55 protein-coding genes (1 of these 55 running past the window's edge) are annotated in these 57,671 nt (G+C 37.3%); 42 read left to right on the forward strand and 13 right to left on the reverse strand.

Going from position 1 to position 57,671, the window contains the following annotated elements; all coding sequences use genetic code 11:
• On the forward strand, nucleotides 1-2,132 hold a 2,132-nt coding region (locus RV15_RS18680; RefSeq protein WP_281246819.1), incomplete at its 5' end, for an MSCRAMM family protein.
• A 12-nt stretch (nucleotides 2,133-2,144) separates the two neighbouring features.
• A complete protein-coding gene (locus tag RV15_RS02375; RefSeq protein WP_071876466.1) occupies nucleotides 2,145-2,711 on the forward strand; it encodes an LptM family lipoprotein in 567 nt (188 codons plus the stop codon).
• A gap of 183 nt (nucleotides 2,712-2,894) precedes the next feature.
• Here the strand turns inward: RV15_RS02375 and RV15_RS02380 are convergent, their stop codons facing one another.
• From RV15_RS02380 to RV15_RS02390, 3 genes are all read right to left on the reverse strand, one after another.
• Nucleotides 2,895-4,046 carry a pyridoxal phosphate-dependent aminotransferase gene (locus RV15_RS02380; RefSeq protein ID WP_071876467.1) on the reverse strand — a complete coding sequence of 384 codons (1,152 nt, stop codon included), beginning with the start codon at nucleotides 4,044-4,046 and terminating at the stop codon, nucleotides 2,895-2,897.
• Nucleotides 4,047-4,145: 99 nt separating this feature from the next.
• Nucleotides 4,146-4,868, reverse strand: coding sequence for an amino acid ABC transporter ATP-binding protein (locus RV15_RS02385; RefSeq protein ID WP_071876468.1), 723 nt, complete (start codon nucleotides 4,866-4,868; stop codon nucleotides 4,146-4,148).
• Nucleotides 4,861-6,324, reverse strand: a complete 1,464-nt coding sequence (locus RV15_RS02390; protein WP_071876469.1) for an ABC transporter substrate-binding protein/permease — start codon at nucleotides 6,322-6,324, stop codon at nucleotides 4,861-4,863. Before RV15_RS02390 ends, RV15_RS02385 begins: the two co-directional genes overlap by 8 nt.
• Nucleotides 6,325-6,547: 223 nt before the next feature.
• Here RV15_RS02390 and RV15_RS02395 point away from each other — a divergent pair, with 223 nt between their 5' ends.
• The 9 genes from RV15_RS02395 (at nucleotide 6,548) to RV15_RS02435 (ending at nucleotide 16,150) form a co-directional block, all read left to right on the forward strand.
• Complete coding sequence (locus tag RV15_RS02395) at nucleotides 6,548-7,636, forward strand: iron-containing alcohol dehydrogenase family protein (protein ID WP_071876470.1); 1,089 nt, start codon at nucleotides 6,548-6,550, stop codon at nucleotides 7,634-7,636.
• Nucleotides 7,637-7,802: 166 nt separating this feature from the next.
• The gene (gene tgt / locus RV15_RS02400) at nucleotides 7,803-8,948 is read left to right on the forward strand and encodes a tRNA guanosine(34) transglycosylase Tgt (RefSeq protein ID WP_010771116.1); all 1,146 of its coding nucleotides are present in this window, start codon (nucleotides 7,803-7,805) and stop codon (nucleotides 8,946-8,948) included.
• An 82-nt stretch (nucleotides 8,949-9,030) separates the two neighbouring features.
• On the forward strand, nucleotides 9,031-9,390 hold the full coding sequence (gene yajC / locus RV15_RS02405) for a preprotein translocase subunit YajC (protein WP_071876471.1): 360 nt from the start codon (nucleotides 9,031-9,033) through the stop codon (nucleotides 9,388-9,390).
• A 77-nt stretch (nucleotides 9,391-9,467) separates the two neighbouring features.
• A complete protein-coding gene (locus tag RV15_RS02410; protein ID WP_281246821.1) occupies nucleotides 9,468-9,749 on the forward strand; it encodes a post-transcriptional regulator in 282 nt (93 codons plus the stop codon).
• Between the two features lie 191 nt (nucleotides 9,750-9,940).
• Entirely contained in the window at nucleotides 9,941-12,538 is a 2,598-nt protein-coding gene (gene adhE, locus RV15_RS02415) for a bifunctional acetaldehyde-CoA/alcohol dehydrogenase (RefSeq protein ID WP_071876473.1), read from the forward strand.
• A 92-nt stretch (nucleotides 12,539-12,630) separates the two neighbouring features.
• A complete protein-coding gene (locus RV15_RS02420) occupies nucleotides 12,631-13,062 on the forward strand; it encodes a GNAT family N-acetyltransferase (protein WP_071876474.1) in 432 nt (143 codons plus the stop codon).
• Nucleotides 13,063-13,459: 397 nt separating this feature from the next.
• A complete protein-coding gene (locus RV15_RS02425) occupies nucleotides 13,460-14,635 on the forward strand; it encodes an RtcB family protein (RefSeq protein WP_071876475.1) in 1,176 nt (391 codons plus the stop codon).
• 30 nt (nucleotides 14,636-14,665) lie between these two features.
• On the forward strand, nucleotides 14,666-15,184 hold the full coding sequence (locus RV15_RS02430) for a GNAT family N-acetyltransferase (RefSeq protein ID WP_071876476.1): 519 nt from the start codon (nucleotides 14,666-14,668) through the stop codon (nucleotides 15,182-15,184).
• Between the two features lie 105 nt (nucleotides 15,185-15,289).
• A complete protein-coding gene (locus RV15_RS02435) occupies nucleotides 15,290-16,150 on the forward strand; it encodes a VOC family protein (RefSeq protein WP_071876477.1) in 861 nt (286 codons plus the stop codon).
• A 37-nt stretch (nucleotides 16,151-16,187) separates the two neighbouring features.
• Here the strand turns inward: RV15_RS02435 and fni are convergent, their stop codons facing one another.
• From fni to RV15_RS02465, 6 genes are all read right to left on the reverse strand, one after another.
• Nucleotides 16,188-17,234 (reverse strand): type 2 isopentenyl-diphosphate Delta-isomerase, encoded by a 1,047-nt coding sequence (fni, locus tag RV15_RS02440; protein ID WP_071876478.1) that lies wholly within the window; start codon nucleotides 17,232-17,234, stop codon nucleotides 16,188-16,190.
• A complete protein-coding gene (locus RV15_RS02445) occupies nucleotides 17,218-18,315 on the reverse strand; it encodes a phosphomevalonate kinase (protein WP_071876479.1) in 1,098 nt (365 codons plus the stop codon). Before RV15_RS02445 ends, fni begins: the two co-directional genes overlap by 17 nt.
• Nucleotides 18,312-19,310, reverse strand: a complete 999-nt coding sequence (mvaD, locus tag RV15_RS02450; protein WP_071876480.1) for a diphosphomevalonate decarboxylase — start codon at nucleotides 19,308-19,310, stop codon at nucleotides 18,312-18,314. Before mvaD ends, RV15_RS02445 begins: the two co-directional genes overlap by 4 nt.
• On the reverse strand, nucleotides 19,310-20,254 hold the full coding sequence (gene mvk / locus RV15_RS02455) for a mevalonate kinase (protein ID WP_071876481.1): 945 nt from the start codon (nucleotides 20,252-20,254) through the stop codon (nucleotides 19,310-19,312). Before mvk ends, mvaD begins: the two co-directional genes overlap by 1 nt.
• A 444-nt stretch (nucleotides 20,255-20,698) precedes the next feature.
• Nucleotides 20,699-21,334 carry a pentapeptide repeat-containing protein gene (locus RV15_RS02460; protein ID WP_071876482.1) on the reverse strand — a complete coding sequence of 212 codons (636 nt, stop codon included), beginning with the start codon at nucleotides 21,332-21,334 and terminating at the stop codon, nucleotides 20,699-20,701.
• 29 nt (nucleotides 21,335-21,363) lie between these two features.
• Nucleotides 21,364-22,422 (reverse strand): FUSC family protein, encoded by a 1,059-nt coding sequence (locus RV15_RS02465; protein WP_071876483.1) that lies wholly within the window; start codon nucleotides 22,420-22,422, stop codon nucleotides 21,364-21,366.
• A gap of 581 nt (nucleotides 22,423-23,003) precedes the next feature.
• Between RV15_RS02465 and RV15_RS02470 the strand changes: the two genes are divergently transcribed.
• Nucleotides 23,004-24,680 (forward strand): peptide ABC transporter substrate-binding protein, encoded by a 1,677-nt coding sequence (locus tag RV15_RS02470; RefSeq protein WP_071876484.1) that lies wholly within the window; start codon nucleotides 23,004-23,006, stop codon nucleotides 24,678-24,680.
• 78 nt (nucleotides 24,681-24,758) lie between these two features.
• On the opposite strand, the gene RV15_RS02475 is transcribed toward RV15_RS02470, so the two are convergent.
• Entirely contained in the window at nucleotides 24,759-25,106 is a 348-nt protein-coding gene (locus RV15_RS02475) for a DUF3899 domain-containing protein (RefSeq protein WP_071876485.1), read from the reverse strand.
• Between the two features lie 81 nt (nucleotides 25,107-25,187).
• Here RV15_RS02475 and opp1B point away from each other — a divergent pair, with 81 nt between their 5' ends.
• The 11 genes from opp1B to RV15_RS02530 all read left to right on the forward strand — a co-directional run bounded on the left by opp1B (nucleotide 25,188) and on the right by RV15_RS02530 (nucleotide 34,986).
• On the forward strand, nucleotides 25,188-26,129 hold the full coding sequence (opp1B, locus tag RV15_RS02480; protein ID WP_069646331.1) for an oligopeptide ABC transporter permease Opp1B: 942 nt from the start codon (nucleotides 25,188-25,190) through the stop codon (nucleotides 26,127-26,129).
• Complete coding sequence (gene opp3C / locus RV15_RS02485; RefSeq protein WP_010762690.1) at nucleotides 26,129-27,181, forward strand: oligopeptide ABC transporter permease; 1,053 nt, start codon at nucleotides 26,129-26,131, stop codon at nucleotides 27,179-27,181. The genes opp1B and opp3C overlap by 1 nt, the downstream gene beginning before the upstream one ends.
• 5 nt (nucleotides 27,182-27,186) lie before the next feature.
• Nucleotides 27,187-28,248 (forward strand): oligopeptide ABC transporter ATP-binding protein Opp1D, encoded by a 1,062-nt coding sequence (gene opp1D / locus RV15_RS02490; protein ID WP_139242961.1) that lies wholly within the window; start codon nucleotides 27,187-27,189, stop codon nucleotides 28,246-28,248.
• Entirely contained in the window at nucleotides 28,248-29,207 is a 960-nt protein-coding gene (locus tag RV15_RS02495; protein WP_071876486.1) for an ABC transporter ATP-binding protein, read from the forward strand. The genes opp1D and RV15_RS02495 overlap by 1 nt, the downstream gene beginning before the upstream one ends.
• A 146-nt stretch (nucleotides 29,208-29,353) precedes the next feature.
• Nucleotides 29,354-30,481: an RNA-guided endonuclease TnpB family protein gene (locus RV15_RS02500; protein WP_071876487.1), complete on the forward strand. Its 1,128-nt coding sequence runs from the start codon at nucleotides 29,354-29,356 to the stop codon at nucleotides 30,479-30,481.
• A gap of 262 nt (nucleotides 30,482-30,743) precedes the next feature.
• A complete protein-coding gene (locus tag RV15_RS02505) occupies nucleotides 30,744-31,529 on the forward strand; it encodes a Cof-type HAD-IIB family hydrolase (RefSeq protein ID WP_071876488.1) in 786 nt (261 codons plus the stop codon).
• Nucleotides 31,530-31,543: 14 nt separating this feature from the next.
• The gene (locus RV15_RS02510) at nucleotides 31,544-32,344 is read left to right on the forward strand and encodes a Cof-type HAD-IIB family hydrolase (RefSeq protein ID WP_071876489.1); all 801 of its coding nucleotides are present in this window, start codon (nucleotides 31,544-31,546) and stop codon (nucleotides 32,342-32,344) included.
• 348 nt (nucleotides 32,345-32,692) lie between these two features.
• Nucleotides 32,693-33,214 carry a translation initiation factor IF-3 gene (gene infC / locus RV15_RS02515; protein WP_010762696.1) on the forward strand — a complete coding sequence of 174 codons (522 nt, stop codon included), beginning with the start codon at nucleotides 32,693-32,695 and terminating at the stop codon, nucleotides 33,212-33,214.
• A gap of 111 nt (nucleotides 33,215-33,325) precedes the next feature.
• Complete coding sequence (rpmI, locus tag RV15_RS02520; RefSeq protein ID WP_010762697.1) at nucleotides 33,326-33,526, forward strand: 50S ribosomal protein L35; 201 nt, start codon at nucleotides 33,326-33,328, stop codon at nucleotides 33,524-33,526.
• 135 nt (nucleotides 33,527-33,661) lie between these two features.
• Nucleotides 33,662-34,021, forward strand: a complete 360-nt coding sequence (gene rplT / locus RV15_RS02525; RefSeq protein WP_071876490.1) for a 50S ribosomal protein L20 — start codon at nucleotides 33,662-33,664, stop codon at nucleotides 34,019-34,021.
• A gap of 296 nt (nucleotides 34,022-34,317) precedes the next feature.
• Complete coding sequence (locus RV15_RS02530; protein ID WP_071876491.1) at nucleotides 34,318-34,986, forward strand: CPBP family intramembrane glutamic endopeptidase; 669 nt, start codon at nucleotides 34,318-34,320, stop codon at nucleotides 34,984-34,986.
• Between the two features lie 86 nt (nucleotides 34,987-35,072).
• On the opposite strand, the gene celB is transcribed toward RV15_RS02530, so the two are convergent.
• Complete coding sequence (gene celB, locus RV15_RS02535; RefSeq protein ID WP_071876492.1) at nucleotides 35,073-36,383, reverse strand: PTS cellobiose transporter subunit IIC; 1,311 nt, start codon at nucleotides 36,381-36,383, stop codon at nucleotides 35,073-35,075.
• A 357-nt stretch (nucleotides 36,384-36,740) separates the two neighbouring features.
• On the opposite strand from celB, the gene psiE reads away from it, so the two are divergent.
• Nucleotides 36,741-37,187: a phosphate-starvation-inducible protein PsiE gene (gene psiE, locus RV15_RS02540; RefSeq protein WP_071876493.1), complete on the forward strand. Its 447-nt coding sequence runs from the start codon at nucleotides 36,741-36,743 to the stop codon at nucleotides 37,185-37,187.
• 95 nt (nucleotides 37,188-37,282) lie between these two features.
• On the opposite strand, the gene RV15_RS02545 is transcribed toward psiE, so the two are convergent.
• Nucleotides 37,283-38,329, reverse strand: a complete 1,047-nt coding sequence (locus RV15_RS02545) for a YeiH family protein (protein ID WP_139242962.1) — start codon at nucleotides 38,327-38,329, stop codon at nucleotides 37,283-37,285.
• Nucleotides 38,330-38,435: 106 nt separating this feature from the next.
• Between RV15_RS02545 and RV15_RS02550 the strand changes: the two genes are divergently transcribed.
• The 11 genes from RV15_RS02550 (at nucleotide 38,436) to sapS (ending at nucleotide 47,522) form a co-directional block, all read left to right on the forward strand.
• The gene (locus tag RV15_RS02550; protein WP_071876494.1) at nucleotides 38,436-39,260 is read left to right on the forward strand and encodes a LysR family transcriptional regulator; all 825 of its coding nucleotides are present in this window, start codon (nucleotides 38,436-38,438) and stop codon (nucleotides 39,258-39,260) included.
• Between the two features lie 256 nt (nucleotides 39,261-39,516).
• Nucleotides 39,517-40,320: a PTS mannose/fructose/sorbose/N-acetylgalactosamine transporter subunit IIC gene (locus tag RV15_RS02555; RefSeq protein ID WP_071876495.1), complete on the forward strand. Its 804-nt coding sequence runs from the start codon at nucleotides 39,517-39,519 to the stop codon at nucleotides 40,318-40,320.
• Nucleotides 40,313-41,131, forward strand: a complete 819-nt coding sequence (locus RV15_RS02560; RefSeq protein WP_071876496.1) for a PTS system mannose/fructose/sorbose family transporter subunit IID — start codon at nucleotides 40,313-40,315, stop codon at nucleotides 41,129-41,131. Before RV15_RS02555 ends, RV15_RS02560 begins: the two co-directional genes overlap by 8 nt.
• A gap of 19 nt (nucleotides 41,132-41,150) precedes the next feature.
• Nucleotides 41,151-41,627 (forward strand): PTS sugar transporter subunit IIB, encoded by a 477-nt coding sequence (locus RV15_RS02565; protein ID WP_071876497.1) that lies wholly within the window; start codon nucleotides 41,151-41,153, stop codon nucleotides 41,625-41,627.
• A 20-nt stretch (nucleotides 41,628-41,647) separates the two neighbouring features.
• Entirely contained in the window at nucleotides 41,648-42,499 is an 852-nt protein-coding gene (locus tag RV15_RS02570; RefSeq protein WP_071876498.1) for a MurR/RpiR family transcriptional regulator, read from the forward strand.
• 9 nt (nucleotides 42,500-42,508) lie between these two features.
• On the forward strand, nucleotides 42,509-43,414 hold the full coding sequence (murQ, locus tag RV15_RS02575) for an N-acetylmuramic acid 6-phosphate etherase (RefSeq protein ID WP_071876499.1): 906 nt from the start codon (nucleotides 42,509-42,511) through the stop codon (nucleotides 43,412-43,414).
• Between the two features lie 35 nt (nucleotides 43,415-43,449).
• Nucleotides 43,450-43,869 (forward strand): PTS sugar transporter subunit IIA, encoded by a 420-nt coding sequence (locus tag RV15_RS02580; RefSeq protein WP_071876500.1) that lies wholly within the window; start codon nucleotides 43,450-43,452, stop codon nucleotides 43,867-43,869.
• 222 nt (nucleotides 43,870-44,091) lie between these two features.
• Nucleotides 44,092-44,586: a MepB family protein gene (locus RV15_RS02585; RefSeq protein WP_071876501.1), complete on the forward strand. Its 495-nt coding sequence runs from the start codon at nucleotides 44,092-44,094 to the stop codon at nucleotides 44,584-44,586.
• Between the two features lie 872 nt (nucleotides 44,587-45,458).
• Nucleotides 45,459-45,668, forward strand: a complete 210-nt coding sequence (locus RV15_RS02590) for a hypothetical protein (protein WP_071876502.1) — start codon at nucleotides 45,459-45,461, stop codon at nucleotides 45,666-45,668.
• A gap of 140 nt (nucleotides 45,669-45,808) precedes the next feature.
• Nucleotides 45,809-46,483, forward strand: a complete 675-nt coding sequence (gene sapR, locus RV15_RS02595) for a two-component system response regulator SapR (RefSeq protein ID WP_071876503.1) — start codon at nucleotides 45,809-45,811, stop codon at nucleotides 46,481-46,483.
• A 13-nt stretch (nucleotides 46,484-46,496) separates the two neighbouring features.
• A complete protein-coding gene (gene sapS / locus RV15_RS02600; RefSeq protein ID WP_071876504.1) occupies nucleotides 46,497-47,522 on the forward strand; it encodes a two-component system sensor histidine kinase SapS in 1,026 nt (341 codons plus the stop codon).
• A 45-nt stretch (nucleotides 47,523-47,567) separates the two neighbouring features.
• Here the strand turns inward: sapS and RV15_RS02605 are convergent, their stop codons facing one another.
• Complete coding sequence (locus tag RV15_RS02605) at nucleotides 47,568-47,795, reverse strand: hypothetical protein (RefSeq protein ID WP_245791200.1); 228 nt, start codon at nucleotides 47,793-47,795, stop codon at nucleotides 47,568-47,570.
• A 232-nt stretch (nucleotides 47,796-48,027) separates the two neighbouring features.
• Here RV15_RS02605 and RV15_RS02610 point away from each other — a divergent pair, with 232 nt between their 5' ends.
• The 7 genes from RV15_RS02610 to RV15_RS02640 form a co-directional block, all read left to right on the forward strand.
• On the forward strand, nucleotides 48,028-48,891 hold the full coding sequence (locus RV15_RS02610; RefSeq protein WP_071876505.1) for a GRP family sugar transporter: 864 nt from the start codon (nucleotides 48,028-48,030) through the stop codon (nucleotides 48,889-48,891).
• An 83-nt stretch (nucleotides 48,892-48,974) separates the two neighbouring features.
• Nucleotides 48,975-50,363: an amino acid permease gene (locus tag RV15_RS02615; RefSeq protein ID WP_071876506.1), complete on the forward strand. Its 1,389-nt coding sequence runs from the start codon at nucleotides 48,975-48,977 to the stop codon at nucleotides 50,361-50,363.
• A 134-nt stretch (nucleotides 50,364-50,497) separates the two neighbouring features.
• Nucleotides 50,498-51,862, forward strand: coding sequence for a class II fumarate hydratase (gene fumC, locus RV15_RS02620; RefSeq protein ID WP_071876507.1), 1,365 nt, complete (start codon nucleotides 50,498-50,500; stop codon nucleotides 51,860-51,862).
• Between the two features lie 31 nt (nucleotides 51,863-51,893).
• Entirely contained in the window at nucleotides 51,894-53,072 is a 1,179-nt protein-coding gene (locus RV15_RS02625) for an NAD(P)-dependent malic enzyme (protein WP_071876508.1), read from the forward strand.
• A gap of 436 nt (nucleotides 53,073-53,508) precedes the next feature.
• Nucleotides 53,509-54,609, forward strand: a complete 1,101-nt coding sequence (locus tag RV15_RS02630) for a tyrosine-type recombinase/integrase (protein WP_071876509.1) — start codon at nucleotides 53,509-53,511, stop codon at nucleotides 54,607-54,609.
• Nucleotides 54,610-54,967: 358 nt separating this feature from the next.
• The gene (locus RV15_RS02635) at nucleotides 54,968-55,684 is read left to right on the forward strand and encodes a winged helix-turn-helix domain-containing protein (RefSeq protein ID WP_071876510.1); all 717 of its coding nucleotides are present in this window, start codon (nucleotides 54,968-54,970) and stop codon (nucleotides 55,682-55,684) included.
• Between the two features lie 316 nt (nucleotides 55,685-56,000).
• Nucleotides 56,001-57,671, forward strand: the 5' portion of a protein-coding gene (locus RV15_RS02640; RefSeq protein WP_071876511.1) for an isopeptide-forming domain-containing fimbrial protein. 1,128 nt of this gene lie beyond the right edge of the window; the window shows 1,671 of its 2,799 coding nt (coding positions 1-1,671); it begins with the start codon at nucleotides 56,001-56,003; its stop codon lies off the right edge, out of view.

Here is a 57,671-nt window from a genome sequence, read left to right on the forward strand (position 1 = left end):
TTGATAAAGAAAGTAAAGCGGTCTTGTCAGGGGCAGAATATCGCGTGAATGATAGTCAAGGCAAGCCAATAATCGCAAGTATCAAAACGGGAGCCGACGGAACAGTCACAACTGGGTACTTACCGGCAGGAAACTATCAGGTACAAGAAAGTGCAGCCCCGACAAATTATGATCTAGCGACACCGTCAAGTGTTGAAGTGACCGTAAAAATGGGCGAAACAACGCCCGAAGTAGTCTTTGAGAATCAACGCCAAAAAGGTAGTCTCCAAATCATCAAACAGGATGATACGAAAAAACGATTAACAGGGGCAAAATATATCGTAAAAAATGCCTCAGGAACCCAAGTAGGAAGCGGACAAACCAACGCCAATGGCGTGTATACGCTAGGAAATTTACCAACAGGGAAATACACGGTAACAGAAACGGCTGCACCTGCGGGGCACGTAGCGGCACCAGTAGAAGGAAATAATCGAGCAGTAGAAGTTATGAGAAATCAAACAGCGACGCTAACCTTTACGAATAATCGCCAAGGGCGAATAAAGATCAAGAAAATTGATAAAGAAAGTAAAGCAGTCTTGTCAGGCGCAGAATATAGAGTGAACGACAGTCAAGGCAAACCAATAATCGCAAGTATTAAAACAGGAGCCGATGGAACAGTGACAACTGGGTATTTACCCGCAGGAAAATATCAGGTACAAGAAAGCGCAGCACCAACAAACTATGATCTAGCGACACCGTCAAGTGTTGAAGTGACCGTAAAAATGGGCGAAACAACGCCCGAAGTAGTCTTTGAGAATCAACGCCAAAAAGGTAGTCTCCAAATCATCAAACAGGATGATACGAAAAAACGATTAACAGGGGCAAAATATATCGTAAAAAATGCCTCAGGAACCCAAGTTGGAAGTGGCAAGACTAACGCAAATGGTGTGTACACGCTGGCGAATTTACCGACAGGTAAATATACGGTAACGGAAACAGCAGCGCCAACAGGTCATGAAATAAATCCAGTAGAAGGAAACAATCGCTCTATCGACATAATCAAAGGCCAAACAGCAACCCTAACTTTCACAAACAACCGTCAAGGATTAATTTTGATCAAGAAATTCGATAAAGAAAGCAGGGCAGTGCTGGCTGGAGCAGAATTTAGGGTATTAAATAATGCTGGTAAAGAAGTTGCTTCAAAGCTAAAAACTGGAAATGATGGACGAATCACCACCGGTTTCTTAACTACAGGGGAATATACAGTTGAAGAAACAGCAGCCCCGACAAATTATGAGCTAGCAGTTCCGAAGAGCAAGAAAGTTATAGTGAAACCTTGGGAAACGACACCCGTAGAATTTGAAAACCAACGCCAAAAAGGTGGTCTAGAAATCATAAAAGTCGATGAAGAAAGAAAAGATAGAAAACTAGCTGGAGCTATTTTTGATATCGCAAGTGATGACAAAGGACAAAATATTCTATATAGAAATCAAAAAACGGATGCGTCTGGAAAAATAACTATTCCAGGTATTGCAACGGGTCTGTACTATGTCAGAGAAACAGCTCCCCCAGCTGGCTATCAGATAATAAAAAAAGGTTGGATACCAGTAACTGTGGTTCGCGGAAAGACAACAATATATCAAGTTGAGAACAGACCTATTAGGCTTCATTTACGTCAAGTCGTATTAAATGAAAATCATGCTTTGGTTGTTCCTAGTACAGGCTATTTCAAACTGGAGCAAATCACAGGTTCTGGCAATACAATAAATACGTATCAATTGGTTACTGGTTCAACGTTGAAGAATAAACCAACAGAGATTACAAAAGAACTTTTTACAACAGTAAGTATTTCTATTGGAATAGATACACTTCAGATTACTGATTTGATCCCTGAGTATTATATGTATCAAGGAGCCATTGCAACAGTAAATGATACTAATCTTGGAGAAAAGCATTCTTTTGATAATACTTCTGAAATAGTAAAAAATGATTCTATTGTAGTAGATTATAGTAAATCGAGTGAATATTGGGTAACTGTTTTTGTCGAACCAAAAATGGGAACAACTTCTAATGGTGAGAAAGAGAAAGAACCTCGACCATATAGTTGGGACTATAAAACCAATGAACTAGGGCGTTTGACTCAAGTTAAGTAGGAGGAAACTTAAATGAAAAAGAAACTAATTGGATTGGCAATTCTTGGGTGTTGTCTATCGCTAGCTGGATGTAGCTCAAAAACTGAGGATGAATCAAAAGAAAAAAAAACGAATCAGGAAAATGTAGGAAAGAAAGAAGTATCTGAAAATAATTATGCGTCAGCGGATAATTCATTTGCTGTAAACAATGAAAATTTTATCACGCCGGACTTTGAAGCAAAGCTGACAGGATCAACTGTTGTTCATGGAGATGATAGTGCAACGTACCTTGTAGTTTTTTATACCTTTACTAATAAAACGAATGTCTTTAAAACAGGACAAGAAGTGTTTGAAAAGTATTTGTTAGCTAATCAGGCATCAAATAAAGACGAGATGGAAACGTTATTTATAGATCATCCTGAAATTAGTGAACAGGTTAAAAAGCTTTCGGATGAATCTACAAAAGAGCAAGAACAAGGGCAAGCAATTCCGATGGCTACAGTCTATAAAACAGTTTCAGATAAAGACTTAAGGTTAGATTTTTTAGATGCCGAAGGATCAACGATAGTATCGAAAAATTATTTGATCAAATTGGATTAGTTGTAGTGATCAATAAAGGAACTACAACGCCACTTATAATTTAAGCAATAGAATAAAAACGAAAGACCTATCACTAAATTCTGTCATTAAATATGAGGAGAACTTAGTGGTAGGTCTTTTATTGACTGATTTTCTTACTTAGAAGAATTATTTAGTATCTAGAAAATATCAGTATTATTCAGTTTAAAATGTCATTTTCTCGATTCGATCAAATGCTTCTTTTAATGTATTTATATCTTGAGTTGCTGCTAAACGCACATAGTTATCACCAGTTGTTTCACCAAAAGCTTTTCCTGGAATCATTAATACATTCGTTTCTTTTAAGACTTTTTCAACAAAAGGGACAGAGGTTAGACCAGTTTTTGAAATGTTGATGAAAGCGTAGATACTACCTTTAACTGGAAGTAAGGAGAGAAACGGAATAGCTGTGATGCGCTTTTCCAAGTATTCCAAGCGTTCTTTAAAAATCGTTACAACTGTTGGAGTTAGCGTTTCAGCGTGATGTAATGCGTAAATACCAGCTTGTTGAGAAGGGCTAGGTGCAGAATAGGTAATACTCTCATTGATCAATTTTGCGGCATCATTGATATAGTCTGGTGCAACCATATAGCCGATACGCCAGCCAGTCATCGCAAAAGCTTTTGAGAAACTGCTGAATGTGATTGTATTGTCAGGTGCAAATGTTGCCATTGGAACAAAGTCATCATAGAAACAAAAAGCCTCATACACTTCATCAGAAAGAATATAAAAGTCATGTTCAATCGCTAAATCAGCAATTGCTTTAAACGTTTCATGAGAAAAAACAGCGCCAGTTGGATTATTTGGTGAGTTGATAATAATCGCTTTGGTTTTATCTGTAATCGCTGCTTTCAACACATCTATATTGATCTGAAAACCATCTTCTTCATAGGTTGGGATAAACACTGGTTTGCCGCCAGCAAAAATCACTTGGTCTTTATACGGAGAAAAATAAGGTTCATGAATAATGACTTCATCTTCTGGATCTAATAACACTTGTAATGTTAAATACATACCGTGTAAAGCTCCGACCGTAGCACGCACTTGGCTTGCATCAAAGGCTAGACCGTATTGTTTTTGATAAAATGTAACGACAGTATCGATAAATTCCTGGCTGCCACCAGAAGCAGTGTATTTTGTATGACCGTTTTTTACATCTGTAAAGGCAGCATCAATAATTCGTTCGTCTGTAATCAAATCTGGATCACCTATCGATAAATCCAATAAATCTGGTACTTGTTTTGCTAATGTAGCAATATCCATTAAAATGTTTTCAGCAGGCTGCTGATGTTTTTTTGCAATGTTTGAACGATCCATTTTTTTACCTCCAATAATTTGTTACTATATTCATTCTATACCATTTTTTTAAGAGGGCAAAGCAAGTTTTTTTATCCCTGCTTTGCCCTCTTAATTTTTTTACAAAACTTTTCTCAGAAAATCTTGCGTTCTTGGGTTTTTCGGCTGGCCAAAAATCTCTTCCGGTGTGCCTTCTTCTTGAATAATACCAGCATCCATGAAGATCACACGATCGGCTACTTCACGGGCAAAGCCCATTTCATGTGTTACAACGACCATGGTCATTCCTTCAACTGCTAAAGCTTTCATAACGGCTAAAACTTCACCGACCATTTCTGGATCAAGTGCAGATGTTGGTTCATCGAATAGCATCACATCAGGATTCATTGCTAATGCACGCGCAATCGCTACCCGTTGTTGTTGTCCGCCGGATAAGCTTGACGGATAGCTAGTAGCTTTGTCTTGTAAACCAACTTGTTCTAACAGAGCCAGTGCCTTTTCTTTTGCAGCTTCGGCCGTCTCCTTTTTAACTTTGATTGGACTGATCGTTAAATTATCCAAAACTGTTTTATGAGGGAAGAGATTAAAATTTTGGAATACCATCCCCATTTTTTGGCGAAGAGCATCGATGTCTGTATCTTTATCCAATAAATTTTTCCCTTCAAATTCAATCACACCGTCTGTTGGCTGTTCTAATAAGTTCAAGCAACGTAGAAAAGTACTTTTCCCACTGCCGGAAGGACCGATGATCACGACCACTTCACCAGCTTTTACATCCAAATCAATGCCTTTTAAGACTTCATTTTTCCCGAAGGTTTTGTGTAAGTTTTTTATATTAATCACTTGTGCTCATTCTCCTTTCAGCAACACCTAATAGGCGAGAAATGGTAAAGGTTAAAACAAAGTAAATCAATGATACCACTAAATATGGTAAGAATGGTTTAAAGCTGGCACCTTGAACATTACCGGCTTGGAAAATCAATTCTGAAACGCCGATAACGGAAACGACAGAAGATTCTTTGATGACAGTGACAAATTCATTGCCTAACGCAGGTAAGATATTTTTGATTGCTTGCGGTAAAATGATATACCGCATCGCTTGCGGTTGATTCATACCAAGAGAACGTGCCGCTTCTAATTGCCCTTTGTTGACAGCATTGATTCCTGCACGAACGATTTCAGCAACATAGGCACCACTGTTTAAGGCAAGGGCGATACAACCAGCAGCGATTTTCGATAGGTCAAGACCTAACACACCTGTACCGAAATAAACGATAAAGATTTGAACTAATAAAGGAGTACCACGAACATATTCAATATAGCAAATCGCAATACCACGTAAAATTTTTGATTTAGATAACTTCATCAAGGCTAATAAACCACCCAGAATCGCACCAAATAAAACGCCCATAAAGGCTAAGAAAATAGTATAACCAGCACCACTGATGTAGAATTTCCCGTATTTGCCAAGGAAACTTTCATCATCGGTAAACATTAATTTACCTGCTTCTTTTTTATAACCATCGAGTAAGTTGTTGTCATTGATTGTTTTGATTGAAGCATTTACTTTTTGTTCTAAAACAGGCGCATTTTTAGGAATCGCAACGGCTGCATCCTTTTGACCTTGTTCAAATGAAACATCTGCAAAAGTTAATTCTTGATCACGATCAACATACGCTTCTGCGACAGGACCTTCTAAAACAGCAGCATCCACTTTTTTATTTTTTAAGTTCATAATGATGTCTGGTACTTTTTGTAAGGAAGTTGGGATCGAGCCGACAAGCTCTGTTTTCGCCAATTCTTCTTGTGTGGTTTGCTTTTGGACACCAACTTTTACACCATCAAAATCTTTTGTTGATTGGAATTGATCTTTGTCCGCTTTTCTCACGACCACTTTTTGTTGGACGGTCATGTAAGGCGTGGAAAAATTGACTTCTTGCAGTCGCTCAGGCGTTGGTGCCATGCCTGAAATGATTAAATCGATTTTACCTGTTTTCAATGCACCTAATAATGCATCAAAACCCAATTCTTCGATTTTTAATTTAACGCCCATATCATCTGCAATTTTTTGTGCAATTGAGATGTCAAAACCAACGACTTGGTCTTTGCCATCAACGTCTGCATGAAATTCATATGGTGCGTAATCAGCGGACAAACCAACAATCAGCTCTCCTCGTTTCATGATGCTGTCGTAAACTGGATCTGGTTCTTCGGCGATTGCTGTAGTTACTGGAATAAAAGTAAGCAGTACTAGCAATATAGGAATGATAAGTGCTAAGGTTTTTTTACATAATTTCATTTGTTCTTCTCCTTTATAATAGAATGATAACAGTTCAAGAAACATAACTGCTTGATTTTCAATAAATATTCTAAAAATCATGAATAAATGTATAAAAATTTATTGTTTTTGGATGTGTTTTATCATATCATAGATTAAGGGAAAGGAAAAGTGAATTTTATCAAAGAATTTACGAAAGTTCACTTTTGCATAAAAATTAGTAAAAAATGAAAGGTCGAGAAGAATGAATCAATCATTGATAGTAAGAGGAGCACCGCAAGAATATGAATGTCGAGTTGGTGCATGGGATGATTTAGAAGAACATTTAAATAGAAGAAAGATCAAACGAGTCATGGTTTTACACGGGAAAGATTCGTGGGAAGCGGCTAAACCTTATTTTCCGACATTTGTGAATATAGATGCACAGTTTGTCTATTATGGCGGAGAATGTACAGATAAGAAGACGATGGAATTAAAACGTTTATTTGAGCAGAAGCAATTAGATGGGATCATTGCTGTTGGCGGTGGTAAAATTGCGGATTTAGGGAAAGCAGTGGCAAATCAATGCAACACGCCGATCTTGATTTTACCAACCTTAGCTGCGACGTGTGCTGCGTATACGCCGCTAAGCGTAATTTATAAAACAGACGGTGCCATGGATCGTTATGATGTTTTTGCAAATAGCAATGCCTTGGTTTTGATCGAGCCTAAAGTAATTTTGGATTCGCCGATTGAATTGATGATTGCTGGCATCGGCGATACTGCAGCAAAATGGTACGAAGCAGATGCGATGATATCTCAGTTAGAAGTACAGCCGATTGAAATCCAAGTTTCTGCATTCGCAGCCAAAAAATGTCGAGATGTTTTGCTTGCAAACAGTCAAGAAGCACTTAATGCTATGAAAGAAAAAGAAATCAATCAAGCCTTTTTAAATGTTGTAGAAACGAATATTTTACTTGGTGGAATGGTTGGAGGGTTTGGTGATGACTATGGTCGAACGTCTGGGGCCCACTCAATTCATGATGCATTGACTATCTTGCCAGAGAGCCATCAACAATTACATGGTAATAAAGTTGCTTATGGAGTGTTGGTTCAGTTGGTGATCGAAGATAAATGGTCAGAAATCGAACAACTAATTCCATTTTACCGCAGCCTTGATTTACCAATTTCTTTAAAAGAAATGAAGATGCATTTATCAGAAGATGATTATCAGCGCGTTGCTGAGCGTGCTGCTGAACCACATGAAACCATTCATTATATGAAAGAAAAGATTACGCCAGAAATTATAAAAACAGCAATGATCGAACTTGAAGCAGCAATGAGTAACAAATAAGTGAAGTTGAAAAACAAAAGAACTGGAGAGCGAAGGTTTAAAAATCTTATCTCCAGTTTTTATTGTCTAAGGATATCTTAAAGAAAGCCCGTAAAACCTTGCAAATACGAACAAAAAAAAGTATGATGAGGAAAGTGTAAATTTACAAAAGAAAGTAGGAGAATGAATGACAGAACCAGCCATTCGTTATCGTTTAATAAAGAAAGAAAAACATACAGGTGCCCGTTTAGGCGAAATCATCACGCCTCACGGTACGTTTCCAACACCAATGTTTATGCCTGTAGGAACGTTAGCGACAGTAAAAACAATGTCACCAGAAGATTTGAAAGAGATGGGCGCAGGAGTGATTCTGAGCAATACCTATCATTTGTGGCTTCGTCCAGGAGATGATTTGATTGCAGAAGCTGGTGGCTTACATAAATTTATGAATTGGGATCAACCGATTTTAACCGATTCTGGCGGCTTTCAAGTGTTTTCATTAAGTGATATGCGTAAAATCACAGAAGAAGGCGTTCATTTTAGACATCATTTGAATGGGTCAAAATTGTTTCTTTCGCCGGAAAAAGCAATCAATATCCAAAATAATCTAGGCTCTGATATTATGATGAGTTTTGATGAATGTCCACCATTTGATGAAAGCTATGATTATGTGAAGAAATCGATCGAACGTACATCACGCTGGGCAGAACGTGGCTTGAAAGCTCATGCTAATCCTGATCGTCAAGGTTTATTCGGAATCATTCAAGGTGCTGGTTTTGAAGATCTACGTCGTCAAAGTGCGAAAGATTTGATCAGTATGGACTTTCCAGGCTATTCCATTGGTGGCTTATCAGTTGGTGAGCCAAAAGCTGAAATGAATCGTGTGCTAGATTTTACAACGCCTTTGATTCCTGATAATAAACCAAGATACCTAATGGGTGTGGGAACAGCTGACTCATTGATTGACGGTGTGATTCGTGGGATCGATATGTTTGACTGTGTCTTGCCGACTCGAATTGCTAGAAATGGTACTTGTATGACTTCTAAAGGTCGTCTGGTTGTTAAAAATGCACAGTACGCAAGAGATTTCCGTCCGTTGGATGAGAAATGTGATTGTTACACATGTAAAAACTATACTCGTGCTTATATCCGTCACTTAATCAAAGCGGATGAAACATTTGGGATTCGTTTAACCTCTTACCATAATTTGTACTTCCTATTGAATTTGATGAAACAAGTTCGTCAAGCAATCATGGATGATAATTTACTAGAATTTAGACAAGCCTTTTTTGAAGAGTATGGTTTCAATAAAGAGAATGCGAAAAGTTTCTAAAAAAAAGATCAAAAGACTAGTGTTGCACAAGAAATTTTGGTACAGTAAACTAGTGATTATACGATAGAGAGGTGAATAGAAAATGGGCGGAGGACTTTCGTTTATTTTACCATTAATTCTTTTAGCGGGAATGATGTTTTTTATGACTCGTTCGCAAAAGAAACAACAAAATGAACGTCAAACACTTTTAGACGCAATGAAAGTGGGCGATGGCGTTGTAACGATCGGCGGCTTACACGGCGTGATCTCTGAAATTGACGCTGATAAGAGAACTGTATTGATCGATTGTGAAGGAATTATCCTTGAATTTGATCGTGCTGCAATCAAAACAGTAAAACCAGGTACCATTGTTACAAATGACAATGACGTAACTGTGGTTGAAACAGAAGAAACAATTGTTGAAGAACCAACAACTTCTGAAAATGATGAGACGAAAGAATAAATTCCAGCTTGCTGGGATTTTTTCTTTCTAACTAAAACTACTAGACATAGATTATTCTTTGGAAAGAGGGGAGAACCATCGAAAAGCTATCATGGCACCAAAAGTTCTTATTAAAAAGAGAATTAAAAATCACTTGCCGATCTTTTCAGCAACTAGGTTATTCATCAGTCAATGAAACCGAATTGATGAACTATCTCGTTTCTTATCGTTGGAAAAAGAAAGCTCCATCATCTATCAAAGCTTGTCGTGAAGACATTTTACATATTGAACCAAACGAATTTTTTGATTATCAACAATTGATTGCACAAACTAGTAATTTAACTATCAAAGATTGGCATGATTTAACGGATCTATTCTAGTGCAGAATAGATCCGTTTTTTCTTTTAGTATGATAAGAAGCGCTTACAATGATAATCCAGAAAAAAATGTGCTTAAATGTGAAGAAAATCACAATAAAACTATTTACAAGAAAAAAATAATGTTGTATGATATGTATGTGAAATAGTTAACAAACAAAAAATAAATCATTTATTTTTCTAGGAGGATCACAATGGCTAAAACAATGAAGAAAGAAGATACTAAAACAACTGATGTATCAACAATGATCGACGAGCTAGCGAAAAAAGCAAATGTCGCTTTAAAAGAAATGGAAGACTTCGATCAAGAAAAAGTTGACCACATTGTGCACCAAATGGCAATGGCTGCTTTAGATCAACATATGCCTCTAGCAAAAATGGCTGTCGAAGAAACTGGCCGTGGAATTTACGAAGATAAAGCAATTAAAAATATGTATGCATCTGAATATATCTGGAACAGCATTAAACACGATAAAACAGTAGGAGTTATTAATAAAGACGACCAAACAGGCTTAATCGAAATCGCTGAACCAGTCGGAGTTGTTTGTGGTGTTACACCAACAACAAATCCAACATCAACAACTATTTTTAAAGCATTGATTTCAATCAAAACACGTAATCCAATCGTATTCGCTTTCCATCCAAGCGCTCAAAAATGTTCTGCTGAAGCGGCTCGTATCGTCCGTGATGCAGCAATCAAAGCAGGCGCTCCTGAAAACTGTGTACAATGGATCGAACAACCTTCATTAGAAGCTACTTCAGGTTTGATGAACCATCCTGGAATCGCCATTGTTTTAGCCACTGGTGGTGCGGGCATGGTGAAATCAGCGTATTCAACTGGTAAACCAGCGTTAGGTGTAGGACCAGGTAACGTTCCTTCATATATTGAAAAAACAGCAAAAATCAAACGTGCAGTCAACGACTTGATCGTGTCTAAATCATTCGATAATGGTATGATCTGTGCTTCTGAGCAAGCTGTGATCGTAGATAAAGAAGTTTATGCAGCTGTAAAAGCTGAATTTGAAGCGCATCAAGTGTACTTCGTTAAACCAAACGAATTACAAAAACTAGAAGATGCTGTTATGAACGAAGGCAAATATGCCGTTAATCCAGCAATCGTTGGTTATTCTGCTGAACATATCGCAGAACTTGCTGGCATCAAAGTACCAAAAGGCACGAAAATTTTAATTGCTGAGCTAGAAGGTGCTGGTGCTGAATATCCACTTTCACGTGAAAAATTATCGCCAGTTTTAGCGATGATGAAAGCAAAAAATACAGATCACGCTTTTGACTTATGTGAAGCAATGCTTGAATTAGGTGGATTAGGCCATACAGCAGTGATCCATACAGAAGATGAAGATCTACAAGTGAAATTTGGCTTACGTATGAAAGCTTGCCGTATCTTAGTGAACTCTCCATCTGCTGAAGGCGGAATCGGTAATATCTATAACGAAATGATTCCTTCATTAACATTAGGTTGCGGATCTTACGGTAAAAACTCAGTCTCTAAAAACGTATCTGCTGTCAACTTGATCAACGTCAAAACTGTAGCGAAACGGAGAAATAATATGCAATGGTTTAAATTACCGCCAAAAATTTTCTTTGAAAAAAATTCATTACAATATCTACAAAAAATGGAAAATGTTGAACGTGTGATGATCGTTTGTGATCCAGGAATGGTTCAATTCGGCTATGCAGATACAGTTCGTAAAGAATTACAAAAACGCAAAAACGACGTTCAAATCGAAGTATTCTCAGCAGTAGAACCAAATCCATCTACAAATACAGTATATGCTGGAACAAAAGTGATGGTTGATTTTGAACCAGATACGATCATCGCTTTAGGTGGGGGCTCTGCAATGGATGCAGCCAAAGGCATGTGGATGTTCTATGAGCACCCAAATACAGAATTCTTTGGCGCTAAACAAAAATTCTTAGATATCCGTAAACGTACGTACAAAATTGAAAAAGCAGTTAAAACACAATTTGTATGTATTCCAACAACCTCAGGTACAGGTTCAGAAGTAACACCATTTGCGGTTATTACAGATAGCGAAACACATGTAAAATACCCATTAGCGGATTATGCCTTGACACCAGATGTTGCGATCATCGATCCACAATTTGTCATGTCAGTTCCTGCTTCTGTAACAGCGGATACTGGTATGGACGTTTTAACACATGCGATCGAGTCTTATGTTTCAGTAATGGCTTCTGATTACACTCGTGGATTAAGTTTACAAGCAATCAAATTAGTCTTTGAACACTTAGAAAACTCAGTGAAACGTCCAGATGCTGAAAGCCGTGAAAAAATGCATAATGCATCAACAATGGCTGGTATGGCATTTGCCAACGCATTCTTAGGAATTTGTCACTCAGTAGCGCATAAAATTGGTGGAGAATATGGGATTCCTCACGGACGTACAAATGCGATTTTATTACCGCATATCATCCGTTACAATGCCAAAGATCCTTCAAAACATGCAATGTTCCCTAAATATGACTACTTCCGTGCAGACACAGATTACGCTGATATCGCGAAATTCTTAGGTCTTAAAGGAAAAAATACAGCAGAATTAGTGGATGCATTAGCAACAGCAGTTTATGATTTAGGTGTATCTGTTGGAATCGATATGAATTTGAAAGCTCAAGGTGTAACACAAGAAATTCTTGATTCTACAGTTGATCACATGGCTGAATTAGCGTATGAAGATCAATGTACAACAGCAAATCCGAAAGAACCATTGATCAGCGAATTAAAACAAATCATCATTGATGCTTATAATGGTTAATTGAATAAAGTGAGAAGAGTAGCTAAAAAGTTACTCTTCTTTTTTTATGAAAAAGAGTATAATGAGGAGAATAAAAAGCGGAGGGATAGATAATGACAATCAGAGAAGCAAAACTAGAAGATATTGATACAATCAATCAACTAAATACGTATCCATTAAATCATGAATATCCACTGGAAGAGGCGAAAAAACAGTTGAGTTACCTACTTTCATCACCTGTCAATAAATTATTTGTACAAGAATTAGAAGGAAGAGTAGTTGGCTACATCCAACTAAGTGAATATGTCTGTACTTATGGTCCGAAGCTGATGAATGTGATGGCTCTAGTAGTAGATGAAAACATACATGGTCAAGGGATAGGAAAATCTTTGCTCAATCATGCAGAACAATGGGCACAAGAAGAGGACGCCAAAGGTATTCGACTAAATTCAGGTGTAGAGCGAACTGAAGCGCACAAGTTTTATGAACATCAAGGCTATGTAAGAGTCAAAAATCAAGTGAATTTCAGAAAGCTATTTGACTAAGTGAGATAACAATATCAGTCGTAAAGAATAAAATTATATATTGACAAATGAAAACGTAAAATGATACCATAGAAAAATAACGAAGAAGAAAGGAGGGAGCAAAATGACAATGAATCAATTCGACACAAGTAATAGTCAGAAATGGGTTGTAGAGCATTATCTTAGATTGAGACAATGGCAAAAATCATGTTTTTTTGCTCTCTCTTTCAGTATATAGAACTATTTAAGCACAGTTCTTTAACAGATAAAGCCGTCGATCATTTTTGATCGGCGGTTTTTTTGTCGAAATTTTACGGAGGTGAATCCAATGAGTGGAAGAAAAGGAAAAAATCAAACCGGCTAAGGGATGCGGCCGTCATTTTGCATTCCGAATAGTATAAAAGAATGAGGAATCAGAATGTTAACAATTAAAGGAAAATATAACGAAGCACAAGTATATACAGATATGGTGGACGATAGCACGATCGGGCAAATCATATCTTTATGCAATCAAGAATTTGCTAAAGATAGTCAAATCAGAATCATGCCAGACACGCATAGCGGCTCTGGTTGTGTGATTGGCACAACGATGACAATCAAAGACAAGGTAGTGCCCAATCTAGTTGGGGTAGATATTGGTTGTGGACTATATGTCGTTAAACTAAATAAATCTATCAAAACAAATTTTGATAAACTAGATCGGATTATTCGAACAAGAATTCCAAGTGGTTCTCACTCACATGATAAAAGTCAGTATATGTTTGAACTAGGAGCGGTGTCGGCGCCAATTCACAAAGGATGGGCTTTAAGAAGCTTAGGGACACTTGGTGGAGGAAATCATTTTATTGAAGTCAATGAAGGCAATGATGGATTGTATTTAGTGATTCATAGTGGTAGTCGGATTTTAGGGAAAGAGATTGCTGAATACCACCAGGAAGTTGCGTACCAAACGTTATCTCAACTACGAAAAGAATTAAAGATCCAAAGGACAAATGCTAAAAATAATGGAGAGTTTGAAAAAACTTTAGAGCTACAAAAACTACGAGAATCAGTAAAAATTCCGTATGAGCTATCTTATGTTACAGGAGAGCATTTAACAAACTATTTAAATGATATGAAAATCGCTCAAGCCTACGCGGCAATGAATCGTAAAGTTATGGCTGAGATCATTATCAAAGGAATGAAGTGGAAAAAGGCTGTGATCGAATCATTTGACTGTCCACATAATTATATTGATTTAGAGCATAAACTTTTAAGAAAAGGAGCGGTCTCAGCTAAGCTTGGTGAAAAAATCATCGTTCCTTTAAATATGAAAGATGGAAGTATTCTTGCTACAGGAATGGGGAATAGTGACTGGAATCAATCAGGACCACATGGCGCAGGTCGCGTGTTAAGCCGTTCACAGGCAAAAGCAAAAATTAGTTTAGAAAGTTATCAACATGCTATGAAACATGTCTGGACGACTTCCGTTTCAAAGAAAACAATTGATGAAGCGCCAAAAGCATATAAACCAATGAAACAATTGATGGAAGATATGAAAGACACAATGGAAATTCAGGAAGTGATTCGCCCACTGTATAATTTTAAGGGCTAAGTTGTTTGAGCTAAATAGGAGAAAAATAGTATGAGTGAAAGAGTAATCATGTCTAAAAAAGTTGAAAAAGTAGAAACAGTTGATCGTTTCGCTGACAACTTCTTAAGTAGTTCTGAAAATCAGGTTGAATTGAATAAATACTTTGCCCGACACTTTTTTGATGCATTCAAAGGAACGATTGATGATGAAGGAGAGACGTTGACTGATTGGCTGATCGAGGTTAGGGAAGCTTTTCAAGGAAAATATGGACCGATAATGAAAGAACACTCTTTTTATATTAAAGAAGAAGAGAGGATCATTGCCAGTACCGTTGTTGCCTTGTTTCGGGGTGTTCCCTTAGTTATTTATGTTGCGGTTGACCCTAGAGATAGAGGGCGTGGACTTGCTAAAAAATTGTTAATGAACATGCTAAATTCTTTTTATGACTCAATCTATCAAGACGTTTTTTTGGTTGTAACACCAGGCAATCTACCAGCAGAAATAATTTATAAACAGCTAGGGTTTGAGGGAGTCGGAATAAACTGGGAGGAACTCTTAGAATCGACATGATCAAGAGCATGGCTTTTTCAAATAAATCATTTGATGTATATAATGGAATCAAAGGATCTGAGTTTGATTAAACCAGTAATTTCATTTAAGAAAGGATGATTAAAAATGTCAAAATTTTCTCCATGTTTATGGTTTGACGGAAAAGTAGAAGAAGCGGCTGAGTTTTATGTGAACGCATTTGAAGAGAGTAAAATTAATCAGGTTGATTACTATGTAGATAGTGAACATCAACCCAAAGGCTCAGTGTTGACGATAGCATTGACCCTTGCAGGGCAAGAAGTTATTTTGCTAAATGGTGGACCAGAATTTACGTTTACACCAGCAATTTCATTTTTTGTGGAGTGTGAAACAGAAGCGCAAATCGACAAATTATGGGAAACGTTGAGTCATAATGGTGAAGTTTTGATGGAATTTGGTGAATATCCATTCAGTAAAAAATATGGTTGGCTGAATGATCAATATGGCGTTTCATGGCAATTAGTTTTAGCTGGCACACCGCAGTCGATTGCGCCTAGTTTTTTATTTGCTGGAGAACAATTTGGCAAAGCGGAAGCGGCGATGCAACAGTGGATTGAAATTTTTGGTGATGGCAAGGTAGAATATATCCAAAAAAATCCTGATGGTACTGTTGCACAAGCACTATTTACGATGCATGGGCAACCATTTCGGGTAATGGATAGCGGTGAGGCACATGACTTTACGTTCACGATGGCAACTTCGTTTTATGTTTACTGTAAAGATCAAGCAGAGATCGATCGTTTGTGGGAGGCTGTCACCGCCAAAGGAAAAGAATGGCCGTGTGGTTGGATGGAAGATGAGTATGGGGTCTGTTGGCAAACCGTGACGAACGATATGGAGGAGCTGTTGGATAATTCTGATCCAGATAGAGCTTATCGGGTAATGCAGGAATTGTATAAAATGAAACGCATTGATATCGCTGCATTGAGAAAAGTATATGAAGGCTAAAAAAAGAAGATTGGGCGTTTAAGCTCAATCTTCTTTTTTATCTACTTCTTTTAGCAAACGGTTGATAAGCAATCCCGCGACTTTCGCACCAATGAATGATCTCACTAGAAAAAATAATATCTGTTGTTGTAAGCTCAGTAGTGGTTTTCTTTCCGAGTAACGTATACATCATTTTAAGTTCATCTTCCCATTGTTGAACAAGTTCAATCGTCTCATCTACACTATTTGTCATCAGTTGATTCAAAATGGTTCCGGCAACACCGACACTTTTTGCCCCCAGACTAAGTGCTTTAACAATATCCAACGACTGGCGAATACCACCAGAAGCTAAAATAGTAAGATCACGTTGCCAATTCATCGATTCTAACAAGGAAAGAACAGTGGATTGTCCCCAATCAGCTAAAAATCCTAACTCTCGTTTTTTTCGACGGGCATTTTCAATTTGTGTAAAGCTCGTTCCGCCTTGACCGCTGACATCAACTGCTTTGACACCACGCTGGACTAATTGTTCGATTGTCTCACTGCTCATACCAAAGCCAACTTCTTTCACAATGACTGGAACAGACAAGTGCGCGACAATATCTTCAACATTATCTAACCAACCATGAAAATTACGATCTCCTTCTGGCATGACTAGCTCTTGTGGAACATTTACGTGAATTTGCAGTCCATCGGCGTCAAAAAGATCAACGGCTCTTTTAGCTTCTTCTAAAGAAAGGCCAGCGCCAATATTTGCTAAAATCACACCGTCAGGATTTTCCTTGCGCATGATTTGATAAGTATCTGCTAACTCAGGATTTTTCAAAGCAGCATTGACCGATCCTGTCGCTACCATCGCACCAGTTTCTCTAGCGATGATGCCAAGCTTCTGATTGATGTCTTTTGCTCGCTCACTGCCTCCTGTCATGGCATTGATATAAAAGGGTTGCTTCAAAGAAAAATCAAGAAAAGATGCTGAAATATCGACGTCATCCATGGCTGTTTCTGAAAATGAATGATGGACGAAACGAATTTGATCAAAGTCATTCGTTTTATCTTTATGAAAGGCTTTCGCTAAAGAAATGTGCTCATCTTTTCGATTCATCTTTGTCCTGCTTTCCGTAAAAGTATACATGTAATGGTAAGGGGGTGATTCCTTCTTTTTCCCAAGAACTCATCAAAGGTAAAATACCTGATTTTTGTTTAAACAACACAATGCCGCAATCGCCACCGCCTGCGCCAGATGATTTCGCTGCGCCACCACAAGTTTGAGCCAAGTTACATAATTTTTTTAAGGCAGGCGTTTCGATCGTAACGCCTGTGATCGATGTTAATTGTTGGAGTAATTGACGATTTTTTCGTATCTGCGTTTGGATCAAAGAGATATTTTCTGTCTGAAAACCTGTGATCATTGTTTCGACACACGATTTACTTTCATCTAAAAATTGTTGATATGCTGTTTCTTGTACTTCTTTGGACTGATTGACTTGATCAACTAAATCAGAAGTAGAAGCAGGACTGCCTGTCCAGCCAATTAATAGACGTAGTTTTTTAGGAACAGTCAATGGTTGAATCATTAATTTCGGCCAAGTTGCTTGAAGTAAGCCTGTCAGTGCTTGTTTTTGAACCTGATCAGTGACCCAGTGATGATCGAACGTCGAAAAGGCAATCCAACCGCCGTAGCAACTTGCAGCGATATCTCCACAAGAACCATTTCCTTGAACCTCTAAATGAGCTAGTGCAGAAAGTTTGAAGATTTCTTCTTCCGTTAGAGCTAAATCATAAAAGAGCCCCAAGGCTTTGACAGTTGCCACAGTCACAGCACCGCTGGAACCTAGACCGTATTTGCGTCCATTAGAACTATCTAACTCACTGGTGACTTTCAAATGATAGAAAGACAACTCTTTTTCTTGTTCCTGCGCATATTTCTCCGTTAAGCGAATGGCTGCTAAAACGTAGTGAAAGGGATTTTCCCGAATATCAAGAACGAGTTCGTTGTTTCTTCTAGTCCAGCGTACAGGGAGCGAGCTGTATTGAGCAGATTGAATACTGCCAACATTTTCTGCTGTTTCAAGAGTGACCGTTACAAATTGATCTACGGCAACGATAATCGCTGGATGTCCTGGTTCAACAACGGCGTATTCGCCAGCAATAAATAGTTTGCCTGGTGTAGAAACTTCTATCATAATTCTTCCAACCTTTCTATAGGCATCAAGGTAATTCCTGGTCCCGCATACGCTGTGATCAGCTTTTGTTCAGACAGATGATCCGCTAAAAAATGCTTTAAAGCAGTCAGGTTTTTCTTTTCGACTAAAATTTTAACATTCGGTCCTGCATCCATTGTAAAGTAACAAGGTAGACCAGCTTGTCGAGCTGAACGTACGAGTTGCATGACTTGTAAACTTTCAGGTGACCAATAAGTAAACGGTGGAACCGCCGCTAAGGTAGTACCATGCATACGTAAACCATTTGCCTCAGTGATCGCACCTAACTTATTGAAATCTTTTTCTTTGATGGCTTGTTTAGCTGCTGCTAAATCGGGTTCAACATTTTCTAACCAACCAGAATAAAAGCAAGATGTATCAACTGTTCGTTTCATACCGTCGCGACTGGAAATATCTTTGACACCATCATCGACTAAAACGAATAACATGGCTAGTTCATCCTCCCAATTATCTGAAGGAATCATTTGAGCAAATGAGGTTTGATCAGAGTCGCCTTTTTGCCATTCGGCAAAGCCACCGAAAATACTGCGGCAGGCAGAGCCAGAGCCGCGTCTAGCTAAGCGGGATAGTTCTGTTTCCGTTAAGTCTAAATCTAATGCCTCGCTGCAGGCACCAGCCAGAGCCGCCAAACCACTAGCAGAAGAAGCAAGACCTGCTGCTGTTGGTACGAAATTTTGACTGTCGACTTTTGCAAATAACGATAAATTTTTCCGTTTGCGAACCAAGTCTAAAAAGTTGGAAATTTTTTCTGTTTGCTTAGTGTTTTGTTTTTTTCCATCTAAAAAGAAGATATCTTCAGTTAATGTTTCATCAAAGTGGACACTGGTTTCCGTATAAAAAGCATCTAATGTTAAAGAAAGACTGCTGTTCATCGGTAGTATCAACTGTTCATTTTTTTTACCCCAGTATTTAATTAGCGCAATGTTTGTATAGGCTCGTGCTTTTCCAGCGTACATTAATTTTTCACTCCTAATGATTGAATCCAAGTAGCTTTTGCGCCAGCCTTCTCTAAAGCCGCAGCAATTTTTTCTGCGTGAGCCTTAGAATCAGCTAAAGCGATCATACAACCACCGCGGCCGCCACCTGTTAATTTTGCTCCTAAAGCGCCGTTTTCTAGAGCGGCTGCGACTAATTGATCTAATTGGTCATTGCTAACGGTCAATGCTTTAAGTTGTTCTTGTGCTTGATTCATAACGTTTCCTAATGTATGAACATCATCTGCTAAAATAACCTGTTTGGCTAGTTTAGTCAAGCGGCCTAGCTCCGTAATATGTTGAGAGACTATTTGTTTGTTTTGCTCAAAAAGATGAGCAACGTCACGGACAGCTGCTCGTGTTTGACCTTTGATGCCCGTATCAGCAACAATCAAAAAAGCATTGGAAACATTCATTGGGAACGTTTCTAATGGGTGACCTTTTATGAAAAATAGTGGCTCGCTTCCGCTAGTGGCGGCTGCATCAATTCCGCTAGGATTACCGTGAGCGATTTTTTCAGCACGATTGACTAAATGTAGCAATGTATCTGGTGCACAGGGAACGTTAAAATAATCAAACATCCCACGAACGATAGCGACAGCAGTTGCAGCGCTTGACCCCATACCACGCTCTGCAGGAATTGTACTAGTAATGGTGATTTTTAATGTTGCATCTTCTTGCTGAAGTGTCATCAAGGTTTGATTGATGGCTTCTTTGATGCTCTTTAATTGATGAGGAACGTCTGAAAGTCTCCCAGAAAAATAATGACAATCGACGGTCATCGTAGTGTCAGATTCAACTTTTGTTGAAATAAAGGTCTCTTGAAATGGAAAAGCAATCGCAGGTTCCCCATAAACGACAGAATGTTCCCCCATTAATATAATTTTCCCAGAGGCTTGCCCATGACCCGTTTTTTCTTTATTCATTTTAATAAACAGTCCTTTTATTTAAAATATCAGATGCGTGATGATCCAAGGTACAGTATAAAAATCATGGATTGAGCAACCAAATTTACACTTATTTTATTAAAGAGTACTATAAACAATTCTTACCATCAAACTACCCAAAATAGTAATCAAGCCATTTTGTATGTAAGCAAATATATAGTAAAACCCATAAATAAACCTAATAGAGAAATATTTTTTAGCTAAAAGCCGCACCTAGCGGTCATAGTTCATGATAATAAAGTATGTAGTAGAATGGCAGTTCATGTACTTGAGAAATATTCTCAACCTACACTAGTTTACCAAAAAAAGATATGAAGTAAAATTTATAGTTTCTATATTAAGGAAAAAATTAATTTCTTGTTAATATCTACAAACAAATAACTTAGAGCAAAAATCCTAAGTTCAGCTCTAAGTATTTTTTTCTTACTCTTCAATGAGTAAGCCTAATCCTGCTGCAATCGTAATTGCTTGTTCTTGTGTTACTTTTAAGCCTTTAAGTAATTCTTGAGAAAAAGCAATTTTTTCAAAGGTACTCTTCGTTAAATCAAGACCTGCTAATTTTGTATGAAACCAGTTACTGCCAGTCACTGAACAGCCATCAAGCAAAAGATTATTCCAAGTGACTTCAACAAATTCTGTATCATTTAAACTAGTCTGTTTGAATTGAACGACCTTTTGATTAGTAGCACTGAAAGAGGTGTAGTCCGCTAAGCAATCTTCAAAGAGACAATCCCGCAAATAACTTTCGGCAAAGTTTGTGCCTGTTAACTTACACTGACGAAAATGGACTTGATGAAAACTTGCGCCGATCCATTCTGTATTTGAAAGATCACAATGATCAAAAATCACATTGCTACATTCAAAGCGCTCCAAGTGATTTCGATTCATTGTTAATTTTTCAAACTGGCATTCCCTAAAGACTAAATTGCGGACATCTTGATAACTTAAATCTTGTTCTTTTACCGATAAGCCTTCAATGATCACTTCATCATCTAAAGAAATAAAATCAGTTTCAGTCAGCTTAGGTAGCAAAGGGGCAACAGGCTTCTTGATTTTCATAAATATAACCTCCGATAAATGGGATAGAATTATTCTGTTTCTTTATCTAAATTTTCATTTAATTGATATGCGCGATTATAAAATTTTAAACAGGTTGTTAAAACATAAGCCCCTAAAAGACCTAAGAGGCTGCCTAAAACAATCCCAATCAAACGATAATTTAACAAACTCACTAAATATTGATGGCGCGCTAAGTTAGCGAGTAATAAAGACATTGGTGTGGTAAAGAAGTTGGCAATCGCATAATTTCTTTTGATGAAAAATTCGACAGTTATAAAGAAAAAACAAATCAGAAAAATTGTTTCTAAAGAAGTAAATGAAATACTTAACAACAAAGCGGCAATCAACAACCCAATCATTGTCCCTAAGATCCTTTGAATATTCCGATGCATGACTGCTCGTAAATTATCTCCTTGCAAAACTGCTGCACATGAAACGATCATCCAATAAGCATTCGTCAAATGTAAAGATTGACTGATATAAGTTGCTAAAAATAAAATAGCAGCATAATGCAGAGCATCTAGAAGTGCCGCAGGATCGGTATACAGTCTCTCTTGTAAGGAAACTTTTTTTTCTGGGAGGACCGTTTCCCCTTCAATAAAGTATAAGACAACCGCTACTGCAAGTGATGTTAGCACGCCTAATAAAACATAACTCATCATGGTAGGAACTCGTTCTAAAGGGATTTTAGTACCGCTGCCCATGGCGGTTACCATGACAATAAAAAAAGCCCCCGGCTTAGCAATTCTGTATAACCTAAAGATGATTCTGGCAAAAAAAGCAATCAATGCTATAGCGATCGGGATAACCCAAGGAATGTGGGTACTCAAGACACCGACTAAATTACCAAAAAGTAAAAATCCGCCAACTGAACTTAATCGAATCAACAGCTCTTTTAATGGAAGCGTTTGATAGTAGAGAAAAGTAAAAATCCCAAGTGAACCGAAACTGCCAATCAATAAGTTATTTGAAAAATAACCAATGAATAGTGGTACAGCCATACAAATACCGGCACCAATCAAGCGAAAAGGTGCTTTTTGAGGCTTATGAAATGTAGTTAATTCTTTGAAAAACGATGAACGATGCATCTGATCACTCCTTATATTAATATGAAATACGTGAACTATTTTTTATCAGTTACTACTAAACTGTACAATGCTTAAAAAGTATCTGCCAAGGTCACAGGATATTTCTTCTTATACTAATCTAACATACTCTTTTATAAGAAGACAATCGCTTTTTATCTAATTTAGCTTCACAGGCTAACCTTTCGGAAAAAAGAGCAAACCTGCTTGTGACCAAAAGCGTCACTCCCATGTTTGCCTATTTTTCAGTCAAGGTTAAACGAGCCTGTTCAACTTTTTATTGAATCTAGTTTCACAGGCTAACCTTTCGGAAAAAAGATCAAACCTGCTTGTGACCAAAAGCGTCACGCCCATGTTTGCCTATTTTTCAGTCAAGGTTAAATGAGCCTGTTCAACTTTTTATTGCAGTTTCTAAGAAATCACTTCTAAGTAAGACATAATTTAATGATGGTAGTATTAAAAAAAAATAAGATTATTCTTGATTTTTTAATGTAAAAATTGTAAACTATACCTCAGAACAGTAAATAATTATTAAATTCTGATTTTTCAGAAAATACTTAGGGCATTTTAGGGAGGAAATAAAAATGAAGTTAAAGAAGTCATTTGCTTTTGGATTCATCACTTTATTTAGTTTAACATTAGCAGCATGTGGTAACGGCGGCGGAAAAACAGACGATACAGGCAGCTCGAAAGCAGCTGATGGCGAAGCCAGCGGGGAACAAATTTTCCGTATTAATGAGCAACAAGAAATGCCAAGTGCAGATCCATCTCTAGCCACTGATGAAGTAAGTTTTACAGCGTTAAACAATGTTTATGAAGGAATCTATCGTTTAGACGAAAAAAATAAACCACAACCAGCTGGTGCTGCTGAAAAAGCAGAAATGAGCGATGACGGTCTTGTTTATAAAATCAAATTAAATGAAGATGCTAAATGGTCTGACGGAAAACCTGTAAAAGCAGAAGACTATGTTTATGGATGGCAACGTACCGTTGATCCAGCAACTGCTTCAGAATATGCTTCCCTTTATAGTGCAGTTAAAAATGGCCAAGATATCATGGACGGCAAGAAAGACAAGGCAGAATTAGGGATCAAAGCCGTCGGTGACTACGAATTAGAAGTCACTTTACAACAAGTAACACCGTTTATGGATTACTTATTTGCATTCCCATCATTCTTCCCACAAAGACAAGATGTTGTGGAAAAATATGGTGCTAAATTTGCTGCTAACAGTGAAAATGCAGTGTATAATGGACCCTTTACTTTAGCTGATTTTGACGGACCAGGAACAGATACAGAATGGTCACTTAAAAAGAATAAAGAATATTGGGATAACAAGACAGTTAAATTAGACGAAGTTAAAGTGAGCGTTGTTAAAGAAGCTCCTACATCGTTGAATCTTTTCCAAGATGGTCAAGTGGATGAAGTCGTATTGAGCGGCGAGCTAGCACAACAAATGGCTAGTGATCCAGAATTTGTCATTGAAAAAGAAGCGTCAACTCAATATATGGAATTGAATCAACGTGAAGATAGTTCACCATTTAAAAATGAAAACCTAAGAAAAGCAATCTCTTATTCAATCGATCGTAAATCTTTAGTTGAGTCGATCTTAGGAGACGGTTCAGTAGAACCAAAAGGACTTGTTCCAGCGGATATGTCAACAAGCCCTAAAGGGGATAAAGATTTTGCCGGTGAAGCAGGTAATGTGATTGCCCATGATGAGAAAAAAGCCAAAGAGTATTGGGAAAAAGCGAAAAAAGAATTGGGTATCACTAAACTAGATATGGATATTCTTTCTTCAGATACAGATTCTTCTAAGAAAACTGTTGAGTACTTACAAGGCGCTATCCAAGATACATTAGATGGTGTAAAAGTGACTGTTAGTCCAGTACCATTCGCTGTTCGTTTAGATCGTTCAAATAAAGGCGACTTTACAACAACAATTGGTGGTTGGGGAGCAGATTATGCTGATCCAAGTAGTTTCTTGAATCTCTTTGAAACAGGAAATTCTTATAACCGTGGTCACTATAGTAATCCTGAATATGATAAAAATGTCAAAGCTGCAGCGACAACTAATGCCAATGAGCCAGAGAAACGTTGGGATAATATGATCGATGCTGAAAAGATTATCATGGATGATATGGGTGTTGTCCCACTTTACCAAAGAGCACAAGCTCGTATGCGTTCAGAAAAAGTTAAGGGAATTGCGTTCCACCCAGCTGGACCAAAATTTGATTACAAATGGGCATATATCTCAGAATAATGCAAAATGATAGTCAATAGCACAAAGGACCTTTGCCCTCTTTGAATAAAAAGGCAACGGTCCTCTTGCTATCTTTGCTCATAAAAAGTAAAATAATAAAGAAACAATAGAGACGATCAGTAAGATACCTCCAGTTTCAAGCCAGTAAAGCTGATGTGCTTTGCCAATCTCTGAAAATGGGATAAATTCTTTTGGTTCATTTTTCTTTCTAAAACGAAAATGCATTTTCATAAAACGTTGGAAATTATCAAAAAATCCTGAGGACATGATCCACATGGCTAAGCCGATAATTAGAAAGAATAGTGAAACAATGAAGAAGGTATCAGATACAGAACGGATAGTCAGTGATTGATCTATCAATAGGTAAGTAAAAATACCGATGCTTGAGACCGCTGAGGTAATCAAGGGCCATTTAAAATTTTTCATGTGCTCATCCTTACTTAATTTTCTATCCTTACTTTATCGAAAAAAACTGATGAAGTCAAAATAATCTCGGAGGTGTCATTCTTGAACAGTTTTGGAAAATATTTTCTTAAACGGGTCTTTTTTATGATCATCACATTGTGGCTGATCGCAACGATTACGTTTTTCTTAATGCAATTATTACCAGGTACTCCTTATACCAACCAAGAAAAACTTAGTCCAGAAACAATTGCTATGTTGAACAAGCAGTCAGGTTTAGATAAACCAGTGATCGTTCAATATGGAATTTACTTAAAAAATCTGCTAGTTGGCGATTTTGGGATTTCATTCCAATTTAAAAACCAACCAGTAGCAAAACTGTTGGCAGGCCGTATCGGACCGTCAGTACAATTAGGAGCGCAAGCAATCGTCTTTGGTACGCTAGTCGGGATTTTACTAGGAATCATTGCAGCGATGCGTCAAAATACATGGGTGGATACATTAGCGACGTTAATGGCAATTTTAGGGCGTTCGATTCCTAACTTCGTCTTTGCGGTACTACTGCAATATATCTTTGCCATGAAATTAAAAGTGTTGCCAATCGCAATGTGGAATGGATTTGCTTACACGATTCTCCCAACGATTGCTCTGGCAATGAGTCCAATGGCCGATTCCGCCAGGTTTATACGAACCGAGATGGTCGAAGTTTTACATAGTGATTATGTAGAGTTGGCTCGCGCCAAAGGCTTAAGCCGCTGGCAAGTTGCCGTGAGACACGGACTTAGAAATAGTTTGATTCCTTTGATTACATTACTCGGCCCATTAGCCGTTGGTTTGATGACAGGATCTTTAGTTGTTGAAAATATTTTTGCGATCCCAGGTATTGGGGAGCAGTTCGTAAAATCAATCATGACAAATGACTACCCAACAATTATGGCCGTAACGATTTTATATTCTGCTTTGTTAGTATTCGTCATCTTGATCGTTGATTTACTTTATGGATTGATTGATCCAAGAATTCGTGTTTCAGGAGGTGCCAAAGGTTAATGGAAACAGTTGACTTAAATAATGTCCCAGAAAAAATCAAAAACATACCTGCAAATGACTTCCAGCCTTTGGATACATCAACAACCAAGGAACGTGAACGAATTGCAACGCCGTCACTAAGCTTTTTACAAGATTCTTGGCGTCGTTTGAAAAAGAATAAAGCTGCTGTGATTTCCTTGATTCTTTTAGGAATCATCATCTTTATTTCAATTATCACTATCTGGGTTTCACCTCATGACCCAACACAACAAAATGTAGCATACATCAACTTACCACCGCGTATTCCGTTTTTAGATAGTATCAATGGGTTTAACGGTACAGCCAATGTTGCTGGTAAAATGGTAGATAAGTACGCTCAAGCGAACGTTCCTGATAATGTTAACTTTTACCTTGGAACAGACGGCTTAGGTCGTGATGTATTGAGCCGTTTATTCATGGGAACACGTATCTCATTATTGATCGCATTTATCGCAGCTTTGCTTGATATTACGATCGGTGTAACGTACGGTTTGATTTCAGGATTATTAGGCGGACGTGTCGATACAGTGATGCAACGTATCTTGGAAGTTCTTTCAGGGATTCCTAACCTTGTTGTGATGATCTTGATGCTGACTGTTTTTGATCCAGGTATTTTATCAATCGTATTAGCGATGGTTATTACCAACTGGATTTCAATGGCCAGAATCGTGCGGGCTCAGACCTTGAAACTAAAAGATCAAGAGTTCGTTTTAGCTGCCCAAACATTAGGTGAATCTCGTTTGAAGATCGCCGTAAAACATATTTTGCCGAATATCTCAAGCGTGATCATCGTTCAAATGATGTTCAGTATCCCGTCAGCAATTTTCTTCGAAGCGTTTCTAAGTTTCATCGGTTTAGGATTAAGACCGCCGACCGCTTCTCTTGGAACATTATTAAATGAAGGATATAAAACGTTCCGTTTCCTTCCATATTTGATGTGGATTCCTGCCGTAACTTTGTCAGTCGTAATGATTTGTTTCAACTTGTTAGCTGACGGACTACGTGATGCCTTCGATCCTAAGATGAAAGAGTAGAGTGAATGACTATGGAAAAAGTATTAGAAGTAAAAGACTTACAGATTTCTTTTGATACGTTTGCTGGAAAAGTAAATGCTATTCGTGGTGTGAGCTTTGAGCTGTTCAAAGGGGAAACTCTTGCGATCGTAGGAGAGTCTGGTAGTGGTAAATCAGTAACTACTAGAAGTATCATGCGATTATTGAGCAGCAATGCGAACATCGACAATGGAGAAATTCTGTTTAAAGGTGAAGATATCGTACACAAAACGGAAAAACAAATGCAAACCATTCGTGGGAAAGAAATTGCAATGATTTTCCAAGATCCAATGACTTCATTGGATCCAACAATGCCGATTGGCAAACAAGTTGCTGAATCGTTGATCAAACACAATAAAGTGTCAAAAAAAGAAGGTTTAGATCAAGCCTTAGAATTATTAAAATTAGTAGGGATTCCAAACGCTGAAAAACGTTTGAAAAACTATCCTCACCAATTTTCAGGCGGACAACGTCAACGGATCGTGATCGCGATTGCGTTGATTTGTTACCCAGAAGTTCTAATTGCTGATGAGCCAACAACAGCCTTGGATGTAACGATTCAAGCGCAAATTTTAGAACTATTAAAAGACTTACAACAAAAAATCAGCACATCGATCATCTTCATTACCCATGATTTAGGGGTGGTAGCAAACGTGGCTGACCGTGTAGCCGTTATGTATGGTGGACGTTTAGTGGAAGTCGGAACATCAGAAGAGATTTTCTACAATCCACAACATCCATATACCTGGGGACTACTTGGCTCAATGCCGACAATGGAAGGGACCGAAGACAAGCTATATGCGATTCCTGGTTCACCTCCCGATTTGTTAGACCCGCCAAAAGGAGATGCTTTTTATCCGCGTAACGAGTTTGCAATGAAGATCGACGCAGAAGAAGCACCACCGTATTTTGAAGTATCACCAACTCATAAAGCTGCAACGTGGTTATTAGCACCGCAAGCACCAAAAATCACCCCTCCAGCTGAAATTGTAAGACGTTGGGCGATTTATGCTGAACGCCATAATACGACTGCAGGAGGCGTTAGATAATGAGTGAAAAAAGAAAAGTACTTTTAGATGTTAAAGGACTAAAACAATATTTTAACGTTGGACGCCCTGACGAAGTTAGAGCTGTTGACGATATCAGTTTCCATATCTACGAAGGTGAAACTTTCGGATTGGTGGGAGAATCTGGTAGTGGTAAATCAACAACTGGACGTAGTGTGATTCGTTTATACGACCCAACAGGTGGCGAAATCATTTTCAATGGTGACGACATCAGTAAAATTCGTTCAAAATCAGGAATGCAAGCATTCCGTCGTGAAGTTCAAATGATCTTCCAAGATCCGTATGCTTCATTGAATCCAAGAATGAAAGTCAATGATATCATTGCTGAAGGAATCGACATTAATCATTTAGCGAAAGATGCCGCTGAACGTGAATCTAAGGTCAACGAACTATTAAAAGTCGTTGGACTTGATCCGAGTCACGGAACGCGTTATCCACATGAATTTTCAGGTGGTCAACGCCAACGGATCGGGATTGCGAGAGCCTTAGCCGTTGATCCGCGCTTCATCATCTGTGATGAGCCGATTTCAGCGTTGGATGTATCGATTCAAGCCCAAGTTGTTAATTTATTACAGGACTTACAAAAAGATGCTGGTTTGACTTACTTGTTTATTGCCCATGATTTATCAATGGTAAAACACATCAGTGACCGTATCGGCGTTATGCATAGCGGTAGATTATTGGAAATGGGTTCAAGTGATGATGTATATAATTTTGGTGTGCATTCATATACTGAAAGCTTATTATCAGCGATTCCATTACCTGATCCAGATTATGAACGTACGCGTAAACGTATTGTTTATAAGCCGCAACCTGAAGATAATAAAGAACGTAAACTAAGAGAAATCACACCAGAACATTATGTGTATTGTTCTGAAGATGAAGTTGACGTTTACCGTAAAAAAATTGAAGAGAAAAAAGCCCAAGCGAATCACGGGTAGTCGCTTGACAAACTAAATCCTAGCTAGGAAAAAACTATTTTTTCTTAGCTAGAATTTTTAAAAAATGGGATGAAAAAATGAAATGACTAGTAGAAATATTCCTTTTTCGAAATATTTCATAACTTACTTGTTAAGGTGGTCAAATAATGAAGGTATTAAAGGCATATAAATACAGACTTTACCCTACTTCATTACAAGAAGAGTTCATCAAAAAAACTTTTTCTTGCGTGCGGCTTGTGCATAATCTTTTATTACAGGAGCGAATTCAGCTCTATAAGAAACTGAAAGAAAACCCTAACTTAAAAGTAAAAATGCCCACACCGGCTCAATATAAAAAAGAGCATCCTTGTTTAAGGGAAGTGGACAGTTTAGCATTAGCAAATGCACAGGTTTACTTGGATCGAGCATTCAAAAAATTTCATAGAGAAAAATCAGTCGGTTTTCCTAAGCTAAAGCAAAAGAAAAACGCTGTTTGCTCCTATACAACGAATAATCAAAATGGTACGATTAAAATTATTGACGAAAAGTATTTAAAAGTACCAAAGTTAAAATCGTTGATGAAAATGAAGATGCATCGTCCAGTAATAGGGAAAATAAAGTCAGCGACAATTTCTTTGACTCCCAGCAATAAGTATTTCGTTTCGATCTTGTGCGAAGAAGAAATTCCGGCAGTTGAGAAGACACATTTTGCAATCGGGATAACATTAGGTGCTTCTGAATTTGCTGTATTATCAAATGGCAGACGTTTTGACAATGATAAATATACAAAAGAATTTGAACGACGGATTACGAGAGAAGAAAGAAAACTGAGGCGACGCAAAGAAATTGCAAAATTAAAAGGAACAGATCTTTCTCAGCAGAAAAACTACCAGAAACAAAAAACGAAAGTCGCGAAAATGCGAGAAAAGTTGATGAATCAACGAATCGATTTTCTAAATAAAATCACGACAGAAATCGTTAGGAAGTATGATTTGATTTGTATAGAAGATATCCATCAAGCAGATTTTTATAGAAACAATAAATTGCATCGAGGCGTTACGGATGTTTCTTGGGCACTGTTTGTTTCAAAGCTAGAATATAAAGCATCATGGTATAACAAAAGATTGGTCAAGGTTTCAGTGTGTCAAAAATGTTCTGAACATTCAGATAATAATCGGATGAGTAAAATATTTTTCCATGATATCAATGAAAAAAAAGGTAGGCAAGATCCAGAAACCGCCGCCAGTATTCATGTATTGACACAGGGATTGAAAGAAGCAACAGTCACTGACTAAGTAAAAAAACTGTAGGGACTACAGGGCTAGCCTAGGGCATATAAGATAGATATAGCGTTTATTCGATCATTTGTCTTTTTCTAGGAAATTTCTAGTTAATAGAAATAGTTCACTAATTATTAGTTGATAAAAAAATCGAACTTTATTTTATTTATTCAAGCAGGTTACTTGCTTGGAGGAATAGAATAAAGTTTTTTGCTGTATTTGATGAAATATATAGTACAATAATACTAAGTAAAGCAACCCAAAAGGAGAACGATCAATGAAAGAATATAAAGCACTTGTCTTTTTTGATTTAGACGGTACATTATTAGGGACGGATTCAAAAATTTCCAAAGAAAATCATCAAGCAATCATGGAATTAAAACAAAATACGATTTTACCATTGATTGCAAGCGGACGTTCACCAAAAGAAATCAGACAAATTACAACGGGAACTGCGATTGATTCTTATGTAAGTTTGAATGGTCAATTTAATGTGGTTGAACATCAAGTTGTCTCAAAACATCCGATTCCCTTAAAACAGATACAAGAATTGATGGCGTTTTCTAAAGCGCAAGGTCATTCACTAGCCTGTTATACTGAAGATGAATATGCTACGTGCTATACGAATGATAGCATGGAAAAATTGTATCAATTAGATAATGCACCATTACCGAAAATTTCAAAAGACTTTCACCAAGAAAATGAGATCTATATGCTGTATCTTTTTTCAGAAGACGAAACAAAAGATCAGTTGTATATAAAAGAATTCTCCGATAAATTGACTTTTTTCAGAGACAGTCCTTATTCGCTAGCAATTGTGTTAAGCGGCCAATCAAAAAAAGCCGGTATCGAGGAAGTCATAAAGGCACTAGATTTAGCAGATTTACCAACCTACGCTTTTGGCGATGGCAATAATGATTTAGGTATGTTTGAAGCGGTCGAAACAGCAATAGCTATGGAGAATGCAGGGGAGCATGTGAAGAGTCAGGCCGATTTCATTACAAAGTCTCATATGGATGATGGCATTCGTTTCGGCTTAAAATATTTTAAATTAATTGATTGAAAGGAAGCGGAAAAATGACAGTAAAAATGATTGCAGTAGATATGGATGGTACATTTTTGAACAGCCAGCAAGAGTATGACCGAGAAAAATTTAGTTCCTTATATCAGCAAATGAAACAGCAAAATGTTCGGTTCGTTGTGGCAAGTGGCAATCAGTATTACCAACTTAAATCTTTTTTTCCAGAAATTGAGACCGAATTATCATTTGTAGCAGAAAATGGCGCTTATGTCGTCAGTGAAGGTCAAGAAGTTTTTACTGGTGAAATCGATCCGGAAGTCGTTCAGGAAGTTCTGACTATTTTAGCGAACTTTGAGCAAGGTCATATCATTCTTTGCGGGAAAAATAGTGCCTATGTTGCTGAAGATGAGCCTACTTCATTTATTGAACATGTTAGTAAATATTATCATCGCTTGAAAAAAGTGCCGAGTTTGTTTGAGGTAAAAGAAGATACTTTATTCAAATTCGCATTAAGTTTTCCTGTTGAGCAAGTAGCAGAAGTACTAGAGCAGTTGAATGATGCATTGGGCGATAAGGTTATCCCAGTCTCAAGCGGGCATGGTGATGTCGATCTGATCATTCCAGGAGTCCACAAGGCGCATGGACTGATGAAGTTACAAGAATTATGGGGCATCCAAAACCATGAAATAGCTGCTTTTGGCGATAGTGGGAATGATTTAGAGATGCTGAAACACGCTGGATTCAGCTATGTCATGAGCAATGGACAACCCAATGTGAAAGTAGCTGCTAAAGAAATCATCCTATCCAACGATGAAAATGGCGTATTGGTTAAGATCGAAGAATTATTGGGACAATAAAAAGTAAAGGGATTGGGTTACTCTTTGAGTTGCCCAATCGCTTTTTATTTGTATAAAAGATGGGACAGAAATAGCTGTTGCTCCAATCACTTATTAAAAAGGTGTTGACAAAAATCAATTAATATCATATACTATTAAAGTTGAGAAATGAAAGCAGAAGCACCCGCTTCTCGCCTTAGCTGACAGTGTCACTGGGCTGGATATAGGATTCCTTATATCAATTGATATGAGACTGAATCAATCGCGGGGTCTGTAAACAGAGCCTGTTTTTTATTGTAATTTTTTACGATAGCAGACTTTGAAGAATAAGTTTCAGCAATGATTTTCTCTTAAAAAACTTGGAGGTGAATGACCATAGCAAAGGATATGATGGTGAACGACGGCATTCGTGCACGCGAGTTACGTTTGATCGGACAAGACGGCGAACAATTAGGTGTAAAAACAAAAGTGGAAGCATTACAAATTGCGGAAACAGCTAATCTAGATTTAGTTTTAGTAGCACCTACTGCAAAACCGCCTGTTGCGCGAATTATGGATTACGGGAAATTCCGTTTCGAAACGCAAAAGAAAGAGCGTGAAGCTCGTAAGAAACAAAAAGTGATCAACGTAAAAGAAGTTCGTTTAAGTCCTACAATTGATTTAAATGACTTCAATACAAAACTTCGTAATGCACGTAAATTCTTAGAAAAAGGTGACAAAGTAAAAGCTTCGATCCGTTTCAAAGGCCGTGCCATTACCCACAAAGAAATTGGTCAGAAAGTTCTTGATCGCTTAGCGGAAGAAACTGCAGATATTGCTACAGTGGAGCAAAAAGCGAAAATGGACGGACGCAGCATGTTCCTAACGCTGGCACCGAAGAATGAAAATTAAGCTAATAAGCTGATAACTAGTTAACGAAAATTTTTGAGGATGCTAGTTCAACTTTTTCAACTAATTTAGTTGAACTGTATACGAAATGAAAATGTAGGAGGAAAATTAGTCATGCCAAAACAAAAAACACACCGCGGATCAGCAAAACGTTTCAAACGTACTGGTAACGGCGGGTTAAAAAGATTCCGTGCGTTTACAAGTCACCGTTTCCACGGCAAAACAAAAAAACAACGTCGTCAATTGCGTAAAGCAGGAATGGTTTCATCAGGCGATTTCAAACGTATTCGTCAACAATTAGCAAGAATGAAGTAAAAAAAGCGTAGGGGACTAGTCCACGAAGCTAGATTTGTAACAAAGCTTGCTGAATTTGAGAATGAACTTATTCATGCAACAACTTAGCAATTAAAATAACTCATAGAGACAACAGATATTTAGGAGGAATTAACCATGGCACGTGTTAAAGGTGGCGTAGTAGCCCGTAAACGTCGTAAAAAGATTCTTAAGTTAGCGAAAGGCTATTATGGATCAAAACATACATTATTTAAAACAGCACAAGAACAAGTAATGAAATCATACAGTTATGCATACAGAGATCGTCGTCAAAAGAAACGTGACTTCCGTAAATTATGGATCGCTCGTATCAATGCGGCAGCTCGTATGAATGGCTTGAGCTATTCTAAATTAATGCACGGTTTGAAATTGGCAGAGATTGATATCAACCGCAAAATGTTAGCAGAATTAGCAGTTAACGATGCAGCAGCATTTACTACATTAGCTGACCAAGCTAAAGACGCTTTAGCTAAATAATTAAATTTTTGTTGATTGATCAACATTTGTACCCACTCAATTTGAGTGGGTATTTTTTTTACTCTAATGCTATTACTAAAACAAATTCAATGGATGTGCATAAGAACATGACTATAGATAAAGGTTCAAGTCATTTAATTCTTTAGATCATAACCTAAATGAAAAAAAGCGCTTCATAGCTGAATAAAATCACTGAGGTGTTACCTTGAAGCGTTCAATATTTGTTTTGTTATTCAGTTATAGTTTGTTATCATTAAGATGATACAAAATATAACTGAAAAAAGGAGAGTAATGGGATGGCGTATGTTAAAAATTTTTTTATTGTAGTTGGTTTGTTTTTAGTAAGTCAAATTGGTATGACGGTATTTGATGTAGTAAAAATCATTTCTCAGGAAAAGGGCGAAGCAAATTTATCTTTGTTTGTATCTATTTTGTTGATATTGTTGGTTATTGGGAATATTTGGCTATTGCTATTTTTAGGAAAAAAGCTTGGTTTTTTTAGTATAAAATTTGATTTTTTCACTAAGAAAAATGTTGGAATTATTCTAGGTGGTTTTATTTTGGCCAGAGTGATTGCTATTGGCGGAACTCTTTTATTGAATACTCAAGGGTCACAAAGTACGGCTAATGATGCTGCGATACAGACACTATTTACAGGGGAGAATCCTTTATTGATCATATTATTATTAGGGATTTCGGCACCAATCATGGAAGAGATTGTATTTAGAGGTGGGATCATCGGGTTTTGGTTGGAAAAATTTCCGCTGCTTGCTATTGCACTTAGTTCGATTCTATTTGGTTTGATTCATGGACCAACAAACGTAGTCAGTTTTTTGATTTATGCTTTGATAGGCTTGATTCTTTCTGTAGCTTATTATAAAACTCAGCGTCTAGAAGTCAGCATATCTATCCACTTTTTAAACAATATTCTTGGTGCGATCATGATCGGATTTGGGCTGATTTAGTCAAATAAGAACATATGAAAAGAGGGCGTGAAACAAAAGCGATTTTTACTTTTGTTCTACGTCCTCTTTTGCTTGATGCTATTAAATTAAGAATTTTCTACAATTTCGGCATTATATGTTGCTTCGCCTTCGATTTCAATTTTATAAGCTTTCGCATCTTCTAACTTAAAGAACGGATAATACAAACCAAAGCTCAATAAAATCTGAACGATTTGCAAAACAGCACCACGCCAACCGCTGACCATCAAACCTGCAATAACAGGCGGCATCGTCCACGGTAAATTTACACCGTTAGCTAATGGTACAAGACCGGTTGCCATTGCTGTATAGGCAATAATGCACATCAAAAGAGGGGCAATGACAAAGGGAATCAGCATCATTGGATTGAGCACGATCGGAATACCAAAAACTAAAGGCTCATTGATATTAAAAATTGCAGGTGCAAAAGATAGCTTTCCTAATGTTTTAAACTGAGAAGATTTTGCGAAAAAAAGGCAGGCAATTGCTAAACCAATTGTTGCACTGGAGCCGCCCAGTTTGACAAAATTACTGTAGAATTGATAATTCACAATATTTGGCAATGGTTTACCAGTAGCGAAAGCTTGAGCATTTTCAACAGTTAAAGCGATCCAAATCGGTTGCATCACAGCACCGACAATATTTGAACCGTGGATTCCGAATGACCATAGCAGTGCTTCGAATAACAAAATAATCAAGGTTGCCGGAAGTGAACTGCCTAGCGCTAAAAGAGGTGTTTGCAGCACTTCGAAAATAAAATTTTGAGCCGTTTCATAAGCAGTAAAAGTAAAACCGATCCGAACCAAGTTAAAGACAATCACTACGAAAAAGCCAGGAATCAATGCTGAAAACGATTTCGCTACATTGGAAGGAACAGAATCAGGCATTTTGATCGTCCAGCCTTTTTGTATGACCCAGCGGAAAATTTCAGTTGCAAGTATTGCCGTGATCATGCCAACAAACAGACCAGATGCCCCAAAGTTTCCTAACGGTAGAAATGAACCGTCATCCGTTGAAGTGATCGGCGTGAGGACTAAAAAGGCAACAAGAGCAATTGCCTGAGTCGAGCCTCGATCGACAGTGTAATATTTCGCCAGCTCACTAGCAATCCCTAAGATCACAAATAAAGTCATCGCGTTCATAGTCATATCATTGACTTGTAAAAATAGTGACATCCAGTTTTCACCTAAAATGGAAGCCATAAAATTAGTATAAGGTTCTATTGGCAATTGCGTGACTAATAAAAACATAGAACCAATGATCAATAAGGGCATAGCGACAAAGAAACCATTTTTAATAGCTGAAAGATAACGATTTGAATCGAGTTTGTAAGCAATTGGACCTAACTTTGCTTGTAGTTTATCTAAAAATGTATTCATGTTTTTCCTCCTTGTGTTCGTTTTTTTATTATTAAAAGGAAGTGAGCAATGAATAAGAAAACCCTTTCATTTGTGGTGATCAAAAGATGTATAGTTTTATTCTACATTAGGTAGGTATTAAAATCAATATGTCGAATTTACTTTTTGGGATAAAAAACTTGTTTATTCTGGTTTTGAGAAAAAGATTTCAAAGTGAGTGTCATAAGGGTTTTCTTTCAGATTTAGATTTTTACATCATATCAAAAAAATGTTATATTATTCTTATAAAGAAAGAGTAGTGATCGTCTTAAAGGAGATTGACGCAACTAAATTTTTATCTAGCATATAGTTAACACCAGAAACAAAAGGAGGACGAAAATGAAAGAAGAACAGAGATTTGGGATAATGAAAAAATATGTCAATTGGGTTTTGGATGTTGTTTTAGGCGCACTTGCCCTACTGATTTTGATTTTTATGATACGGCAATTATTTGACATCAGCACATTTATCACAAAACCAATGACACCTAAAAACTTATCGATCGTAATGCAGGAAGTTGTGGCATTTTTTATGTTATTCGAGTTTATTATGATGGTGATCCGCTATATTCAAGAAGGTCATCATATTCCGATCAGGTACTTGATCCTGATTTGTATTACGGCTATTTTAAGACAATTAATGGTGCTTCATGGTGATGCTGTGCAAACCTTGTTATTATCTGTATCGATTCTATCACTGGTTATTGTATTATTTGTACTAAACCTGAGTGGCAATAAATCGTATGTAGGTTTTAAACCTCACATAGATGAAAAAGAGAAACAATGAGATAAGTAAACATGCCTATAAAGAGCCCTAAACAAAACTTTTTTTCGTTTTGTTTAGGGCTCTTTATAGGCATAAATGCTGTTGGTTTATTGAAATTAAATAGATAATAAAGCAATCAGTGCAATTGCTAAGAGAACTTGAATAAGGCCAACAGATAAACCATAAATTAAGAAGCGTTTTCCTTCTTTAAAGAATTTTTGGAAGTCTAAACGTAAACCAATTGCTGCCAAAGCAGTGATTTCAAACCAGCCGCTAAAGAAGTGTGCAGTTTGACTTAATTCTTGAGGTAAATGGATCAGGCTGTTGATAATACAAAATAAAACGAAACCGACAACATACCATGGTAAGGCTGATCCAGTTTTCTTAGCTGCGGGTTCAGCTTGTGCAGGAGTTGTAGCTGTTTGCTGTTTAAACCGACCAAAAAGATAAACAACGACTACCAGCAACATAATGCGCATGATTTTAAACAGCATAGCAAGCTCTACGACTTCCCCGTTGATCATGCTGGCACTTGCTACGACTTGTCCGACAGATTGCAGTGTTCCGCCAATCAAAGCACTTTTTGTGAGAATATCAGTACCATAAATAATCGAACCGATGATTGGCAATAACAGCATTAAAATTGTTCCTAGTAAATTGACTAATGTAATAATCTGGCCTTTTTCTTCTTCTTTTGCATGAATAGCTGGAGCAATCGAAGCGATTGCAGATGAACCACAAACGGCATTGCCGCCAGCCATCAATAAAGACATATTATCTGAAAACTGCATTTTTCTACCAAGTACGTAGGCAGCAACGATTGTTAAGCTCATTTGTAAAAGAACAAAAAGCCCACCTTTGAGGCCGATTTGTGCGATCGTTTGAAATGTAACAGTCGCTCCTAATAGCACAACAGAAAATTCTAATAATTTGCTTTCCGCCATTTTTGTGCCTTTTTCCAGAATAGGGTTCTTTAAAATAGTATTACCTAATAAAATACCTAGTAATATAGCGATCGTTGCAGCGCCTAAAGTTGGCAACCAAATTGCTGCGATTTTACTAACAACAGCTACAATAAAAGCGGTGAGCAGTCCGGGTAAAACCACCATCATTTTTGTTAAGTAAGAGTGTTTGGTATCATTGTTCTTCACTACATCATTCATCTTCTTTCCTTGTTTATCTATAAACCTAGTATAACGAAATAATTTGCATTTGAGAAATAAATAATTAGAATAATATCTATAACCAAAACGAATGGAAAGGGTCTCTATGTTTAGATTACTGAAAACATTTCGTAGCGTATACGAAACAAAAAATTTTTCAAAAGCAGCGGAACAATTATTTATTTCACAGCCGGCCGTTTCTAACCAAATCAAACAGTTGGAAGAAGAGCTAGCCATTCAGCTATTTGTTCGCAATGGAAGGCAGGAAATCATCACGACCAAACAAGCCGATATTTTGTATCATCATTTGCTTAATTTATCAGACGATTGGGAAGATACTCTGCAAGCTTTGCGAATACAGGCGATGCCCAGAGAAACCTGTAGAATCGTTGCTTCAAATACATTTGCCGTTTACTATCTACCGGAACTGATGGAACAACTGATTCAGCAATTTCCAGAAGTAGCATTTATTTTAGATATGGATAACTCTGAACAAGTGTTGGATAAAATCGAAAAACACCAAGCTCATTTTGGCTTTATTGAAAAACCATTAGTAACAGATTCGATTATTCGACAGGAGATTTTATTAGATGAATTAGTGCATGCCGGCAATGCTTCTCAGAATCTGTGGCTAGTTCGAGAAGAAAACTCTGGTGTATATCATTATACAGAGCGTTATTTTTTGGCGCATAATTTAAATCCTCAGAAGATGATTATCAAAAATAATGAAATGATCGTCAGATGTTTGGAACAAGGTATAGGTCAATCGATTATATCAAAGAAAGCATTGCCTCCAAAAATAAACTGGAATTCTTTAGGTGAAGAGTATCAAAGGAGCTTTTATTTCATCAAAAGGCAACATATCGAATCGATGCAATTGCGGCAGATCGATGAGTATATAAAAAACTACTATCAAAAAAACAAGAGCTAGTTTGTTTAAGTATGCAGTGTAATTAATAGAATAAATCAGGATAGCTTTTATAAAAAACATGACTAATCAGCCTATTTAGTTATGTTTTTTTCGTTCTTTAGAAAGAAAATGAATTTCTTTTTGTTTTTATTTTTAAACAAACTTGAAATTAAGTTTCATAAATGTTATGATTTCTCTATGAGAAGAAAGCGTATTCTTTTTTGTGGTAGCAGAGCTTAATAAGTACATTAAGCTTTTAATTGAAGGAGGAAGCAAAATGGAAATTTCTATCGGTATTATTCTTATTTTATGTATCTACACTGTAGTAGGCGTGTTAGACCAAATTTCTATTCAAATAGGTCCGTATACCCCATTATTCGCTGCAACGTTTACCGGTTTGGTCTTAGGAGATGTTCAGACAGGTCTGATGATTGGGGCAACATTACAATTAATGACCCTTGGCGTTGCAACTTATGGCGGAGCAACTGTTCCAGACTTTCTTTCAGGTGCGGTTATGGGAACAGCTTATGCAATTATTTCCAAGCAGGGGGCTGAGTATGGAATTGGGGTCGCAGTGCCGATTGGATTATTATTGACACAATTAGACATTCTAGGCAGAATGACGAATACCTTCTTTCAACATAAAGCAGATAAATATGCACAAGAGGGGAATTATAAAGGCGTGGAGCGCTGCAATGTGTTAGGTATTTTTCCTTGGACGCTTTCTCGTGTGATCCCAGTTTTTATCGGCTTAGCGTTTGGCGAACAAGTTGTAACCGTTATCAATGAATGGATTCCGATGTGGGTGATGAATGGTCTAAAAGCGGCAGGGGCAATTTTACCAGCAATGGGGATCGCTATTTTGATGCGCTACTTGCCGATTAAAACGTATTGGCCATATTTTATCATCGGTTTTGTTTTACTTGCATACGGGGCTGCTTTTTTCTCTGTTTTGGGTGTGGCACTAGTTGGCTTAGCGCTGGCGGCGATTTATGTGATGAATCAAAATAATAAAGGAAGCGCAACACCTGCTGGTACAGTTGTTTATGAAGATGATGAGGAGGTAGAAATCGATGACTAACAAATTAACCAAAAAAGACATTAATAAAGTATATCTGAGAAATCTCTTCAGCTTACAATGGGGCTGGAATTATGAAAAAATGCAAGGACTTGGCTATGCCTACGTGATCATGCCAGCATTGAAACGTTTGTATGGCAATGATCCTGAGAAAATGAAAAAGGCGCTTAAAATACAAATGGGCTTTTTCAATACAACGCCTGCGATGTCGCATTTGATCATCGGGGCAGATATGGCATTGGAAGAAGAAATCGGAATCGAAGATGATCAAGCAATCACGGGCTTAAAAACAGGATTGATGGGTCCGTTTGCCGGTGTGGGAGATACGTTGTTTATTGCAATCTATCGAGCAATTGTTTTTTCAATCGCTGCTTATATGGCGCAAGGTGGACAAGCATTTGGCTTAGCAATCCCGCTCATTGCTGGGGTCGCCGTTTTATGGGTACGCTACAAATTTACCTGGATCGGCTACAATCAAGGGAAAAAAATTGCCACAGAATTTGCTGATAAGATGAAACTTTTGACACAAGCGGCAGCGATCCTTGGATTAACTGTTGTTGGAGGATTGATTCCTTCTGTGATAACTTATAAACTAGAGTTGACCTATAAAATGGGCGAAGTAACGTTGTCCATTCAAGAGATGCTGGATAAAATTTTGCCAGCCTTGATCCCGCTGTCGATTGTGATGATGTCTTATTGGTTATTAGGAAAGAAAAAAATGAATTCGACCCGTTTGATTTTTGTCTTGATCTTACTCGGAATGCTTTTAGGGAATTTACAAGGAATCACTTCTTGGATCGGAAATCTATTTTAAAAAGAAAAGGATGATAATAATGGCAATAGAGAATGCACGTGTGGATGAGCGTTTGATCCATGGACAAGTAGCAACGGTTTGGACGAATACTCTAGGAGCGCAAAGAATCATGGTAGTCAACGATTTAGCGGTCAAAGATCAAATGCAGATCGGTGCATTGAAAATGGCAAAGCCTGCTGGGGTAAAATTATCTATTTTATCAAAAAGAAAAGCGATTGAAAAAATCTTAGCGGGTAATTACAATGATGAAAAGGTCTTTTTGATCACGAAAGATATCCAAGATATGGCTGATTTGATTGATGGCGGTGTTCCATTGAAAGCATTCAATGTGGGGAATATTTCGCAAAAAGAAGGGAGCAAACCAATCAAAAAATCGGTGGCAGTCTCTGAAATGGATATTCAAACAATCAAACGTTTAGATGATAAAGGCATAAAAATCACCGCACAAATGATTCCCTCTGAGTCTGATGAAACGATTTTAAATTTTCTTAAATAAAAAGCAGGAGCTGAAGTGATATGGATGCTATCAAAATCATACGACAAAAATACAAGGATTTTTCTAAGGTCAATCGAAAGATCGCGGATTATATATTAAAAGACCCCACACTGGTTCTTTCATTGACCGCAAATGAGATTGCATCCAATAGTGGGACCTCACCTGCTTCAGTGACGCGTTTTTCTAAATCACTGACTTTTGATAGCTGGGAAGAACTGAAGCTTGCGATCGCCACAAAACAAGGAGCAGAGCCTGTGCCAAAAGCGATAGATCCTATCGTTGCGGCAAATGACTCGATTGAAACCCTATGTGCTAAAGTTGAATCTTTGCTAAATACAACGATCGAAGATTTATTTGACTTAGTTGATAAACAAGCTTTAAAACGGTCGATTGATGCAATCAAACAGGCGGAAACTGTTTACTTGATTGGAATAGGTTCTTCGTCATTAACGGCTTACGATTTATTCCATAAATTCAATCGAGCGGGTAAAAAGGCTGTATTCAATTATGATGTGCATCTACAATTTGAATTTCTAAATTATTCTAAACCTGGAGATGTCCTGATTGCTATTTCATATAGCGGCCTCTCAAAAGAAGTCTTGATTGCCTGTGAGATTGCTCGGCAAAATAAAAGTAAGATCATTTTTATCACCAGAAATGAGAGTCAACGAATCATAAAAGTGAGCGATGAGGTCTTGTTGGTTCCAGCCAACGAGCATTTACTAAGAGTTGGCGCTGTTGCCTCGATTGCTTCAACAATGGCAGTCGGCGATGTCCTTTATCTAGGCTCGATTCAGGATGATTTAGAGACAACAATCGAAAAAAATATGACGGACACAAGGAAACTTGTAGAGAAATTGAAAGAAAAGTAGGGATGAACGATGAAGCTGGATGAATTGATCACTGAATCACGAAACACAGCAAGTATGAATATTGATCAATTGTCAACCATCGAGATGGTAAAACTGATCAATCAGGAGGATCAAAAAGTCGCCTTAGCAGTGGAAAGGGTTCTACCTGAATTGGCTAGAGCCATTGATCAAGCTGCGGCACGTTACCAAAAAGGCGGCCGGTTGATTTATTGCGGCGCAGGAACCTCAGGACGATTGGGAACCCTTGATGCGATTGAGTTAACGCCGACATATAGTGTTTCTCCAAATAGGGCATTTGGTCTAATTGCAGGCGGAAAAGAAGCGATGTTTCAGGCTGTCGAAGGTGCAGAAGATTCAAAAGCGTTAGCTGAAGCAGATTTGAAAAAGCACATACTGACGTCTGAGGACGTGGTGATTGCTGTTGCGGCTAGTGGTAGGACGCCTTATGCAATCGGTGCAATAGAATACGCTGAAAAAGTCAATGCTTTGACGATTGCCGTGACTTGTAATGAATCCAGTGAAATGAATCAAATCGCTGCAGTCGGTATTGCACCAGTTGTCGGACCAGAAGTGATCACCGGCTCAACACGCATGAAAGCTGGTACCGCCCAAAAGATGGTTTTAAATATGCTTTCAACAGGAATCATGGTCAAAGTAGGAAATGTATATCAAAATCTAATGGTGAATGTTCAGCCAACAAATGAAAAACTGATTCAACGCTCAATTCATATTATTCATGATGCGACAGGCGTTGATCTAGTCACTGCACAAGAATATCTAGAAAAGGCGCAAAATCATGTAGCAGAAGCGATTGTCATGATTAAAGGTCAAATCAATTTAACTGAAGCGCAAGAGTTGTTGGAACGGCATAATCGACGTATCTCAGACATCCTTAATGAACTAACAAACGAATAGACAAAGTGAGCAGTTTTTTGAGTGGAGGAGTTAAAATGAAACCTAAATTAGTTTTGATGAGCCATGGCAATATGGCGGCCGAGACATTGCAATCAGCTAAAATGATCGTTGGAGAATTGATAGCAGCTCAAGTTGTGTCGATGACGGAGACAGATGGTATGTCTGGTACAATTGAAAAATTAACACAGACACTTAATTTTCTGGGAGACGTACCAGTGTTGATTTTAGCAGATCTAAAAGGCGGTACACCTTGTAATGTGGCGATGATGCAAATGAATGAACGACCGAACTTACGTGTTTTATCAGGTTTAAATCTAGCCATGGTAATCGAAGCTGCAGTTTCGCCAATTGAAGAGCTCGATGAGCTGACAAATTACTTATGTGACATAGGTAAAAGTGCAGTGGAGAAAATTGAGCTTCTTGAAATAGATGAGGAAGAAGAATACGAAGAATAGAAATAAAGTGACCCTAAATCGAGCGTTTATCAAAAGAATAGTTCTAAAAAGCGTTTGTGAAAAGTTAGATTGTCCAAACGCTTTTTTAGCATGAATGGCTATGTTATAATAAAACTTCTTAAAAAAATTAGACTAGACCGAGTGAAACTTAGTCTAACGGGTACTAAACGACGATGTGAAGGTGGTTGTTAGTCGTTACTAAAGAGCTGAAGAGAAAGGAATATGATAGTGGAATCATTGGATTATTTACTAAAGATACTTGCAGAAATTAGTCAGTTATCATTGGAAAAGCTTCAAGTTGAAGAGCAAAACAAAGAATATGAAGGCGTAATTTTTTCAGTAGGAAAACAAACCTTTAGAAGTAGAAAAGCAAAGCAAACACCGAAAAAAGCGGGGTATTTTGTTGTTTTTTGGGAGAAAGACGATCAAAATAAAAATCAGCCGTATGATGCAATAACAGCACCTGACAAATTAGTGATTACTGTATTCGATCAAGAAAAAAAAGGGCAGTTTATTTTTCCTAAAGAAATTCTAATAGAAAAGGGAATTTTAAGTCATGGAAAGATAACTGGGAAGATGGCCCTGCGAGTTTATCCTGATTGGATTGACGAATTAAATCCTACGGCAGCAGCTACTCAACGCTGGCAAGTACCGTTTTTTATTGATTTGACAGCTAAACGTGATGTTGAAAAATTAAACGAACTGTATTTTGCTTAAGCATGCGAACTACTTAAATAAAAATAGACTGGAAATAAGCCTGATTGCTTATTTCCAGTCCTAATAGTCGTCAATAAAGAAAATACAAACAATGAATTCGTATAAAAGGAAGTATCGAAAAAGGTTATGTTGTTTTTTTCATTGTGTTTTCTTAAAGAATACTTGGGAGTAGTACTTGACTATTATTTTGAAAAAGGCATGCTTACAAATTAAATCATCCAGGAGAATGGGTAAAAGGCTGGTTGGGATCAGCATTTAATATAGTCAATGGTTGGTTGACAGTTATATGTTATGATTTAAAAATGTAAGCATGTACCTCTTAAGGATAGAAACGAATAAACAAAAAAATGGCGTTGGACACACACATCCAACGCCATTGTAAGTTCAATAAATAAGCATAAACATCTTCAAGTCAGAAAAAACTAGTCTAAACCTCTAGAAATTTCTGTCAAAATTGAGTAAAATGGAAGATGTCAATGTATAAATATTGGCTTAAGCAACTTGATTGGTCAGGTGTTCACTGACTATTCAGGGCTTCATGATTTAGTTGGTAGCTAAATCGTGAAGTGCTTTTTTTTATCCTATTCGTTTCTATCTAAGTTCCATTTTATAGGAAAACCCTTTTAGGGTCAATAAAGTGTTGGAAAAAACTTACTTTATTTATTCGATTAATAGGAATATTTGCAGAAATGATATCTCTCTAAAAGAGTGGAAAAAAATAATCGACAAGCTCATCTGATAGAAAATAATCCGTAAAACCGTAAAAGAGGAACGATAAAAGGACAGAAGATTATTTCGACTTTCAAAAAAGCATTTGTTGGCGTAAAATGAAAGTGGATACAAAAATGAATGGATTGTATGAGGAGTAGAAAATGCTGATAGAACTGGTTATAGTGCTGACGGTTTTTACCTACGGCAGTAATTTTATTTTATATTTGATTCTCAGAACAAAAGAAAAAATTCAAGGAGTCGAAAAATTATCGATCTTTTTTGGTGTGAATATGACGATTTTACTTTTAGACGGTGTTTTCTTATTTATCGGAAAAGCAATAGCCGATAGTGGTGTTACTGTTTTGGAGTAAATTTTGAAAGCTTGAAGAAAAACGTTTTCAGCTTTACTTCAGGCTTTTTTTTTCTTGTAAAATCTCGGCTAAAAGTCCTATATGAATGACGAGGTTTATCTGATAAGGTACAATAGAAGGAAATAACTGGAGGGTGAATAATGGCAAAAATTATGATCGTAGAAGATGAAGCGACGATTCGCACGTTGATCAGCGAGGAATTACAAAAATGGCAGTTTGATACATTCGGAACAACTGACTTTAATAATGTTTTAGAAGATTTGCAGCAAGAAGATCCTCAATTGGTATTATTAGATATCAATCTACCCGTTTTTGATGGTTATTATTGGTGCCAAAAAATCCGTGAAATTTCTAAAATTCCGATCATTTTTATTTCCAGCCGTAATACGAATATGGATATGATCATGGCAATGAATATGGGCGCCGATGATTTTGTTACGAAGCCATTTCAAATCGATGTGTTGATTGCAAAAATTAATGCACTACTACGTCGTTCATATAATTATTCAGAGGTCGGCAGTGAAATCATGTCACACAACGGAATTACGCTAAACGTTGATAATGGTAGTATGGAAATCAATGGCGAGATGATTGATTTAAGCAAGAATGAATATCGATTACTGTATATTTTGATCAAGAAACACGGGAAAATTTTAACAAGAGAGAAATTGCTGCGTGCGTTATGGGAAGATGAGCGTTTTGTTGATGATAATACCTTGACAGTCAATATCAATCGTTTGAGAAAAAAAATCGAACAAGCAGGTCTTGAGGGGTATATCGAGACCAAGGTCGGACAGGGCTATATCGTGCCGTAGATAGGAGCAGAAAATGACAATTTATAAGTATTTAAAAGATCATTGGCTTTTATTGATCGGTTGGCTGTTTTTTATTGGTGTGACCTGTTTTATTTTATGGTTATCTCCTGATATGGTTGTGAATTTATCGGTAATTGGTTATTTGGTATTATTACAAGGATTGTTTTTACTCCTTTTTTTAGTCATTGATTATTCATTAAAAAAACGTTGGTGGCATTCTTTAGATAGTTCAGAACATCCACCATCTTTACAGCATTATTTAGGTGAGGCTTCTAAAGAAGAGGAAAAACTAGCTCAAAATTATATCAATGGTTTGCTGGTAGAACATCAGCAAGTCATGCAGCAAGCGATCAATAATCAACAGGATCAAAAAGATTATATTGATTCTTGGGTTCATGAAATCAAAGTACCATTAGCCGCTGTCAATTTGATTTTACAGTCGATCGAAGATGATATTCCAGAACAAAAATATTATCTAGTTGAAAACGAATTGAGCAAAATTGATGAGTATGTGGAACAAGTTCTTTATTACGCTAGATTAGATAGTTTTTCCAGAGATTATTTGATTCAGGAATATTCATTGAAAGATATCGTTCAATCAGTGATTCGAACGCAGGGAAATTATTTTATTCAAAAGAACCTGCATTTTTCGATTGAAGGAAATGATCAAATGGTTTTAACAGATGCTAAATGGGTAGCGTTCATTTTCAAACAATTAGTTAGCAATGCAATCAAGTATACGCCTGCTGGCGGTGAGATCACGGTTACTTTTTCCCGAACAAAAGAAGGTGCTTGGTTATTTTTGAAAGACACTGGCATTGGTATTCCCAAAGAAGATCAGCACCGCATCTTTGATAAAGGTTTTACGGGCGAAAATGGCCGGACAAGTGAGCAGCACTCAACAGGCTTGGGATTATATTTAGCGAAAAGTCTTGCTGATAAACTAGGGCATCAACTGATGATGGAATCTGTTGAAGGTGAAGGCACGACGATGAAGCTGTTGTTTCCGTTTTTGAGTTATTTTAATGAGAGAAGATAATAGGCGTGTTGAGAAATAATTGATTTATTTCTCAACACTCTTTTTTTACTTCGTAGTAAGGTGAGTGATTACTTTACTTTCACGATCTAACTTTTCGATTTTTGCTTGTTCAGCTTCCATTAGACGGATAAATTCTGTAAAAAAAGCATGGAACAAATGACCGCTTGCGTAGTATTCTTTGATTACTTTTTTCTTGCTGATTAAGCTTGAGAGGGATTGGAAGAATTGATCTAATACAGCTAGTGGCTCTTGCCAAGATTCTAGGCGATCCATTAAATTCTGTAAGTCGGTAATATCCTTGATAGGGGATTGTTTTTAAGTTATGTAGGTCTTTTTTCATAGCGTATTGTTGTTAAATAGAGCATGCTCGTCCAAGTCAATAGTACCTGTTTTTTATAATACAAAAATGAGAGAAATTCTATTGAACTTTTTTCTATCTTATAGTTGTATAGAGAACGCTTTTATTGTTAGACTTAATACATCATACTTTTGATAGGAGCATATTATGGAGATATTAGTGGCTTTAATACCTATGTTTGCCTGGGGAAGCATCGGTCTTGTCAGTGGAAAAATCGGTGGTTCAGCGAATCAACAGACCCTTGGTATGACTATTGGTGCTTTGTTCTTTTCGGTAATTGTCTTTTTTATTGTCCAACCAGCAATCACTATTCAAATGATCACAATTGGTATTTTGTCAGGATTATTTTGGAGTGTTGGACAAAATCAGCAGTTTCACGGAATGAAATTTTTGGGCGTATCAGTTGGTTTGCCTGTTTCAACTGGGATGCAATTGATCGTCAACACGATCGCTGGTGCTGTGTTTTTTCATGAGTGGAAAGGCAGTAGAGATTTTCTTTTAGGATTTATTGCACTGGGGTTATTGGTGTTAGGCGCTTATTTAACAGCGCGACAAGATGATGACAGCAAAGTAAAAACTACAAACTCGATGTTGGATTTTAATAAAGGGTTGCGGGCCTTGATTGTGTCAACGATTGGTTATGGCGCGTATACGATCATTATCAATGCAGCAGGACTTGATCCAATGGGGATTATCTTACCTCAAAGTATCGGCATGGTGATTGGTGCTAGTTTCTTTGCGTTTAAAAAAGTCAAACTGGATCGTTACGTTTGGCGAAATATGAGCTGCGGACTGTTGTGGGGCTTAGGAAATATCTGTATGTTGCTGACGATGCGCCAAATCGGTTTAGCTATCAGTTTCTCACTGTCTCAAATGGGTATTATTATCTCAACATTAGGCGGAATCTACCTACTTGGTGAGCACAAGTCTAAAAAAGAAATGAGATATGTCATTATTGGTTGCTTATTCGTCATTTTAGGTGGTATTCTTTTAGGGTATATGAAAGCGTAAATGTCCTATTTACGCTTATTTTTATGAGGACATTTTGCAATGATTAAGAGTAGGAAATGGATAGATTTATTGGAGGAAAAGTAATGTCGATGTTTCGGAAAAAAGAGCTAACGGCTGTCTCAAGCGAGCCAAGCGCAATGAAAAAGGATTTAAAAACAATGGATCTGATCATGCTTGGGATCGGTGCCATTGTTGGAACAGGAATTTTTGTCGTGACAGGAGTTGCGGCTGAACAATATGCAGGTCCGGCACTGTCGCTTTCATTTTTAGTTGCGGCAGGAGCAATTATCTTAGCAGGATTATGTTATGCAGAATTTGCCTCAAGGATTCCGGCAATCGGTGGCCCATATGCCTATATGTATGTTGTCTTTGGCGAACTTGTCGCTTGGATGACAGGATGGTTAGTGATTTGTGAATTCTTTCTAGCTGTTTCTTCTGTGGCTTCAGGCTGGTCAGGTTATGTTCATGGCTTTTTAAATAGCCTTGGTGTAGATTTTCCAACGGCGTTAAGTGGTGCCTACAATCCAGCGAATGGTACTTATGTGGATTTGATCGCGATGCTGGTGCTTTTAGCAGTTACTTTTTGGGTGTCATTAGAAGCCAAAACAGCTTTACGGTTAAATAATGTGATGGTATTTGTTAAATTTGGCATTATTGCCCTCTTTTTAGTCGTCGGTATTTTTTATGTGAAACCTGATAATTGGCAGCCGTTCATGCCCTTTGGATTTTCAGGCGTAGTTAGTGGGGCGGCTGTCGTTTTCTTTGCCTTTTTAGGATTTGATGCAGTGAGTATGACCGCTGAAGAAGTAAAAAATCCGCAAAAAGATATTCCAAAAGGCATTATTGGTTCGATCATTATAGCGACTGTGTTATATGTGATCGTCACATTAGTTTTAACAGGCATCGTGCCGTTTGATGCGCTGGGTGTAAAAGATCCTGTCGCGTTTGCGATGCGCTTTGTACAGCGTGATGGTGTAGCAGGTATGATTTCTGTCGGAGCGATTTTAACACTTTTAACCGTGACGATTTCAATGATGTACAGTTTAGCTAGAATCATTTATGCTATCAGTAAGGATGGTTTACTGCCAAAATTTATGAGTAAAATCGATGAAAAAAACCGCACACCTAAAAATGCAACCTATGTAGCAGGGATTTGCACCATGATTTTTGCAGGGTTAGTACCAATGGAGTTATTAGCTGAGTTGACGAATATCGTGACCTTGATGTACTTGATTGTCATGGCGATTGGTATTATTCGGTTAAGAAAAGTAGCTGGCGATCCTAAACCAGGGGAATTTAAAATTCCTTTTGTCCCGTTTGTTCCTATTTTATTAGTCATCGTTAGTATTGGCTTGATGCTGCAATTACAGGCGGCAACTTGGAAAGCTTTCGCAATAGCGTTGGTTTTAGGCTTTGTTATTTATTTTGCTTATGGTTATAAACATAGTAATGAAGGTAAAATTAAACATTAAACGTCAAAATCAGTGATCGAAAGGATTGCTGATTTTTTTCTGTCTTTTTACAGAATAAAGGAATTTTACTGTAAATCGTGATTCGTTTACAGTATAGTGATAGTAAATAGCGAAAAAAGGAGAGGATCAAACGCATGTCCTATCGTATTGAACGGGATTCTATGGGAGAAATTCAAGTCCCAGAAAATGCACTTTGGGGAGCACAAACCGAGCGCAGTCGCCAAAATTTTAATATTGGTATCGAAAAAATGCCTATCGCGCTTATTCAAGCACTAGCATTGGTAAAAAAGAATGCGGCTAAAGCCAATGAAGCAACTGGAAAGCTAGATACTGAGGTCAGTCAAGCAATACAACAAGCAGCAGATACAATCATTAAAGGGGAGGTAAATGAACAGTTTCCACTCTCTTTATGGCAGACTGGCAGCGGGACTCAAACCAATATGAATGTTAACGAAGTCATTGCCCATTTAGCAGCTAAAGCTGGTGTGAACGTTCATCCTAATGATCATGTCAATAGGTCACAAAGTTCAAATGACGTTTTCCCAACGGCAATTCATATAGCTGGTGTACAATTGATTGAACAGCAACTATTCCCAGTGATTAAGCAAATGATTCAAACACTGAAGAAGCTTGAAGTTGAGAATGAAAAAATCATAAAAATCGGTCGGACTCATCTGCAAGATGCAACACCAGTGACTTTTGCACAAGAAATCAGCGGTTGGTGTTCTAGTCTTGAGCATAACTATCAAATGCTAGAGCTGACGCTGAATGAGCTCAAGCAATTGGCGCTGGGCGGTACGGCTGTAGGAACTGGACTGAATGCGTCGAAAGAATATATTCAAGCATTCTATACTCACTTAAATCAAGAGACCAACAATCAATTTTCAGAAGATCCAAATAAATTCCATGGTTTAGCTAGTAAAGATGCAGTTGTTTTTACTTCTGGAGCTTTAAAAGCGTTAGCTGCTAATGTAATGAAAATGGCGAACGATATCCGCTGGCTGGCAAGTGGTCCTCGGAGTGGTTTAGGAGAAATCACGATTCCAGCCAACGAACCGGGTAGTTCTATCATGCCAGGGAAAATCAATCCAACCCAATGTGAAGCGTTGACAATGATCGCTATTCAAGTCATGGGAAATGATACGACGATCGGAATTGGTGCCTCACAAGGGAACTTTGAATTAAACGTCTATATGCCGGTAATGGCGTATAATTTAATCCAAAGTATTGAATTATTAACTGATGGATTGCGCTCTTTTGACCAAAATTGTTTGGTCGGGATCAAGGCAGATCAGGAAAAAATGAATCAATATGTGGAACAATCGTTGATGCTTGTCACCGCCTTAAATCCACATATCGGGTATGATAATGGAGCGAAGATCGCCAAAAAAGCTTTTGCAGAAAATACAACGCTAAAACAAGCTGCGTTGGCAACCGGTCTAGTGACAGAAGCAGAATACGAAAGCTGGGTCAAACCAGAGATGATGTTAGGCAAATAAACGGAGCAGTTTTGGAAAGGAAATAAAAAACATGGCAGATATTTATAAAGAAGCATTAAAAGCACACGAGCAATGGCGCGGGAAAATCGACATTCATTCAAAAGTAGCAGTAAAAACAAAAGAAGATCTATCTTTAGCTTACACACCTGGTGTTGCTGAACCATGCAGAAAAATCCATGAAAATCCAACTAAAGTGTATGATTATACGTGGAAGGGCAATACGGTAGCAGTCGTAACGGACGGTACAGCAGTTCTGGGCTTAGGCGATATTGGTCCTAAAGCCGCATTGCCAGTTATGGAAGGGAAAGCCTTGTTGTTTAAAGAATTTGCTGGAATCGATGCGATTCCCATTTGTTTAGATACGAAAAATCCAAAAGAAATTATTAACATTATCAAAGCCATGGCGCCAACATTTGGCGGGATCAATTTAGAAGACATTTCTGCTCCACGCTGCGTAGAAATCGAGCGGACATTAATGGAAGAGTTGGATATTCCTGTATTTCATGATGATCAGCATGGCACGGCGATCGTTACGATTGCGGCATTGATCAATGCGCTAAAAATTGTTGGTAAAAAAGTCGATGAAATAAAAGTAGTTGTATCAGGAACAGGCGCAGCAGGTAGCGCAATTATAAAAATGCTGCATCATTTTGGTGTGAAGAAGATTATCACATTTAATATAGATGGTGCATTATCTAAAACGCTGGACAGACCGCTGAATTTCTTAGAAAAAGAAATTGTTGAAATCACCAATCCTGAAAACTTTAGCGGCTCTTTAGGAGAAGCGATGGTTGGAGCTGATGTATTTATCGGTGTCTCTGTGCCTAAATTAGTCTCAAAAGAAATGGTCGCTTCAATGAATCCAGGTGCTATCGTATTCCCAATGGCGAATCCGGAATCAGAAATCGATTATCAAGATGCGATCGATGCCGGTGCGGCAGTTGTTGGAACAGGTCGTTCAGATCATCCAAATCAAATCAATAATGTGTTAGCATTTCCAGGTTTGTTTAAAGGAGCATTTGTCGCGGGAGCCACGAAAATCACTGAAAATATGAAACTGGCGGCAGCAAAAGCAATTGCAGAAATTATTCCAGAATCGGAATTGACAAGTGAGTACATTATCCCTTCACCTTTTAATCAAGAATTAGTGGATGTCATTATACGAGAAGTTGCTGAAGCGGCTTTACAAGATGGTGTTATCCGAGTTTAAATACAAGGGAAAAGAGAGCGTAGTAGTAGTTCTAATTTACAACGATTTGCTTGTAGCTAATGAATCTGTGGTGTAGTTAAAGATAAATATGAGTATATATAAAAAAAACAAACAATTCTTCTATATATAGAAGAACTGTTTGTTTTTTTTATAAAATTTTTCATGTTTTTCGATAAAACATGAAACCTTATTCTTGTTAAAATTTGTTTGAATTGGCTGACTACATTTATATTATCTGTTTTATTTCATAAATTCAATAGAGAAAACAAAAGAAATAACGATTTTAACTATCAATGTTTTCAGTTTTTTTGTAAAAAAATGAGAAAAATGATAGTTATGATGTTTTTTTCTTGTTTATTCATTAATAAATAAAATATCCGATATTTTTTTCCACCGTCAGTTCCGCCGTCATTAACATAGGAAAGGTTTGATTTAATTGATTAAAGGAGAAAATATTTACAAACGAAAAGATGGAAGATGGGAGGGACGCTATCCTAAAGCCCGAAAAATGGATGGCTCTATTTACTATGGTTATATTTATGCTCGTTCATACCGAGACGTGAAAGAACAATTGATTGAAAAAAAAGCTAGAATAAATTATTTGAGTACTGCAAATATAAAGGAGTTTCAAGGGAGCGTGGCGGAGTGGGCTGCTATTTGGATAGAAGATATCATGTTTCCAAAGGTCAAAGCGAGTACATATGCTAGTTACTGTAGCAAAATTCAACTACATCTTATCCCAGTATTAGGGCATCGTCCTCTAAAAAAAGTAACAGTAGTAGAAATAGACCAACTAGTCAGTTTATTAATGAAAGACCTAGCACCAAGTTCTGTTCATATTGTTTTTCGTATTGTTAAAAGTTGTTTCGAAGCGGCTAAAGAGCGCGGATACCTTTTTCTAAACCCTTGCGAAAGAACGGTACTACCAAAAATAAACAAACGAAAAATAAATGCACTTAGTCGCTCGCAACAAAAGGCAGTGGAAAAAGAGTGTTTAAAGAGTAGTAAAGGATTGCCAATTGTTTTAGCATTAGAAACAGGTATGAGAATCGGAGAGATCTGCGCATTAAAATGGGAAGATATTGATTTTTCAGCTTCCTTACTAACTGTACAACGAACAAAACAACGCGTGTCAAACCCAAATACTACCGGAAATCGAACTAAATTGATTGAAACAAGCCCTAAAACTAAGGCTGCCGAAAGAATTATTCCTCTGACTTCCAAAATAAAAGAACTATTAATCCAAGAAAAAGAACAGACTCTATCACCATATGTTATTTCAAATGGCATGCAGCCGGTGGAACCAAGAACTGTCAGCTATCGATTTGAACGGATTAAACAATTTCTTGGATTGATCAATATTCCTTTTCATTCCTTGAGACATACTTTTGCAACCCGCTGTGTTGAATTAGGTGCCAATATTGCAGCTGTAAGCTCTATGTTAGGCCATTCGTCTATCAAAATGACATTAGATACCTATACTAATTCGTTTTTAGAAGATCAACGGGAAATAGTAAAGAAATTAGCTAGAATTTAATTACAGATATTTTTTAAAGCTCAAGGTACAGTTCGTACCTTTTTTTGCTTTTAAATAACACTTGTTATTTAAAAGCGTGTTCTTAATAAAAGTTAATTTGTTTACTAACAAATTATATAGTTAGACCAAAAAAGGGAGAACTTATTTATTATTGTCCGCCGTCATTTGCGCCGTCAATGATTCTGGAAAAGGCTTTATTAGAGAGGAAAGTTCTACTTGTTTCATGTTTTATCGAAAAACATGAAACAAGTAGAACCATGTTCTCAGTGTAAGCACATAAAAAAGCTATTGAAATAATTATACAATAGCATCTTTTCAAAGAAAAAGAATAAGTATCATATTTGGATGGAGGAAAAAAATGTTCAACCTTGGCATCATTTCCAATGCGGGAGAAAATAGCAATCATTTTGAAGAAGTTTTAAAGCAACATCAATACAGAATCATGACTTTAAATGTACATAATTATCTTGAAGAAATAAATAAAGTAGATGCAGTGATTATTAAAGAAGATACAGACATTGCGCAGACTTGTCGTTTTATTTTGGATAGTCGAAATAACTCTGATGCACTGATTTATGTTTATTCAATGGATCAGTCAGATAATAACAGATACTTATACCTTCAATTAGGTGCAGACGGTGTGTGTAAAGAAGGAACAGAAATGGAAGTACTTCCGATACTTCTTAATAATGCAATAAAGCGAATGAAATCAAAAAAAATTATACGGAAAATAGAAATGAAGCCACAAAATAATGATGGAATTAAAAACAGTACTCTAGAAATGATTCCTGAAAACTTCAGTGTCTTACTTAACGGATATGAAGAAGTTAACATGACTAAATTGGAATATATAATATTGGATGCTTTATATCGAAATGCAGGTAAAGCGATGAGCTACAAAGAAATTGCAAATATAGCTTGGAGAGATCAAGAGAGTGAAATTCAAAAGTATCGTGTGGCCAATGTTATTTTCCATGTAAGAGAAAAGATTGAAAAAAAAGATAGTAAAATCCAGTTTATCAAAACAATTCGCTCTAAAGGTTACATGTTGGACGCTCAAGCGTTAGATGGTTAAGCGCTTATTTTATTTTTACTATTGATAATGTGAACTTGAAATTTCTAAAGTTGTTTAAGTAAATGAACAATAGAATTGTTTAGAAGGAATAGAGTTTAATATTTAAAGGCAAATGATTCAAAAATGTATTTCTTTTTCTATATAGTAAAAATCACTCTCTGGATATTCTTACTTGTTTTAATAGAAAGAGAAGTAATGCGAAGTTCTATTTATAAAAGTAAGTAGGCCGTTTTAAGTTGGTGAAATAGTTATATAGAAAAATTGAAATAAATAGTGCGTCTTTTTTCTAACGCATAAAAAAGAAAGGAGGAAAAAAGTGAAAAAAGTAAAGCTACAAAAATCCAATATGTTTTGGGTATCACTAATTTTGCTGTTTGGGGTATTTTTTGGAGCAAATGAAGCCTCAGCTGAAGAAGTAAGTACTCCTAACTCTCCTTTAATTCAAGGAGATGGACTTTCTTTTGTTAACAACGGAGTGACTAGAGCAGTGCCAACATTTGATTGGAGATTGCTAGATGACGATGGTATTGACCTATCTACGTTTAATAAAGTAACAGTCAATACACCAGCTAAGTTAACGGGTGGTGCATTTGATAATACACAAAGGCAGTATTATATGTTCTTCGGCCATGTCGGCAAAAATCTTACGTATAACTCTTCGACCGGATTCAAAGTAGCTGGAAATATGTCGGCTGTATTAGGTGATTCTGTCAATTTACCAGTTCTGTCTCCAGGCATGATTGGTGTAAAGAAGGATGGTACTGCTGATCAACAAGTCTTTGGTTACGATTATAACTATACGAACAATTCAGTAGGTAGAACGGGGAGTAATTTTGACATCGGTGATGCTGTGTTAAATCCAGTAACTGGAAACTGGGAAGTCACACGAAGTGGAGTAACTCCGAATACGCAGTCTACTGCGGGAGATAATAAAACATATATTATGGAACAATATGTGAAAGATAATGAGATTGTCGCCTATGGTTATCTCATGCGGGGAACAGGTTCCATAGGTAACACTGATCCAAAGCCTTTGCCAGTAAGAGTTCATGGATCTGTAGTAGATTTTCAATCAGGGAGAATTCGTTTTGATGTTAACTACTATAATGATAGTGGTGAGACCAAGAATTTTGCAATGACCCATGGCTCGCATATGGATGTAGGTGGTAATCATATGTCATCCAAGCTCTATTCTTATGGAGAGGCTGGACTGTATTTCAATGAACCCAATAAAACTCTAGCAGATGGTATTCCAGCGAGAATTTACTTTTTTACCAATCTTGGTTATGGAGAATCATTAGGGCCAAATGCTCTTAAAACTGGAGATTTAGATATATTTGGGGTTTATGAAAATCTCTACAAAATATCTCATTGGACAGCTATCAATAAAAACATATGGACAAATCGTATGGTAGGACGAACAAATGCCTATGAACCTTGGGATACTATCATGCCCAAAGACCATTATTATCCTCTATCACATCCAATTTTTGCTTTAAGATGGCCTTTGGTAACGGTCTTACCATACGAAATTGGACATGGAGCTTTAGATATGTCGATTGAGGAACCTGCAGAACTTAAACCAGGTGCACAAAAAACATTTAAAAATCTGACTGAATCAATTCCAAAGAAAAACCTAGTAGGGGATACGCTGGAATTTACTTTAACGGCAACAAATCATGGTGCTGGAGTAATCAACGATTGGCAGCAAATCATGTTAGCAGATATGTTGCCTAAAGAATTAGAATTAGTAAGAGAGTCGCTAAGTGTGACCGATGTTGATGGAACGGTGACGAATCTAGCACCTACTGATTATGACTATGATCCTGGAGTAGATATAAACACATTTAGACTTAAAAATCTATATACGATTCCTCCTGACAAAGAAGTAACAATCAAATATAAAGCAAAAATTATCAGTGGAGTGAACACGACTATCACCAATCAATTTTTGGCTCTCAACCCTCAAAGCCAAAATGCTTTAGCG

Origin of the sequence: Enterococcus silesiacus (assembly GCF_001886225.1) — a bacterium.
GTDB lineage: Bacteria > Bacillota > Bacilli > Lactobacillales > Enterococcaceae > Enterococcus_L > Enterococcus_L silesiacus.

Bases quoted from the DNA above. Each gene is read 5' to 3' on its own strand.
- RV15_RS02375 (WP_071876466.1), top strand. From the start codon at position 2,145: ATGAAAAAGAAACTAATTGGATTGGCAATTCTTGGGTGTTGTCTATCG.
- RV15_RS02380 (WP_071876467.1), bottom strand. From the start codon at position 4,046: ATGGATCGTTCAAACATTGCAAAAAAACATCAGCAGCCTGCTGAAAAC.
- RV15_RS02390 (WP_071876469.1), bottom strand. From the start codon at position 6,324: ATGAAATTATGTAAAAAAACCTTAGCACTTATCATTCCTATATTGCTA.
- RV15_RS02395 (WP_071876470.1), top strand. From the start codon at position 6,548: ATGAATCAATCATTGATAGTAAGAGGAGCACCGCAAGAATATGAATGT.
- tgt (WP_010771116.1), top strand. From the start codon at position 7,803: ATGACAGAACCAGCCATTCGTTATCGTTTAATAAAGAAAGAAAAACAT.
- yajC (WP_071876471.1), top strand. From the start codon at position 9,031: ATGGGCGGAGGACTTTCGTTTATTTTACCATTAATTCTTTTAGCGGGA.
- adhE (WP_071876473.1), top strand. From the start codon at position 9,941: ATGGCTAAAACAATGAAGAAAGAAGATACTAAAACAACTGATGTATCA.
- RV15_RS02420 (WP_071876474.1), top strand. From the start codon at position 12,631: ATGACAATCAGAGAAGCAAAACTAGAAGATATTGATACAATCAATCAA.
- RV15_RS02425 (WP_071876475.1), top strand. From the start codon at position 13,460: ATGTTAACAATTAAAGGAAAATATAACGAAGCACAAGTATATACAGAT.
- RV15_RS02430 (WP_071876476.1), top strand. From the start codon at position 14,666: ATGAGTGAAAGAGTAATCATGTCTAAAAAAGTTGAAAAAGTAGAAACA.
- RV15_RS02435 (WP_071876477.1), top strand. From the start codon at position 15,290: ATGTCAAAATTTTCTCCATGTTTATGGTTTGACGGAAAAGTAGAAGAA.
- fni (WP_071876478.1), bottom strand. From the start codon at position 17,234: ATGAATCGAAAAGATGAGCACATTTCTTTAGCGAAAGCCTTTCATAAA.
- RV15_RS02445 (WP_071876479.1), bottom strand. From the start codon at position 18,315: ATGATAGAAGTTTCTACACCAGGCAAACTATTTATTGCTGGCGAATAC.
- mvaD (WP_071876480.1), bottom strand. From the start codon at position 19,310: ATGTACGCTGGAAAAGCACGAGCCTATACAAACATTGCGCTAATTAAA.
- mvk (WP_071876481.1), bottom strand. From the start codon at position 20,254: ATGAATAAAGAAAAAACGGGTCATGGGCAAGCCTCTGGGAAAATTATA.
- RV15_RS02460 (WP_071876482.1), bottom strand. From the start codon at position 21,334: ATGAAAATCAAGAAGCCTGTTGCCCCTTTGCTACCTAAGCTGACTGAA.
- RV15_RS02465 (WP_071876483.1), bottom strand. From the start codon at position 22,422: ATGCATCGTTCATCGTTTTTCAAAGAATTAACTACATTTCATAAGCCT.
- RV15_RS02470 (WP_071876484.1), top strand. From the start codon at position 23,004: ATGAAGTTAAAGAAGTCATTTGCTTTTGGATTCATCACTTTATTTAGT.
- RV15_RS02475 (WP_071876485.1), bottom strand. From the start codon at position 25,106: ATGAAAAATTTTAAATGGCCCTTGATTACCTCAGCGGTCTCAAGCATC.
- opp3C (WP_010762690.1), top strand. From the start codon at position 26,129: ATGGAAACAGTTGACTTAAATAATGTCCCAGAAAAAATCAAAAACATA.
- opp1D (WP_139242961.1), top strand. From the start codon at position 27,187: ATGACTATGGAAAAAGTATTAGAAGTAAAAGACTTACAGATTTCTTTT.
- RV15_RS02495 (WP_071876486.1), top strand. From the start codon at position 28,248: ATGAGTGAAAAAAGAAAAGTACTTTTAGATGTTAAAGGACTAAAACAA.
- RV15_RS02500 (WP_071876487.1), top strand. From the start codon at position 29,354: ATGAAGGTATTAAAGGCATATAAATACAGACTTTACCCTACTTCATTA.
- RV15_RS02505 (WP_071876488.1), top strand. From the start codon at position 30,744: ATGAAAGAATATAAAGCACTTGTCTTTTTTGATTTAGACGGTACATTA.
- RV15_RS02510 (WP_071876489.1), top strand. From the start codon at position 31,544: ATGACAGTAAAAATGATTGCAGTAGATATGGATGGTACATTTTTGAAC.
- infC (WP_010762696.1), top strand. From the start codon at position 32,693: ATGACCATAGCAAAGGATATGATGGTGAACGACGGCATTCGTGCACGC.
- rpmI (WP_010762697.1), top strand. From the start codon at position 33,326: ATGCCAAAACAAAAAACACACCGCGGATCAGCAAAACGTTTCAAACGT.
- rplT (WP_071876490.1), top strand. From the start codon at position 33,662: ATGGCACGTGTTAAAGGTGGCGTAGTAGCCCGTAAACGTCGTAAAAAG.
- RV15_RS02530 (WP_071876491.1), top strand. From the start codon at position 34,318: ATGGCGTATGTTAAAAATTTTTTTATTGTAGTTGGTTTGTTTTTAGTA.
- celB (WP_071876492.1), bottom strand. From the start codon at position 36,383: ATGAATACATTTTTAGATAAACTACAAGCAAAGTTAGGTCCAATTGCT.
- psiE (WP_071876493.1), top strand. From the start codon at position 36,741: ATGAAAGAAGAACAGAGATTTGGGATAATGAAAAAATATGTCAATTGG.
- RV15_RS02545 (WP_139242962.1), bottom strand. From the start codon at position 38,329: ATGAATGATGTAGTGAAGAACAATGATACCAAACACTCTTACTTAACA.
- RV15_RS02550 (WP_071876494.1), top strand. From the start codon at position 38,436: ATGTTTAGATTACTGAAAACATTTCGTAGCGTATACGAAACAAAAAAT.
- RV15_RS02555 (WP_071876495.1), top strand. From the start codon at position 39,517: ATGGAAATTTCTATCGGTATTATTCTTATTTTATGTATCTACACTGTA.
- RV15_RS02560 (WP_071876496.1), top strand. From the start codon at position 40,313: ATGACTAACAAATTAACCAAAAAAGACATTAATAAAGTATATCTGAGA.
- RV15_RS02565 (WP_071876497.1), top strand. From the start codon at position 41,151: ATGGCAATAGAGAATGCACGTGTGGATGAGCGTTTGATCCATGGACAA.
- RV15_RS02570 (WP_071876498.1), top strand. From the start codon at position 41,648: ATGGATGCTATCAAAATCATACGACAAAAATACAAGGATTTTTCTAAG.
- murQ (WP_071876499.1), top strand. From the start codon at position 42,509: ATGAAGCTGGATGAATTGATCACTGAATCACGAAACACAGCAAGTATG.
- RV15_RS02580 (WP_071876500.1), top strand. From the start codon at position 43,450: ATGAAACCTAAATTAGTTTTGATGAGCCATGGCAATATGGCGGCCGAG.
- RV15_RS02585 (WP_071876501.1), top strand. From the start codon at position 44,092: ATGATAGTGGAATCATTGGATTATTTACTAAAGATACTTGCAGAAATT.
- RV15_RS02590 (WP_071876502.1), top strand. From the start codon at position 45,459: ATGCTGATAGAACTGGTTATAGTGCTGACGGTTTTTACCTACGGCAGT.
- sapR (WP_071876503.1), top strand. From the start codon at position 45,809: ATGGCAAAAATTATGATCGTAGAAGATGAAGCGACGATTCGCACGTTG.
- sapS (WP_071876504.1), top strand. From the start codon at position 46,497: ATGACAATTTATAAGTATTTAAAAGATCATTGGCTTTTATTGATCGGT.
- RV15_RS02605 (WP_245791200.1), bottom strand. From the start codon at position 47,795: ATGGATCGCCTAGAATCTTGGCAAGAGCCACTAGCTGTATTAGATCAA.
- RV15_RS02610 (WP_071876505.1), top strand. From the start codon at position 48,028: ATGGAGATATTAGTGGCTTTAATACCTATGTTTGCCTGGGGAAGCATC.
- RV15_RS02615 (WP_071876506.1), top strand. From the start codon at position 48,975: ATGTCGATGTTTCGGAAAAAAGAGCTAACGGCTGTCTCAAGCGAGCCA.
- fumC (WP_071876507.1), top strand. From the start codon at position 50,498: ATGTCCTATCGTATTGAACGGGATTCTATGGGAGAAATTCAAGTCCCA.
- RV15_RS02625 (WP_071876508.1), top strand. From the start codon at position 51,894: ATGGCAGATATTTATAAAGAAGCATTAAAAGCACACGAGCAATGGCGC.
- RV15_RS02635 (WP_071876510.1), top strand. From the start codon at position 54,968: ATGTTCAACCTTGGCATCATTTCCAATGCGGGAGAAAATAGCAATCAT.